Annotated in this window: 52 protein-coding genes, 1 tRNA gene and 2 pseudogenes (2 of these 55 running past the window's edge); 31 read left to right on the top strand and 24 right to left on the bottom strand. The window is 65.4% G+C overall.

Annotated elements, in window-relative coordinates; genetic code table 11:
- The 6 genes in view from ACAG24_RS13965 to ACAG24_RS13940 are tightly spaced (at most 14 nt apart) and all read left to right on the top strand, a layout consistent with a single transcriptional unit that may run on beyond the window.
- Nucleotides 1-480, top strand: partial view of an enoyl-CoA hydratase/isomerase family protein gene (locus tag ACAG24_RS13965; RefSeq protein WP_370472825.1) — the 3' portion only. Its footprint begins 327 nt before the window's first position; only the last 480 of its 807 coding nucleotides appear in the window; the start codon falls outside the window, past its left edge; the stop codon is at nt 478-480.
- A gap of 14 nt (nt 481-494) precedes the next feature.
- On the top strand, nt 495-1,307 hold the full coding sequence (locus ACAG24_RS13960; protein WP_370472824.1) for an enoyl-CoA hydratase/isomerase family protein: 813 nt from the start codon (nt 495-497) through the stop codon (nt 1,305-1,307).
- Nucleotides 1,308-1,315: 8 nt separating this feature from the next.
- A complete protein-coding gene (locus tag ACAG24_RS13955) occupies nt 1,316-2,095 on the top strand; it encodes an enoyl-CoA hydratase/isomerase family protein (RefSeq protein WP_370473071.1) in 780 nt (259 codons plus the stop codon).
- On the top strand, nt 2,095-3,540 hold the full coding sequence (locus ACAG24_RS13950) for a class I adenylate-forming enzyme family protein (RefSeq protein WP_370472823.1): 1,446 nt from the start codon (nt 2,095-2,097) through the stop codon (nt 3,538-3,540). Before ACAG24_RS13955 ends, ACAG24_RS13950 begins: the two co-directional genes overlap by 1 nt.
- Nucleotides 3,537-5,039, top strand: a complete 1,503-nt coding sequence (locus ACAG24_RS13945; RefSeq protein ID WP_370472822.1) for a class I adenylate-forming enzyme family protein — start codon at nt 3,537-3,539, stop codon at nt 5,037-5,039. The genes ACAG24_RS13950 and ACAG24_RS13945 overlap by 4 nt, the downstream gene beginning before the upstream one ends.
- Nucleotides 5,032-6,540, top strand: a complete 1,509-nt coding sequence (locus tag ACAG24_RS13940; RefSeq protein ID WP_370472821.1) for a class I adenylate-forming enzyme family protein — start codon at nt 5,032-5,034, stop codon at nt 6,538-6,540. The genes ACAG24_RS13945 and ACAG24_RS13940 overlap by 8 nt, the downstream gene beginning before the upstream one ends.
- Here ACAG24_RS13940 and ACAG24_RS13935 read toward each other — a convergent pair.
- The 5 genes from ACAG24_RS13935 to fabG are packed head-to-tail and all read right to left on the bottom strand — an operon-like array spanning nt 6,529 to nt 11,561.
- Nucleotides 6,529-7,716, bottom strand: coding sequence for a CaiB/BaiF CoA transferase family protein (locus tag ACAG24_RS13935; RefSeq protein ID WP_370472820.1), 1,188 nt, complete (start codon nt 7,714-7,716; stop codon nt 6,529-6,531). The two genes, ACAG24_RS13940 and ACAG24_RS13935, sit on opposite strands and share 12 nt — an antisense overlap.
- Entirely contained in the window at nt 7,713-8,381 is a 669-nt protein-coding gene (locus tag ACAG24_RS13930) for a GntR family transcriptional regulator (protein ID WP_370472819.1), read from the bottom strand. The genes ACAG24_RS13935 and ACAG24_RS13930 overlap by 4 nt, the downstream gene beginning before the upstream one ends.
- Nucleotides 8,382-8,384: 3 nt before the next feature.
- A complete protein-coding gene (locus ACAG24_RS13925) occupies nt 8,385-9,578 on the bottom strand; it encodes an acyl-CoA dehydrogenase family protein (protein WP_370472818.1) in 1,194 nt (397 codons plus the stop codon).
- A 28-nt stretch (nt 9,579-9,606) separates the two neighbouring features.
- A complete protein-coding gene (locus ACAG24_RS13920) occupies nt 9,607-10,821 on the bottom strand; it encodes an acetyl-CoA C-acetyltransferase (protein ID WP_370472817.1) in 1,215 nt (404 codons plus the stop codon).
- The gene (fabG, locus tag ACAG24_RS13915; protein WP_370472816.1) at nt 10,821-11,561 is read right to left on the bottom strand and encodes a 3-oxoacyl-ACP reductase FabG; all 741 of its coding nucleotides are present in this window, start codon (nt 11,559-11,561) and stop codon (nt 10,821-10,823) included. The genes ACAG24_RS13920 and fabG overlap by 1 nt, the downstream gene beginning before the upstream one ends.
- Nucleotides 11,562-11,665: 104 nt before the next feature.
- Between fabG and ACAG24_RS13910 the strand changes: the two genes are divergently transcribed.
- Nucleotides 11,666-12,853, top strand: a complete 1,188-nt coding sequence (locus ACAG24_RS13910; RefSeq protein ID WP_370472815.1) for an acyl-CoA dehydrogenase family protein — start codon at nt 11,666-11,668, stop codon at nt 12,851-12,853.
- Nucleotides 12,850-13,671, top strand: coding sequence for a mycofactocin-coupled SDR family oxidoreductase (locus ACAG24_RS13905; RefSeq protein WP_370472814.1), 822 nt, complete (start codon nt 12,850-12,852; stop codon nt 13,669-13,671). Before ACAG24_RS13910 ends, ACAG24_RS13905 begins: the two co-directional genes overlap by 4 nt.
- Here ACAG24_RS13905 and ACAG24_RS13900 read toward each other — a convergent pair.
- The 3 genes and pseudogenes from ACAG24_RS13900 to ACAG24_RS13890 form a co-directional block, all read right to left on the bottom strand.
- Nucleotides 13,665-14,558 (bottom strand): annotated as a pseudogene (locus ACAG24_RS13900) (alpha/beta hydrolase); the annotation flags it as partial. The gene ACAG24_RS13905 and the pseudogene ACAG24_RS13900 sit on opposite strands and share 7 nt — an antisense overlap.
- Entirely contained in the window at nt 14,552-15,889 is a 1,338-nt protein-coding gene (locus ACAG24_RS13895) for a flavin-containing monooxygenase (protein WP_370472812.1), read from the bottom strand. The gene ACAG24_RS13895 and the pseudogene ACAG24_RS13900, both read right to left, overlap by 7 nt.
- 89 nt (nt 15,890-15,978) lie before the next feature.
- Nucleotides 15,979-16,431, bottom strand: coding sequence for a MaoC family dehydratase (locus ACAG24_RS13890; protein WP_370472811.1), 453 nt, complete (start codon nt 16,429-16,431; stop codon nt 15,979-15,981).
- 799 nt (nt 16,432-17,230) lie between these two features.
- Here ACAG24_RS13890 and ACAG24_RS13885 point away from each other — a divergent pair.
- From ACAG24_RS13885 to ACAG24_RS13875, 3 genes are read left to right on the top strand one after another with little or no spacing between them, the layout of a single operon-like run.
- Complete coding sequence (locus ACAG24_RS13885) at nt 17,231-17,983, top strand: hypothetical protein (protein ID WP_370472810.1); 753 nt, start codon at nt 17,231-17,233, stop codon at nt 17,981-17,983.
- On the top strand, nt 17,980-20,097 hold the full coding sequence (locus tag ACAG24_RS13880; protein ID WP_370472809.1) for an Rv1355c family protein: 2,118 nt from the start codon (nt 17,980-17,982) through the stop codon (nt 20,095-20,097). Before ACAG24_RS13885 ends, ACAG24_RS13880 begins: the two co-directional genes overlap by 4 nt.
- Before the next feature lie 16 nt (nt 20,098-20,113).
- Nucleotides 20,114-21,952 carry an EAL domain-containing protein gene (locus tag ACAG24_RS13875; protein WP_445206190.1) on the top strand — a complete coding sequence of 613 codons (1,839 nt, stop codon included), beginning with the start codon at nt 20,114-20,116 and terminating at the stop codon, nt 21,950-21,952.
- On the opposite strand, the gene ACAG24_RS13870 is transcribed toward ACAG24_RS13875, so the two are convergent.
- On the bottom strand, nt 21,933-22,781 hold the full coding sequence (locus ACAG24_RS13870; RefSeq protein WP_370472808.1) for a hypothetical protein: 849 nt from the start codon (nt 22,779-22,781) through the stop codon (nt 21,933-21,935). The two genes, ACAG24_RS13875 and ACAG24_RS13870, sit on opposite strands and share 20 nt — an antisense overlap.
- A gap of 342 nt (nt 22,782-23,123) precedes the next feature.
- On the opposite strand from ACAG24_RS13870, the gene ACAG24_RS13865 reads away from it, so the two are divergent.
- Together ACAG24_RS13865 and ACAG24_RS13860 are read left to right on the top strand one after the other, a co-directional pair.
- Nucleotides 23,124-24,356 carry an acyl-CoA dehydrogenase family protein gene (locus ACAG24_RS13865; RefSeq protein ID WP_370472807.1) on the top strand — a complete coding sequence of 411 codons (1,233 nt, stop codon included), beginning with the start codon at nt 23,124-23,126 and terminating at the stop codon, nt 24,354-24,356.
- Nucleotides 24,357-25,499 (top strand): acyl-CoA dehydrogenase family protein, encoded by a 1,143-nt coding sequence (locus ACAG24_RS13860; RefSeq protein WP_370472806.1) that lies wholly within the window; start codon nt 24,357-24,359, stop codon nt 25,497-25,499.
- On the opposite strand, the gene ACAG24_RS13855 is transcribed toward ACAG24_RS13860, so the two are convergent.
- From ACAG24_RS13855 to ACAG24_RS13845, 3 genes are all read right to left on the bottom strand, one after another.
- Nucleotides 25,496-26,386, bottom strand: coding sequence for a universal stress protein (locus ACAG24_RS13855; RefSeq protein WP_370472805.1), 891 nt, complete (start codon nt 26,384-26,386; stop codon nt 25,496-25,498). The two genes, ACAG24_RS13860 and ACAG24_RS13855, sit on opposite strands and share 4 nt — an antisense overlap.
- A 145-nt stretch (nt 26,387-26,531) precedes the next feature.
- Nucleotides 26,532-27,638: a hypothetical protein gene (locus ACAG24_RS13850; protein ID WP_370472804.1), complete on the bottom strand. Its 1,107-nt coding sequence runs from the start codon at nt 27,636-27,638 to the stop codon at nt 26,532-26,534.
- Entirely contained in the window at nt 27,635-28,210 is a 576-nt protein-coding gene (locus ACAG24_RS13845) for a TetR/AcrR family transcriptional regulator (protein WP_370472803.1), read from the bottom strand. Before ACAG24_RS13845 ends, ACAG24_RS13850 begins: the two co-directional genes overlap by 4 nt.
- Nucleotides 28,211-28,238: 28 nt before the next feature.
- Between ACAG24_RS13845 and ACAG24_RS13840 the strand changes: the two genes are divergently transcribed.
- Nucleotides 28,239-29,483: a sulfotransferase family protein gene (locus ACAG24_RS13840; protein WP_370472802.1), complete on the top strand. Its 1,245-nt coding sequence runs from the start codon at nt 28,239-28,241 to the stop codon at nt 29,481-29,483.
- On the opposite strand, the gene ACAG24_RS13835 is transcribed toward ACAG24_RS13840, so the two are convergent.
- Nucleotides 29,476-30,249, bottom strand: coding sequence for an endonuclease/exonuclease/phosphatase family protein (locus ACAG24_RS13835; RefSeq protein ID WP_370472801.1), 774 nt, complete (start codon nt 30,247-30,249; stop codon nt 29,476-29,478). The genes ACAG24_RS13840 and ACAG24_RS13835 overlap by 8 nt on opposite strands.
- 47 nt (nt 30,250-30,296) lie before the next feature.
- On the opposite strand from ACAG24_RS13835, the gene ACAG24_RS13830 reads away from it, so the two are divergent.
- The 3 genes from ACAG24_RS13830 (at nt 30,297) to ACAG24_RS13820 (ending at nt 31,977) form a co-directional block, all read left to right on the top strand.
- The gene (locus tag ACAG24_RS13830; protein WP_370472800.1) at nt 30,297-30,854 is read left to right on the top strand and encodes a hypothetical protein; all 558 of its coding nucleotides are present in this window, start codon (nt 30,297-30,299) and stop codon (nt 30,852-30,854) included.
- 198 nt (nt 30,855-31,052) lie between these two features.
- Entirely contained in the window at nt 31,053-31,217 is a 165-nt protein-coding gene (locus tag ACAG24_RS13825) for a hypothetical protein (RefSeq protein ID WP_370472799.1), read from the top strand.
- An 82-nt stretch (nt 31,218-31,299) separates the two neighbouring features.
- A complete protein-coding gene (locus ACAG24_RS13820; RefSeq protein WP_370472798.1) occupies nt 31,300-31,977 on the top strand; it encodes a Crp/Fnr family transcriptional regulator in 678 nt (225 codons plus the stop codon).
- On the opposite strand, the gene ACAG24_RS13815 is transcribed toward ACAG24_RS13820, so the two are convergent.
- Entirely contained in the window at nt 31,934-32,599 is a 666-nt protein-coding gene (locus tag ACAG24_RS13815; RefSeq protein WP_370472797.1) for a TetR-like C-terminal domain-containing protein, read from the bottom strand. The genes ACAG24_RS13820 and ACAG24_RS13815 overlap by 44 nt on opposite strands.
- A 48-nt stretch (nt 32,600-32,647) precedes the next feature.
- On the opposite strand from ACAG24_RS13815, the gene ACAG24_RS13810 reads away from it, so the two are divergent.
- Together ACAG24_RS13810 and ACAG24_RS13805 are read left to right on the top strand one after the other, a co-directional pair.
- On the top strand, nt 32,648-33,763 hold the full coding sequence (locus ACAG24_RS13810; protein ID WP_370472796.1) for an Rv3169 family protein: 1,116 nt from the start codon (nt 32,648-32,650) through the stop codon (nt 33,761-33,763).
- A gap of 18 nt (nt 33,764-33,781) precedes the next feature.
- Entirely contained in the window at nt 33,782-36,157 is a 2,376-nt protein-coding gene (locus tag ACAG24_RS13805; protein WP_370472795.1) for a PEP/pyruvate-binding domain-containing protein, read from the top strand.
- A 4-nt stretch (nt 36,158-36,161) separates the two neighbouring features.
- Here the strand turns inward: ACAG24_RS13805 and phoU are convergent, their stop codons facing one another.
- Nucleotides 36,162-36,809, bottom strand: coding sequence for a phosphate signaling complex protein PhoU (gene phoU, locus ACAG24_RS13800; RefSeq protein ID WP_370472794.1), 648 nt, complete (start codon nt 36,807-36,809; stop codon nt 36,162-36,164).
- Nucleotides 36,810-37,191: 382 nt separating this feature from the next.
- Between phoU and ACAG24_RS13795 the strand changes: the two genes are divergently transcribed.
- Entirely contained in the window at nt 37,192-38,589 is a 1,398-nt protein-coding gene (locus ACAG24_RS13795) for a DUF2254 domain-containing protein (RefSeq protein WP_370473069.1), read from the top strand.
- Between the two features lie 36 nt (nt 38,590-38,625).
- On the opposite strand, the gene ACAG24_RS13790 is transcribed toward ACAG24_RS13795, so the two are convergent.
- Nucleotides 38,626-39,162, bottom strand: coding sequence for a DUF421 domain-containing protein (locus tag ACAG24_RS13790; RefSeq protein ID WP_370472793.1), 537 nt, complete (start codon nt 39,160-39,162; stop codon nt 38,626-38,628).
- A 28-nt stretch (nt 39,163-39,190) separates the two neighbouring features.
- The gene (locus ACAG24_RS13785; RefSeq protein WP_370472792.1) at nt 39,191-40,060 is read right to left on the bottom strand and encodes a SigB/SigF/SigG family RNA polymerase sigma factor; all 870 of its coding nucleotides are present in this window, start codon (nt 40,058-40,060) and stop codon (nt 39,191-39,193) included.
- 280 nt (nt 40,061-40,340) lie between these two features.
- Between ACAG24_RS13785 and ACAG24_RS13780 the strand changes: the two genes are divergently transcribed.
- A complete protein-coding gene (locus ACAG24_RS13780) occupies nt 40,341-40,889 on the top strand; it encodes a copper chaperone PCu(A)C domain-containing protein (RefSeq protein WP_370472791.1) in 549 nt (182 codons plus the stop codon).
- 27 nt (nt 40,890-40,916) lie between these two features.
- Here the strand turns inward: ACAG24_RS13780 and ACAG24_RS13775 are convergent, their stop codons facing one another.
- A complete protein-coding gene (locus ACAG24_RS13775) occupies nt 40,917-41,390 on the bottom strand; it encodes a lipoprotein LpqH (RefSeq protein WP_370472790.1) in 474 nt (157 codons plus the stop codon).
- Between the two features lie 140 nt (nt 41,391-41,530).
- On the opposite strand from ACAG24_RS13775, the gene ACAG24_RS13770 reads away from it, so the two are divergent.
- The 3 genes from ACAG24_RS13770 (at nt 41,531) to ACAG24_RS13760 (ending at nt 47,539) form a co-directional block, all read left to right on the top strand.
- Nucleotides 41,531-41,839: a hypothetical protein gene (locus ACAG24_RS13770; protein ID WP_370472789.1), complete on the top strand. Its 309-nt coding sequence runs from the start codon at nt 41,531-41,533 to the stop codon at nt 41,837-41,839.
- Between the two features lie 605 nt (nt 41,840-42,444).
- On the top strand, nt 42,445-43,149 hold the full coding sequence (locus ACAG24_RS13765) for a GAF and ANTAR domain-containing protein (RefSeq protein WP_370472788.1): 705 nt from the start codon (nt 42,445-42,447) through the stop codon (nt 43,147-43,149).
- 628 nt (nt 43,150-43,777) lie between these two features.
- Nucleotides 43,778-47,539: a YobI family P-loop NTPase gene (locus ACAG24_RS13760; RefSeq protein WP_370472787.1), complete on the top strand. Its 3,762-nt coding sequence runs from the start codon at nt 43,778-43,780 to the stop codon at nt 47,537-47,539.
- A 341-nt stretch (nt 47,540-47,880) separates the two neighbouring features.
- Here the strand turns inward: ACAG24_RS13760 and ACAG24_RS13755 are convergent.
- The 4 genes and pseudogenes from ACAG24_RS13755 to pgm all read right to left on the bottom strand — a co-directional run.
- A pseudogene (locus ACAG24_RS13755) lies at nt 47,881-48,174 on the bottom strand (DsbA family protein); the annotation flags it as partial.
- Nucleotides 48,175-48,323: 149 nt separating this feature from the next.
- A tRNA-Ala gene (locus tag ACAG24_RS13750) sits at nt 48,324-48,396 on the bottom strand.
- Nucleotides 48,397-48,449: 53 nt separating this feature from the next.
- Nucleotides 48,450-49,745 carry an MFS transporter gene (locus ACAG24_RS13745; protein ID WP_370472786.1) on the bottom strand — a complete coding sequence of 432 codons (1,296 nt, stop codon included), beginning with the start codon at nt 49,743-49,745 and terminating at the stop codon, nt 48,450-48,452.
- Complete coding sequence (gene pgm, locus ACAG24_RS13740; protein WP_370472785.1) at nt 49,742-51,376, bottom strand: phosphoglucomutase (alpha-D-glucose-1,6-bisphosphate-dependent); 1,635 nt, start codon at nt 51,374-51,376, stop codon at nt 49,742-49,744. The genes ACAG24_RS13745 and pgm overlap by 4 nt, the downstream gene beginning before the upstream one ends.
- 59 nt (nt 51,377-51,435) lie before the next feature.
- On the opposite strand from pgm, the gene crcB (ACAG24_RS13735) reads away from it, so the two are divergent.
- Genes crcB (ACAG24_RS13735) through mbtM form a run of 5 tightly spaced genes read left to right on the top strand, consistent with a single transcriptional unit; the run spans nt 51,436 to nt 55,118 of the window.
- Nucleotides 51,436-51,831, top strand: coding sequence for a fluoride efflux transporter CrcB (gene crcB, locus ACAG24_RS13735; protein WP_370472784.1), 396 nt, complete (start codon nt 51,436-51,438; stop codon nt 51,829-51,831).
- Nucleotides 51,828-52,196 carry a fluoride efflux transporter CrcB gene (crcB, locus tag ACAG24_RS13730; RefSeq protein ID WP_370472783.1) on the top strand — a complete coding sequence of 123 codons (369 nt, stop codon included), beginning with the start codon at nt 51,828-51,830 and terminating at the stop codon, nt 52,194-52,196. The genes crcB (ACAG24_RS13735) and crcB (ACAG24_RS13730) overlap by 4 nt, the downstream gene beginning before the upstream one ends.
- Nucleotides 52,193-53,224: a putative PII-like signaling protein gene (locus ACAG24_RS13725; protein ID WP_370472782.1), complete on the top strand. Its 1,032-nt coding sequence runs from the start codon at nt 52,193-52,195 to the stop codon at nt 53,222-53,224. Before crcB (ACAG24_RS13730) ends, ACAG24_RS13725 begins: the two co-directional genes overlap by 4 nt.
- A 47-nt stretch (nt 53,225-53,271) precedes the next feature.
- Nucleotides 53,272-53,550, top strand: coding sequence for an acyl carrier protein (locus tag ACAG24_RS13720; protein ID WP_370472781.1), 279 nt, complete (start codon nt 53,272-53,274; stop codon nt 53,548-53,550).
- Nucleotides 53,547-55,118: a long-chain-fatty acid--ACP ligase MbtM gene (gene mbtM / locus ACAG24_RS13715; protein ID WP_370472780.1), complete on the top strand. Its 1,572-nt coding sequence runs from the start codon at nt 53,547-53,549 to the stop codon at nt 55,116-55,118. Before ACAG24_RS13720 ends, mbtM begins: the two co-directional genes overlap by 4 nt.
- Before the next feature lie 42 nt (nt 55,119-55,160).
- Here mbtM and ACAG24_RS13710 read toward each other — a convergent pair whose 3' ends face one another.
- The gene (locus tag ACAG24_RS13710; RefSeq protein ID WP_370472779.1) at nt 55,161-55,760 is read right to left on the bottom strand and encodes a GNAT family N-acetyltransferase; all 600 of its coding nucleotides are present in this window, start codon (nt 55,758-55,760) and stop codon (nt 55,161-55,163) included.
- Between the two features lie 37 nt (nt 55,761-55,797).
- Complete coding sequence (locus tag ACAG24_RS13705) at nt 55,798-56,229, bottom strand: hypothetical protein (RefSeq protein WP_370472778.1); 432 nt, start codon at nt 56,227-56,229, stop codon at nt 55,798-55,800.
- Nucleotides 56,230-56,259: 30 nt separating this feature from the next.
- Here ACAG24_RS13705 and ACAG24_RS13700 point away from each other — a divergent pair, with 30 nt between their 5' ends.
- Nucleotides 56,260-56,454, top strand: coding sequence for a hypothetical protein (locus ACAG24_RS13700; RefSeq protein WP_370472777.1), 195 nt, complete (start codon nt 56,260-56,262; stop codon nt 56,452-56,454).
- A 69-nt stretch (nt 56,455-56,523) separates the two neighbouring features.
- Nucleotides 56,524-56,925: the beginning of a DUF1214 domain-containing protein gene (locus ACAG24_RS13695; RefSeq protein ID WP_370473068.1), read on the top strand. 1,455 nt of this gene lie beyond the right edge of the window; only the first 402 of its 1,857 coding nucleotides appear in the window; it begins with the start codon at nt 56,524-56,526; its stop codon lies beyond the right edge, outside the window.

Here is a 56,925-nt window from a genome sequence, read left to right as displayed (position 1 = left end):
TGCAGCGTCCAGGGCTGGGCGGTGGGCCTCGGTTGCAATCTCGCCCTCGCCGCGGACTTCACCGTCGCCGCCGCGGATGCGAACCTCTGGGAACCGTTCATCGATCGCGGGTTCAGTCCCGATTCCGGCGCCACCTGGCTGCTCCCCCGCCTCGCCGGCGTGACGCGTGCCAAGCGCATGCTTCTGCTGGGCGAAAAGGTCACCGGCGACGACGCGGCCGACTGGGGTCTGATCTATGACGCCGTACCTCGCGACGAGCTCACCGCCGTGGCCGATGATCTCGTCTCGCGGCTGGCGTCGGGGCCGACCGTCGCGATCGGGCTGGCCAAGCAGGCGATCAACTACGGCTTTCAGGCGTCGTTGCCGCAGTCGATGGCCCACGAGCTGGCCAGTCTCGAGCTGTCGTGCAGAACAGCGGATTTCAAGGAAGGCCTGGCCGCATTCAGAGCCAGGCGGGCACCCGACTTCCAAGGCAGATAGACGAAAGAAGGCACGTGAGCTCTCCGCAGTACGACACCATCACCTACGACGTCGACGGGCACAAGGCCACCATCACCTTGAACCGGCCTCAGGCGCTCAACGCACTGTCGCCCCACATGGTCACCGAACTGCGGGCCGCCTACGACGAAGCCGAGAGCGACGACAACATCTGGCTCATGATCGTGACCGGAAACGGACGGGCGTTCTGCACGGGAGCCGACGTCACAGAGATTCCCGAGGACGGCAAGGTCATCTACGAACGCCCGTACCTGTCGACCTACGACCAGTGGGAGGCGCCGCAGGAGGGCACTCCGCCCTTCCGCCGGATGGCCAAGCCGGTGCTGGCGGCCATCAACGGCATCTGCTGCGGCGCCGGGCTGGACTGGGTCACCACCGGCGACATCGTGATCGCGTCGGACAGGGCGACGTTCTTCGACCCGCACGTGAGCATCGGCCTGGTGGCGGCGCGCGAGATGGTGCGCCTGGCACGCGCGCTACCTCGCTCGGTCGCGTTGCGTATGGCGCTGATGGGAAAGCACGAGCGAATGAGCGCCGAACGCGCCTACGAGCTCGGGATGATCACCGAGGTGGTCGCACACGACCGGCTGCTCGAGCGCGCGCACGAGATCGCTGACATCGTCAACTCCAATGCGCCGCTTGCTGTTCGGGGTACCCGGCTGGCGATTCACAAGACACTCGATCTTCCTCTGCTGGAAGGCGAGATTCTCGCCGAGACGTTCCGTGAGCGCGTCGTGCGCACCGAGGACGCACAGGAGGGCCCGCTGGCCTTCGTCGAGAAGCGTGCGCCGAACTGGCAGTGCCGTTGAGCACGAAGATGACGTTCGAGACGATCCTGCTCGATCGTGACCACGACACCCGGGTCGCGACCGTCACGTTGAATCGACCCGAGGTGCTGAACTCTTTCAACCGCACCATGTGCGAGGAGATGCGCGATGTCTGGGACGTGATCAAATCCGACGAGGACATCAACGCGGTGGTCCTGCGGGCCGCCGGCGAGCGTGCCTTCGGTGCCGGACTCGACGTCACGTCGAGTTACGGGCAGCCCGACATCGTCTGGAACCACGAGGACCCGGGCGAGCTGTTGAGCCCGAAATGGCAGAAGATGTGGAAGCCGGTGGTTTGCGCCGTGCAGGGCATGTGCACGGCCGGAGCGCTCTATTTCGTCAACGAAGCCGACGTGGTGATCTGCTCGGACAGCGCAACGTTCTTCGACTCCCACGTCAGCGCCGGCCTGGTCTCGGCCCTCGAACCGGTCGGCCTCATGCGGCGAGTCGGGCTCGGCGACACACTGCGTATGGCATTGATGGGCAACGACGAACGTGTCTGCGCCCAGACGGCGCTGCGGATCGGGCTCGTCACCGAAGTAGTTGCCGCCGAGGCCCTCTGGGACCGCGCACGGGACATCGCCGAGACCATCGCCGCAAAACCGCCCACGGCGACGCAGGGCACGGTGAAAGCGATCTGGGAATCCCTCGACAAGCCGTACCGGGTCGCCATGGACCAGGGACTGATCTACACCCGGCTGGGGAACCCAATCGCCAAGGCGGAGCTCGCCGAGCGCCCGATACCCAAAAAGGCCCCCCGGGTCCGCTGATGCCGCACCCTCTTTCGCAACGCATCGATGATGTCCTCGGCCTCGACCCGTCCGCACCGGCGATCCAGTTCGATCGGCAGTGGCACACCTGGGGCCGACTGGGCGTCCTGGCGGACCGGGTCAGCGCGCTGGTGGGCAGCGGCAGGGCCGGGATCATGCTGCGCAACAGCCCGGTCCACGTTGCTGCACTCCTCGGCGTGCTGAAAGGCGGCGGTACCGTGGTCGTCATCAACCCGTCACGCGGCGACGAGCGCACCCGAGCCGACATCGAAAGCCTGGACCTGCCGGTCATCATCGGTCTCCCCGGGGACCTTGCGGCGCTGGCGCCCGGCACCGCGGCGACGACCGTGGGGCTCGGCGATGTTGACAGTGCCCCCCGGGTGACCCCAGGCGTCGCGAGGCAGGATCCTGGTCGGCTCGGCGTCGCGGTGTGGATGCTCACCAGCGGAACGACCGGGCCGCCGAAGCGAGTCGACCTCACCTACGACATGCTGGCTCGCAGCGTGATCGGCCGTTACCCTGAGACTGCGCCCGCCCCAGAGGAACTCCGCAAGGGTGTGGCGATCGTCAACTCCCCTTTGGTACACGTCGGCGGCGTCTTCCGGGTGCTCCTCTGCGTGGCCGAGGCGCGGCCATTCGTTCTGCTGCCGAAGTTCGACCTGACGCAGTGGGCAGACGCCGTGCGCGAGCACCGCCCGAAGGCGGTGTCCCTGGTACCCGCAGCGCTGCGCACGGTGCTGCATTCCGCGCTGACGCGCGACGACCTCGCGGGCGTGGCGGTGGTGACCTCGGGGACGGCGCCGCTGGCGGCCGACGACGCCGACGCCTTCACCGCGAAGTTCGGGATTCCCGTGCTGACCTCTTACGCCGCAACCGAGTTCGGCGGTGGGGTGGCGAGCTGGACGCTGGCGGATCACCAGAAGTACTGGCAGGACAAGCGCGGCAGCGTGGGACGGGCCAACCCCGGTGCGCGGCTTCGGGTCGTCGATCCCGACGGCGTCCCGGTGGAACCCGGAACCCAGGGTGTACTCGAAGTCATCCCGGCGCAGGTGGATCCGGATACGGGATGGATGAGGACGACCGACCTGGCACGCATCGACGCCGACGGTTTCGTGTGGATTCTGGGACGTGCCGATCAGGCGATCATCCGCGGCGGTTTCAAGATCATGCCTGACGAGGTCAAGAACGCGTTGGAAAGTCATCCCGCTGTAGCCGGCGCCGCGGTGATCGGACGGCCAGATGCACGCCTCGGCGAGACACCGGTGGCCCTCGTCGAACTCCACACCGACGCATCCGCCGGGTCCGCAGAGCTGATCACTCACCTGGAACAGCGTTTGGCGCGTTACGAGATCCCGACAGAGGTCGTGATCACCACCGAGATTCCCCGTACCCCGTCGGGCAAACCCGACCTGACCGCCGTCCGGGCCTTCTTCCCGTCGTCATGAGCACCGTCGCGGGCGTACTGCGCGAACAGCAGCGCTACGCCGACAAGCCCTTGTTGATCTGCGACGACGATCGCCTGACCTATGGCCAAGCCGCCGCGCGCTCGTCGGCACTGGCGCAGCGGCTCGTCTCGCTCGGCGCAGGCAAGGGCACGCACGTCGGGTTGCTGCATCCCAACGGTTCCCGCTTCGTCGTCGCAATGCTCGCGGCGGCACGCATCGGCGCCGTCGTGGTGCCGTTCTCCACGTTCAGCACAGCTCCCGAACTGCGCCGACAACTGATTCACAGCGATGTCGGCATCCTGGTGGCCACACGCCGTCATCGCGGCCACGACTACGTGGCCGGCCTACGCGAGGCGGTGGGCGCGCCGCCGGAGCGTGGACCACTCTTCAGCGCCACCGTTCCGATGTTGCGCCACATCGTCTTCGACGGCGAAGGGGATGACGTGTCTGCCGGGATCACCGGTTTGGAGGATGACGTCGACGGCAGCGACGTGCTGGCGATCGTCTACACGTCGGGCTCGACCAGCGATCCCAAGGGCGTGGTCCACACGCACGCGTCGCTCCTCGACCACCAACGCAGCCTGAACACGATCCGCGGGCTCACCGAGTCCGACCGGCTGTTCTGCAACTCGCCGTTCTTCTGGATCGGCGGATTCGCCTACGGCCTGCTCGCCACGCTGGTCGCGGGCGCCACCCTGATCTGCTCCAACGCGGCGGACGCGGGCCGCACCCTCGACCTCATCGAGGCCGAGAAGCCTACCGTCACCAACGGTTTCGTATCCGGCATCGCCCACCTGACCCGGCACCCGAGCTTTCCGCACCGCGACCTGTCGTCGATGCGACGCGGCAACCTCTATCCGATCATGGCCGCCGATGTGCGGCCGGTCGATCCCGAACTGCGGCACAACATGCTCGGTATGACGGAGGCCGGCAGTGTCGTCCTGCTCAGCGGCGATGAATCAGACCAGCCGGAGTCGCGGCGCGGGTCCTACGGTTTCCTCGCGCCGGGGTTTGAAGCGCGCGTCGTCGACGGTGAACTCCTTCTGCGCGGTCCGTTCCTGATGCAGGGGTACTACGGGCGCAGCCGGGAGGAGACGTTCGACGCCGACGGCTGGTTCCACACCGGGGATCTGGTGAGGCGCGACGACGACGGTGTCTTCTATTTCCTCGGCCGGGCGGGCGCGATGATCAAGACAGCCGGCGCCAACGTCGCCCCGGCCGAAGTCGAGAAAGCCATCACCTCGGTGCTGGCGCGGTTCGATCCCGGCGTAGCCGTCCACGTCATCGGTCTTCCCGACGACGAGCGCGGGCAGATCGTGGCCGCGATCGTCGCGACCGACGAAGTCTTCGACCAGACCGAGGTCGTCCGCACGCTGCGCTCACAGCTGTCGGCGTACAAGATCCCGCGACGGATCGCCACGGTGCGGCACGCGGACATCCCGATGCTGTCGAGCGGCAAGATCGATGTTCCAGCGCTGCGAAGGCTCTTCGATGAGTGACACCATCGACATCGTGTTGCGGGAGCAGGCGTCCCGACGCGATGCGGCCGAGGCGATCGTCGACCCGGGCGAACGAATCACCTACGGCGAGTTGGAGCGAACGACCCGCGATCTCGGCGCCGCGTTCATCGCCGCAGGCCTCGCCAAGGGAGCGCGCGTCGGACTCCTGATGCCCAACGGTGTCTCGTGGGCGCGAATCGCTCTGGCGCTGTTGAGGATCGGTGCCGTCCTCGTACCATTGAGCACCCTGCTGGCACCCCGGGAGCTGGCTGCGCAGATGCGGGTAGCGGCGGTGCAACACCTCATCGCCGTCGAGGAGTTCCGCGGGCATCGTCACCTCGACGGGCTCGACGGCTCGTTGCCCGCGCTGCGTACCGTGTGGACGGCGGATCAGGTGATCTCCTTGCAGAGCCACCCGGGAGCGGTCGAGACGGCAGAGGCGATGTCCCGTGGCGTCCGGCCGGCGGATCCGCTGGCGATCATCTTCACGTCCGGAAGCAGCGGACAACCCAAAGGCGTCCTCCACTCGCACGGCAACGCGCTCGGCGCGGCCCGCGCCGGTCTCACCGCGCGGTGTATCGACGCGGCCACGCGTCTGTATCTGCCGATGCCGTTCTTCTGGGTGGGCGGGTTCGGTGGTGGTCTGCTGTCCGCGCTGATCGCCGGCGCGACACTGATCACCGAACCTGTCCCCCAGCCGGATTCGACGCTGCGGCTGCTGGCGACAGAAGGGGTGACCCTGTTCCGCGGTTGGCCCGACCAGGCCGAGGCGCTGGCCCGGCACCTTCCCGGCTCCGGAATCGAACTGACGTCCCTTGGAGCGGGCAGCCTCGACGCGCTGCTGCCGCCGCATCTACGCTCACGACCCGGGGCCAGGGCCCGCTTGTTCGGGATGACGGAGACCTTCGGACCCTACAGCGGCTATCCTGCCGACACCGACATGCCCGAGAAAGCGTGGGGAAGCTGCGGTCGGCCGTTCGAGGGTGTGCACATTCGCATTGCCGATCCGGACTCCGGCCGCGAGCTGCCGACGGGAGAAATCGGGATGATCCACATCCGGGGTCCGCACGTGATGAGGGGCATCTGCCGGCGGAGCCGGGAAGAGGTGTTCACCCCCGACGGCTACTACCCGACCGGCGACCTCGGGCACGTCGACGGCGACGGATTCCTGTTCTTTCACGGCCGGTCCGACGACATGTTCAAGGTCAGGGGTGCCACGGTCTACCCCAGCGAGGTCGAGGCGGCATTGCGCAGCCTCGCGGGGGTCAGGTCGGCGTTCGTCACCAATGTCGTTGGGGAGAGGGGCAATCAGGTGGCGGCCGCCGTGGTACCCGACGATGGTGTCACCGTGGAGCAGTTGCGGTCGGCGGCGCGTTCGGTACTGAGCAGCTTCAAGGTGCCCACGTTGTGGGCGCTGGTCGCCGATGGTGAGGCAGTGCCCCGCGGCGCCACGGGCAAGGTGGACGTCGCGCGGCTGCGCGCATTGTTCTCAGACGACTGATCGCGACCGCAAAGCCGCAACCTGGTCTGCGGTGTATCCGATCTCACCCAGGATTTCGTCGGTGTGTTCGCCGAGCAGCGGGGCGCGATGGCGGATCGCACCCGGCGTCTCGGAGAGCCGGAACGGCGTCTCGATGATCGGCACGTCCCGCGACGTCCCGGGGAATGGGACGCGCTGCAGGTAACCCATCGCTGAAACATGCGGGTCGTCGAGCACATCTTGTGTCGAATGCAGCGGTGCGGCAGGAAGTTTCGCAGCTTCCAGAAGTTCGGTGATCTCGGCTTTCGTCTTGTCGGCGCACCACTGCGCCATGATGCCGTTCAGTACGTCGCCGTGCTTCCAACGGAGGTCGTCGTCGGCGAAGCGCGGATCGTCGAACAACTCCGGTCTACCGACCAGTCGGCACCAGCGCTTGAACATCGGCGGTCCCGCGATCTGCAGCAGCACCCATCCGCCGTCAGAAGTCCGGTACAGGTCGCACGGCGCCACCGAGGCGCCCTGGTTGCCCATGCGCGGCTTGTCGATACCCAACAGATCGCGCTCGATCAGGAACGCGTTCGACAGCATCATCGCCGTGGGCAGCAGGGCTCCTTCGACGTGCTGGCCGACGCCCGTGCGGTCACGGTGGTAGAGGGCCATCATGATCCCGATCGTCAACGTCAGGGCGGTACCGAAATCCGCGTAGGGCACCACGGTGCGGATCGGCATATCGGGCAGACCCTGCCGGTACACCGCACCCGACATCACCTGTCCCGCACCGTCGAAGCCGATCCGGTCGCTGTAGGGACCCCCTTCGCCGTAGGCGGTGGCACTGGCCAGGATGACGTCGGGCTTGATGGCGCGCAGCGTCTCGTAGTCCAGCCCGCTGGCCCGCATCCCCGCCGCGGGCATGTTGGCGACGACGATGTCTGCCCCGGCGACCAGCTTGCCGGTGATCTCCTGCCCCTCGTCGGTCGTCGTGTCCAGCGTCAGAGATCGCTTGTTGCGGTTGCACTGCAGAAAGGTGCCGCCCTCACCGCTGTCGGCGACCGACTGCACCCAGCGGTCCTCGCCGCCTTCGCGCTTCTCGACCCTGATCACATCGGCGCCCATGTCTGCGAGCAGAGCCGAGCACCACGGCGCCGCGATGAAGCGACCGTAATCCAGGACACGAATGCCGTCGAGAACGCCCGTCATCCGATCACGCCCCGCTTGGTGAGATGGTCGATCAGCGGACCCGCGGCAGCGCACAGGTGTTCTGACATCGCGGCGCGTGCCGCGTCACCGTCGCGGTCTCGGAGAGCGTCGAGCAGCAGCCGGTGGTCGCGCATCGAATGCGCGGGCCAGCCTTCCACCGTCGGGTAGACCGATTCCAGGGCGAACCTGGTGATCTGGCCCATCAGCTGGGCTAGCTTCGGCGAGGCCGCCGCAACGTTGACGCCGCGATGGAATGCGTGGTTGAGCCGCACCGCCGCCTCGTGGTCGTCCTCCCCGTACGCCACCTCCAGCTGATCCTGGACGCGCCCTAGTTCGCGCAGTTCCTCGTCGGTGATGTGCTCGGCCGCGCGGCTGGCGAGCTCACCGCCGATGTGGGCCTGCACATCCGAGACGTCGGCGATGTCGCGCCGCGTGATGGGCAGCACGACGAAGCCGCGCCGCGGCAACAGGTTCAGCAGTCCCTCGGCGCGCAGCCCGAACAGCGCCTCGCGGACGGGGGTGACACTGATGCCCAGTTCGTCGGCCAGCTGCTCGAGCCGAATGTACTTGCCGGCCGGGTAGATTCCCTCGAAGATCCGGCGGCGCACGAACCGCGCGACGTCCTCGGCGAGCTGCGGCCTGGCCGAGAATTCGGGGATGCTCATCGGCTAGACCCGGTAGTCGGCCAGCAGCCGCTTGCTGATGATGTTCTTCTGGATCTCGCTGGTGCCTTCCCCGATCAACAGGAACGGAGCGTCGCGCATCAGCCGCTCGATCTCGTATTCCTTCGAATAGCCATAACCGCCGTGGATCCGGAAGCTCTGCTGCGTCACCTCGGCGCACACCTCGCTGGCGAAATACTTCGCCATCCCTGCGGCGACGTCGTTGCGCTCGCCGGAGTCCTTGAGCCTGGCGGCGTTGACCATCATCAGATGGGCGGCCTCGACCTTGGTTGCCATCTCGGCCAGTTGGAAGGCGATCGCCTGATGCTCGGCGATCGGCTTGCCGAAGGTGTTGCGCTGCTGGGCATATCGCACCGCCAACTCGAACGCCCGGACACCGACCCCGCAGGCCCGCGCGGACACGTTGACCCGGCCCACCTCTACGCCGTCCATCATCTGGAAGAAGCCCTGTCCCGGCGCCTCCCCCAGGATGTCCTCGGCCTTGGCGTGGTAGCCGTCGAAGATCAGCTCGGTGGTGTCGATACCCTTGTAGCCCAGCTTGTCGAGCTTGCCCGGGATCGTCAGGCCCGGGGCGACCTCACCGAAGCCGGCGGGCTTCTCGACCAGGAACGCGGTCAGGTTCCGGTGCGGCTTGTCGGCGCCCTCGTCGGTGCGCACCAGAGCCGCCACCAGGGTCGAGCTCCCGCCGTTCGTCAGCCACATCTTCTGACCGTCGATCGTGTAGGTGCCGTCGCCGTTGGACTTGGCGCGCGTCCGAATGGCCGCGACGTCGGATCCGAGTTCGGGCTCGGACATCGAGAACGCGCCCCGCGTCTCGCCGGTCGCCATCCGCGGCAGGTGATGGCTCTTCTGTGCGTCGGTGCCGTGCTGACGGATCATGTACGCGACGATGAAATGTGTGTTGATGACCCCTGACACGCTCATCCAGCCGCGGGCCAGCTCCTCGACGCAGAGCGCGTAGGTCAGCAGCGACTCCCCCAGTCCGCCGTACTCTTCGGGAATCATCAACCCGAACAGTCCCATCTCGCGCATCGCGTCGACGATCGCCTGTGGGTAGGTGTCGGCGTGCTCGAGTTCCTGCGCGGTCGGGATGACCTCTTTGTCGACGAATTGCCGCACTGTCGCGACGATCTCGGTCTGGAACTCGGTGAGCCCCAGTGTCTGCGCGAGTTTGGTCATGCGCGATCCCGCTTCGCTTCTCGCTCGGTCATCGCTCCACCCTCTCAAAGACCGCGGCCAGCCCCTGCCCACCGCCGATGCACATCGTCTCCAGGCCGTACCGGCCGCCGCGCCGATTCAGTTCGCGCGCCAGCGTCGCAAGCATCCGGCCACCGGTCGCCCCGACGGGATGCCCGAGCGAGATTCCGGATCCGTGCACGTTGGTGCGCTCGAGATCGGATGCCGTGAACTTCCATTCGCGCATGCACGCCAGGGCTTGGGCGGCGAACGCCTCGTTGAGCTCGATCAAGTCGATGTCGGCGAGGCTGAGGCCTGCCCTGGCGAGTGCCACCTCGGTGGCCGGGACGGGGCCGATTCCCATGATGTTGGGCGGAACGCCGGCGACACCCCACGACACGATGCGCACGAGCGGCCTTACCCCGAGTTCGGCGGCCTTCTCCGGCGTCGTCACCAGGCACATCGACGCGGCGTCGTTCTGTCCGCTGGAGTTTCCGGCCGTCACCGTGGCCTCTGGATCGGATTTGCCCAGAACGGGTTTGAGCTTGGCCAGTGCTTCCACCGAGGTGTCGGCACGCGGATGCTCGTCGGTGTCGATCACCTGTTCGCCGGCACGGTCGCTGATTGTCACCGGCACGATCGTCTCCGCCAGCAGCCCTTCCTGCTGAGCCTCGACGGCCTTCTGGTGGGAGCGCACGGCCAGCTCGTCCTGCTCTTCACGCGTAATCCCGTACTCCCGCCGCAGATTCTCGGCGGTCTCGAGCATTCCCCCGGGCACGGGGTAGTGCTTACCGCCCGCGGTGGTCCGCCCTCGGGCCAGCGCGTCGTGCACGGTGACCCCGGTCCTGGCGCCGCCCCAACGCATGTCCGTCGAGTGGAACACGACATTGCTCATCGATTCAGCGCCCCCTGCGACGACGAGATCGTTGGTGCCGCCTGCCACTTGCATCGCGGCCTGGATCACCGCCTGCAGCCCCGACCCGCACCGACGGTCGATCTGCATTCCCGGCACGGTCACCGGAAGTCCGGCGTCGAGCGCGATGACGCGTCCGATGGCAGGTGCCTCCATGCTCGGATAGCAGTGCCCGATGACGACGTCTTCGACGGCCTCGGGCGCGACGCCGGTTCTTGCGAGCAGACCCTGCAACGCGACCACTCCGAGTTCGACCGCGGTGAGCGACGTGAACATCCCGTGGTAGCGCCCGATCGGCGTACGAACCGGTTCGCAGATGACCGCTTCACGCATCACAGATGTCGCCCGCCGGTGACCTCGAGAACCGTTCCGGTCATATAGGACGACAGATCAGAAGCCAGGAACAGCGCCACATTGGCAACCTCGTCGGGCTCGCCCGCTCGCCCCATCGGAACCTCGGCAACCTTCGAATCCCAAATACGTTGCGGCATGGCCTCTGTCATGGCCGACCGGATCAGGCCAGGCTGGATCGCATTGACCCTGACGCCGAGGTAGGCAAGCTCCTTCGAGGCGGCCTTGGTCATTCCGACGATCCCGGCTTTGGCAGCCGAGTAGTTGGTCTGCCCGACCATGCCGACCTTCCCCGAGATCGAGGACATGTTCACGATCGCGCCGCGCTTGTTTTCCCGCATGACCGCAGCGGCGGCACGCAGCCCGTTCCAGGTGCCCTTCAGGTGGACGGCGATCACCTGGTCGAAGTCATCCTCGGTCATCTTGCGCATCGTCGCGTCGCGGGTGATGCCTGCGTTGTTCACCATGATGTCCAGACCGCCGAAACCGTCGACAGCATCGGTGATCAACGCATCCACCTCGGCGGAATCGGTGACATCGCACCGGACCGCGCGGGCAACGTCAGCACCGCCGAGTGTGTCGGCGGCCTCTTGCGTCGCCTCGATGTTCACGTCCCCCAGCACCACTCGGGCGCCTTCGTCGACGAACCGCTGGGCGATCGCGAAGCCCAGCCCCTGGGCTCCTCCGGTGACCACGGCGACCCGGCCTGTCAGCAATGCCATCTCTCATCCATCCTCGCGCTGTACGAACGACCCCGACAATCCGGACGCTATCGTATTTCATATACGATATTGACTTCACCTCCCGCCCCTAGGAGCACGACCGGATGACCATTGCCGAAGTCAGCGACGAGGACTTCCAGGAGATCCTGACCCAGACCCGCCACTTCGTCCGCACCGCGGTGGTCCCTCGCGAGCAGGAGATCCTCACCGACGACGAGGTTCCCGAGGATCTCCGCCAAGAGGCCAAGGACATGGGTCTCTTCGGCTACGCGATCCCGCAGGAATGGGGCGGACTCGGCTTGAACCTCGCCCAGGATGTCGAACTGGCGATGGAACTCGGCTACACCTCGCTGGCGCTGAGGTCGATGTTCGGGACCAACAATGGCATCGCCGGGCAGGTGCTCGTCGGATACGGCACCGATGAGCAGAAGTCGACGTGGCTTGAGCGGATCGCGTCGGGCGAGGTGGTCGCCTCCTTCGCCCTGACCGAGCCGGGCGCCGGCTCGAATCCGTCCGGCCTGCGCACCAAGGCCGTTCGGGACGGATCCGGAGCCGAGACCGACTGGATCATCAACGGCCAGAAGCAATACATCACCAACGCGCCGACGGCGGATTTGTTCGTGACATTCGCCAGAAGCAGACCGGCCGACGACGCGGGGGCCGGCATCGCGGTCTTTCTCGTCCCGGCCGACACCCCCGGCGTGAAGGTCGGGTCCAAGGACAAGAAGATGGGTCAGGAAGGCGCGTGGACCGCGGACGTGAGTTTCACGGATGTGCGAGTCCCCGCCGCCGCACTGGTCGGCGGCTCCGAGGACATCGGGTATCGCGCGGCGATGACGTCGCTGGCCCGCGGCCGCGTGCACATCGCCGCGCTCGCGGTCGGTACTGCGCAGCGCGCGCTCGACGAGTCGGTGACCTACGCCGCCACGGCGACGCAGGGCGGCACGCCGATCGGTGAGTTCCAGCTCGTCCAGGCGATGCTCGCCGATCAGCAGACCGGCGTGCTCGCGGGCCGTGCTCTCGTCCGGGACACCGCGCGGCAGTGGATCACCGGAGAGGACCGGCGAATCGCGCCGTCCGCGGCGAAGCTGTTCTGTACCGAGATGGCAGGCAAGGTGGCCGATCTCGCGGTGCAGATCCACGGCGGGGCCGGTTACATGCGGGAAGTGCCCGTCGAGCGCATCTATCGCGATGTGCGCCTGCTCAGGCTCTACGAAGGCACCAGTGAAATTCAGCGCTTGATCGTCGGAGGAGGACTCGTGAAAGCAGCAACGAAGGCGATGAACAGGTGAGCGGTCGGTTGGAAGGGCGGGTCGCGTTCATCACCGGCGCAGCCCGTGGACAGGGCCGGGCACACGCGGTGCGGATGGCCAACGAGGGGGCCGACATCATCGCCGTCGACATCGCGGGACCGTTGCCGCGTTGTGTGCCTTACGATCCCGCGACGCCGGACGACCTCGCGGAGACGGTGAAACTCGTGGAGGCGACGGGCCGCCGGATCTTGGCGTCGGCGGTGGACACCCGTGACGGTGACCGGTTGAAGGAGACGGTGGAGGCCGGCGTGGCCGAACTGGGCCGGCTGGACGTGATCGTCGCCAACGCCGGCGTCTCGGCGCCGCAGGCCTGGGACGACATCACGGCCGACGATTTTCGTGACGTGATGGACATCAACGTCACCGGAACGTGGAATTCAGTGATGGCGGGAGCGCAGAAGATCATCGACGGCGGCCGGGGAGGATCGATCATCCTGATCAGCTCGGCTGCCGGAATCAAGATGCAGCCGTTCATGATTCACTACACCGCGAGCAAGCACGCAGTCACCGGGATGGCCCGGGCGTTCGCCGCCGAGTTGGGCAAGCACTCGATCCGGGTGAACAGCGTGCACCCGGGCCCTGTGGTCACCGACATGGGCACCGGCGACATGGTCGCCGCGCTGGGCAAGGCGATGGAGACCAACCCACAGCTGTCGAATATGATGACGCCGTTCCTGCCGACATGGGCGGTCGAGCCGGACGACATCGCCGACGCGGTGTGCTGGCTGGCCGGCGACGAGTCGAAATTCGTTACAGCAAGCGCCATTTCGGTCGATCAGGGCTCGACGCACTACTGACCGGACAGTGTCCTGGTCAGGAACGTGAGCTGATCGGTCACCGTCTTGTCGAACCAGTCGTTGCCCGGCCAGACATCGAAGTGGTCGCACGGGTAGTGATGCACCTGCGCTCTGCCGTGTGCCGCCGTCGAGGCCACGGCCCCGGCCGGCACGTACTGGTCGAAGTCGGCGATCTGTACCAGCAGGGGGCACCGCAACTTCTTGGCGGCGGCGTTGGTGCGCACGCCGAGCACCTGCAGACCGATGGAGCTGTCGATCTCGTTGCGCCATGTCGGGCCTGCCAGCGCGGTGTAGCTCTCGTAGGCGCCGTCGAGGGCGAGTGCGCCGGCCTCGCCCACCGGGGACACCAGTGGCATCAGGGTCGGGGCTCCGCCACGGCCCACCGCGATTCGGCTCCTGACGCCGGTCAGCGTCCAGCGCAACGAGGTGGCGATGTTGCGCGACGCCGCGGCGGACCGGCTGACCGCGATCCCACTCGTCAGCGGCGTCAACGCGATCACCGCGCCGATGTCGTCGCGCTCGGCCGCCACCCGCAGCACATGACCGCCGGAGAACGACGCGCCCCACAGCGCGATCCGGCCGCTGTCGACGCCGTCCAGCCTCTGGGCGGCGGCGATCGCGGCGTGGTAGTCGTCGATCTGCCGGCGCACCGACAGCGATTGGCGCGGAGCGCCTTCCGACGCGCCGAATCCGCGGTAGTCGAAGGCGACCACGTCGAAGCCGGCCGCGGCGAATCGCTGCGCAAAAGGTTCCAAGCCGGAGTCTTTCGTGCCACCGAAGCCGTGGGCCATCACCACCACTGGGCGTCGCTGCCCCTCGGCACGAAAATGCCAGGCGCTGCAACGGTCCTCGCCACTGACGAAGCTGACCTCCGTGTACGTCATCGCGCCGCCTCGGTGAGCCCGGCGGCCCGTTTCAGTCCTGCGGGGAGCTCGCGGGTGCGCAGATCGTGCTCATAGATGAAGTAGTCGACCTGCTGGGTGTGCCGCGGACGATCCGTGCAGTGCCCGGCATGTAGATGTTGGTCAGCGTCGATGACCCGCTCCATCTCGTCCACCGGGGGAAGCGCGTACCGCCCGACGGCGTATGCGGCGAGAAGGCGCGCCTGGCATTCGACGAAGGGGAACAGCGTCGGTACCGCTTGGGCGAACCCCATGAAGACGAGGTCGTCGATGCCGGGCAGGAACATTCGCTTGTAGAGCCGCAGCGTGTTGTCGGGGGCGCTGATGAAGTCGGGATCGAAGAACGGGAACGTGATGTTGTAGCCGGTGGCATAGATGATGACGTCGAAGTCACTCTGGCTGCCGTCGACGAAGTGCACCGTATGGCCGTCGAGGCGGGCGACATTCGGTTTGGGCGTGACGTCGCCGGATCCCAGCCGCAGCGGCAACTCGACCGATTGCGTGGGGTGCGCCTCGAACAGCTTGTGGTCAGCCGGCGGCAGTCCGTACATCGTCGGGTCGGTGCCCAGCATCGGTGCGATGAACTGAACCGCCTTGCGCTGCCACGACAGTGGCAGGTACGGCGATGTCCGGAACAGGGTGTCCCCGGGCCGGCCTGCGATGTACTTCGGCACGATCCACGCCGAGGACCTGGTCGACAGGGTCACGTCGTTGCGAAGCGCCTTCGAAGACAGCTCGACGGTGATGTCGGCGGCGCTGTTGCCGATACCGACGACAAGGATGCGCCTGCCGGTGAGTTCCAGAGGCGTGGTCGGGTCGATGTAGGAGTGCGAGTGGATCGACTCGCCGGCGAAGGTGCCGGGGAACTGCGGGAAGCGCGGGTCCCAGTGGTGTCCGTTGCCGACGACGAGCAGATCGAAACGGCGTTCGTCGCCCGCCTGGTCGCGGATGAGCCAGCCGCGCTCGGCCTTGGCTGCGTGAACGACCCCGTTGCCGAATTCGATGTGGTCCCTCAACCCGAAGACGTCGGCGTAGTCGTCGAGGTAGGCCTTGACCTGGGAATGATGCGGGAACGACGGGAAATGGGCGGGCATCGGATAGTCCTTGAACGACAAGCGATCCTTGGACGTGTCGATGTGCAGCGACCGATAGGCGCTGCTGTGACCGTTCGGGTTCCCGAAAGCCCAGTTGCCTCCCATGCGGTCGGACGTCTCGAAGGTGGTGTATCGGACGCCGTAGTCCTTGAGCATCTTGCCGGCCGTCAGGCCGCTGATACCGGCCCCGATCACCGCAACATGCGGATGTGCTGGGTTCACCGTCGCTCCTCACGCCAAATGGCAATCTAGGAGCGTTTTTGACGAACGTCAATAGTTTCTGACGCTTGTCGCGGCGGCGCCGCCGGGGATCAGCCGATGAACCGGACGATGGACTCGGCGACCGCCGCCGGCTTTTCCGACCCCTCGATCTCGACCGTGGTGCGCAGCGTCGCCTGCACCGCGTTGTCGAGCTGGGATACTGCCGCGATCTCGGCCCTGGCGCGCAACTTGGCACCCACGCGCACCGGCGTGATGAATCGAACCTTGTTGTATCCGTAATTGATCGCCATCGCGACGTTGTCGACGGAATAGAGCTGGTGGGTGAAATATGGGAGCAGCGACAGGGTCAACAGGCCGTGCGCGATGGCCCCCCCGAACGGCCCGTCGGCTGCGCGCGCGGGGTCGACATGGATCCACTGATGGTCTTCGGTGGCGTCTGCGAACAGGTTGACCCGGTCCTGGGTGATCTCCAGCCACTCGGTGGGGCCGAGTTGGGTGCCCTCGGCCGACACGAACTCGGCCAGATCCTTGAACTTCTTCACGCCGCGCCTCCTCTGAAGCCTGTCTGCGGTAACAGATGCTGGTCGACCGTACGCGTGCCGATCCGGCGCTCACTGTGCCATATCCCTGCCCGGCGGATCCCCGACACGGAAGTCAGCCCGCCACATCGAACGACTGAACCGCGCCATCCGACGGTGGCAATCGATCGCTCTTTTGCCACCATTTTCTTGACACTGCGCCGAGAAATCTCGGCGGGTCATACTCGACGCATTTCTCCAAATGCAGGAAGGGCGTTTCCGCCCCAGCGGAAGCCACGCGATCGTCAATTAAGCGCCAATCTCGGGGCCGACGTGAGTGCGCAAAGGAATGCCAGCAAATTTCGCAAAAGGAGCACCAATGGAGCAACCAATTCGCCGAAAGAACAGCCGAATTTCGAAACAAACGTCGGTTACCAACGGGTAACCAGTCGACGGCCCACGCTCTCTCGTTGCCACTGGACAATGGGTTTCTCCGCAGGCCACACGATTAAAGCAAAAATTTTTTTCTGGGCCGAGCGCGTGACGAGACAGCCGGCCATGCCGCCGAATTGTTCGCTATCTCGCAGATGAAGGTATTTTGACCTGCAAGGACTTCGCTCGCAAAGATAGCCCACCTATCGGCTTAGCGAGGGAAGCGCGTTCCCGCCAATCTTGCGAGCTCCCCGAATGGCATCACATCGGTTGCGGATAACTAGTAACACGGACGCTTGTGGCGCGATACTTGACGCGCGTGCAGATAACGCCACGTACCCCCACCGAGTCCGGCTGAGTTCAAAGGCTGGCGCAGATGAATGGATGCATAATGACAATCCCTGAAATTCGCTCTGCCACACCCGATTGCGCAACCCTGGCGACCAGCCCGAGCTACTGGGACCCTGCAATCGAATGCACCATCGTCTACGCCACGCCCGCCGCCGAACGTGACCTCTGGAAGGACTACGTGGAGGGCGCACTGGAGAATTACCGCAAGCACGGTGTGGCCGCGGCCCTGGATCCCGACGCTTTGCACACCGGGCGCGACACCGCACTGTTCGCTGCATGTATCGACACGTCGGGACGGGTCATCGGCGGCATCCGCGCGCGCGGCCCGTACCGTTCTGCCGACGAGTGTCATGCCGTCAAAGAGTGGGACGGCCAGGTCGGCCAAGACGCGGTCTACAAGATGGTCGCCGACCGCATCCCCTTCGGTGTCGCCGAGATGAAGACCGCATGGGTCACCGACGATCCTGAGGCGAGCCGGCGGGTGACGAACGCCATCGCCCGCACTCCTCTGCACGCCATGACTCTGCTCGACATCCAATTCGTCGTCGCCACCGCTGCGTCCTACGTGCTCAAGCGATGGCTGACATCGGGGGGCGTCCTTGCCTCCAAGATTCCGGCCACGTCGTATCCCGATCACCGATATGACACCAAGCTGGCATGGTGGGATCGTATGAGCTTCGCGAAGCATGCTGCGCCCGCGCAGGTTTCGAAGTTCTTCGCCGAGCAACGCGAAATGTCCGCAGCTATGGAACCGAGGAGAACTCCTGCCGTGATCGACGCAGTGTCTCGATGACCGACGCCGATGTGCACGATTCCCCCCACAGCGCCGTGCTGCTGGATCCCGCGGATCCGGCGCATGTGCCGCAGATCTCGCGACTTCGCGACGACGGCGGGATCGAGTTCATCGACCGGATACCCGAGGGCGATCGCCAGGCGCTGACCGCTTGCTGGGCCTACTACCCGTGGCGCCGCGCCGCCGTGCGGGTGCTGGGACCAGACGTGTTTCGACGCGTGCGCCTCGACCGGAATCGCTACCTCGTCACCGACGAGGAATCGGCGCGGCTCGCGACACTGCGCGTCGGCGTCGTGGGACTCAGTGTGGGACACGCCATTGCCCATGCCCTGGCGGCCGAAGGGCTCTGCGGCGAACTGCGGCTTGCCGACTTCGACACCCTGGAATTGACCAACCTCAACCGGGTGCCTGCCTCGGTCTTCGACCTCGGTCTCAACAAGGCCGTGGCGTGCGCCAGGCGCATCGCCGAGCTGGACCCCTATCTTCCCGTCCATCTGGCGACCTCGGGCATCACCGCCGATTCGATCGACGCATTCCTCGATGGCCTCGACATCGTGATCGAGGAATGCGATTCGCTCGACGTCAAGGTGCGGATCCGGGAGGGCGCACGGGAGCGTCGGCTGCCGGTACTGATGGCCACGAGCAGCGGCGGTCTGCTCGACGTCGAACGTTTCGACCGAGAACCTCAGCGTCCTGTGTTTCACGGTCTGCTCGGTGATGTCGACGCCGAGCATCTGGCCAGCCTCAGCAGTAAAGACAAGGTGCCCCACGTGCTGCGGGTCATCGACGCAGCGGTGCTGCGACCGCGCATGCAGGCCTCGTTGCTCGAAGTGGGTAAGACGTTGTCGACGTGGCCGCAGTTGTCCTCAGAGGTCGCCATCGGTGCCGCGACAGTGGCCGAGGCGGTGCGGCGCATCGGGCTGGGAGAAGAGCTGCCCTCGGGACGCGTGAAGGTCGATGTGCCGGCCATCCTCGACGACATCCGAGACCCGTCGCCTCAGCAGGACGCGAGCAGCCTGCAATCTCCCGTCCATCGCGACGCGGGTTCGCCGACGATGCCGCCGACCGACGATGCGATCGCGGCGATGGCCGCTGCGGCAGCACGGGCTCCTTCCGGTGGGAACACTCAGCCGTGGACGATCGACGTCGATGCCGCCAGGTTGACCATCCGGGTCGACCCAGACCTCACGTCGGCCATGGACATCGGCTTCCGCGGCAGTGCCGTCGCCGTCGGCGCCGCCACCTTCAATGCCAGGGTCGCCGCCGCCGCCCACGGGTTGACGGCCGAGGTGGAGTACCGGGCAGAAGATGAATCCTCGCCGCTGACCGCCGTCGTCCACACCAGAGCCGGCGCGGATGCCGATCTCGCGAAACAGTTCGACGCAATGCTGCAGCGCGAGACGAACCGTCGCGCCGGCGTCCGGGTGGACATCCCCCCGGATGTGGTCGCGTCGCTGGCACACGCCGCCGAGGGAGAAGGCGCCCGGCTGCGGCTGATCACCTCAGCCACCGACATCGACGGCGTGGCCTCGGTACTGGCCGAGGCGGATCGCATCCGCTACCTGACGCCTCTGCTGCACTCGCAGATGATCAGCGAACTGCGCTGGCCGGGGGACGCCGACCCCGACACCGGAATCGACGTCCGAAGCCTTGAGCTCGCCGACGCCGACCTGGCATTCCTCGACATCCTTCGCAGCGGGGCGGTGATGGCCCACCTCGCCGATTGGGACGCGGGATCGGCGCTGGGTGAGGCCACCCGCTCGGCCGTGTCGGCCGCCGCGGGCGTCGCCGTGTTGTCGGTGCGTGGCGACACGCTCGCCGACTACGCGCGCGGCGGGTCGGCGTTGGAGGCGGTGTGGATCGCCGCGCAGAAAGAAAATTTAGCCGTTCAACCTATCTCACCTGCATTCCTGTACGCCCGACGGCCGCAGGAACTCGACGCGCTGTCACCGTCGTACTCGCGGCAGCTCGCGGACCTGCAATACTCTCTCGAAACGTTGTTTGACATCGCATCGGATGAGTCGCTGATCCTGATCCTCAGGCTCTGCCGCGCACCCGACCCGTCGGTGCCGAGCAGGCGTCGACAATCACCCGGTCGATCCACACCGACCTGAAGCGGGACGGAGGTCAGTGTCCGAGAGCCTGGATCTCGTGGTCACTTCGGTGGCGACGCGCCTGATGGGGGTCGGGGCACATACATGGGTTGAGGTCAGCCAGGGGGTCCTGGCCGACCTCGTCAAGTTCTTCAACGTCGACGTGAGCTTCTTGCGACGCAACGATCACGCGATCCGCGCGTCGGTGCTGGTGGCCGAGTGGCCCGTACGGCCGGGCATTCCCGACCCCGATCCCCTGGGCGTCGTCTACTTCGCAGACGCCGATCCGGTCTTCGCTCTCGCCGAGCACCAGAAGGAACCGGTGGTGTTCCGGCCGGAACCGGCCACCGACGAGTATCAACAGACGATCAACGAAGGCAGGGACGTGCCCGCCACGTCGATGGCGTGTGTGCCGCTGCTGTCCGAAGACCTCACCACCGGCGTACTCGGATTCGTCAAGTTCGGCGATCGCGACTGGACAGACGCCGAACTCAACGCGCTCAAAGCGATCGCCTCACTGTTCGCGCAGACCCAAGCCCGGGTGCAGGCCGAGGACAAGCTCCGCTATCTGGCCGAACACGATGACCTGACCGGTCTGTACAACCGCCGCGCCCTGTTGGCACACCTCGACGAACGTCTCGCCGAAGGGCAGCCGGGACCTGTGACGGCACTGTTCTTCGACCTGGACCGCCTCAAGGCCATCAACGACTACCTCGGCCACACCGCAGGCGACTGGTTCATCCGGGTACTCGCCGAACGCCTTCGCAGGGGCGCCGAGTGCCCGACGTTGATCGCACGTCTGGGCGGGGACGAGTTCGTCGTCGTCCCCACCAAGCCGATGGACGGCGACGCGGCCGTCGAACTCGCCGAGCGACTGCAGGCGGTACTGCGCGAGCGCGTATCGATCGACGGTGAGATGCTGACGCGCACGGTGAGCATCGGTGTCGCGCAGGGTGTCCCGGGACGGGACACCACCTCCGATCTGCTCAGGCGTGCCGACCAGGCTGTGCTCGCCGCGAAAAGCTCCGGCGGCAACAAGGTCTCGGTGTTCACCGACGACATGTCGATGCAGAACGAGTTCAACAACGACATCGAGCTACATCTGCAGAACGTGATCGAGAACGGCGCGCTGCTGCTGCACTACCTTCCCGAAGTGGACATGCGGACCGGAGACATCCTGGCCGCGGAAGCACTCGTCCGGTGGCAGCACCCCACGCGCGGACTGCTCTCCCCCGATTCGTTCATCGGTGTCGCCGAGTCGATCAACCTTGCGGGGGAACTGGGTCGCTGGGTATTGCGTTCGGCGTGTGCCGATTTCGCCAGCTGGCGCGCACGCGGCATCGCCAAGGACGCGATCATGCGAATCAACGTCTCGCCGGTGCAACTCGTCACCGACGGCTTCGTCGAGGCCGTTGCCAACGTCATGGACGAGTTCGGCCTCGAACACGGGTCCATCTGCCTGGAGATCACCGAGAGCGTCGTGGTCGACGACATCGAGGCCACCCGCATCACGCTCGACGGTCTCAAGGAGGCCGGTGTCCGCATTGCGATCGACGATTTCGGCACCGGCTACAGCGCACTGTCCCATCTGAAATCCCTGCCGGTCGACACCCTCAAGATCGACAAGGGATTCGTGCGCGAACTCGGTTCCGACCCAGGAGATCTCGCGATCGTCCGCGCGATCATCGCGCTCGCCGAAGCCTTCGGCCTTGAGCTCGTCGCCGAGGGAGTGGAAACCGACGCCGCGGCGCTCACCCTGCTCAGGCACGGCTGCCACCGGGCGCAGGGCTTCCTGCTGTCGCGTCCGATCGCCGGCGCGGCGATGGAGTCGCTGTTCGCGAAGGGCCGTATCCCGGTCAGCTTTTCGAAGCCGTGACGCCGCCCGCGTGACCCAACGACGGTCGCGCCATCGCGGCCGCCTCGACATCTGAGGTCAGCAGTTCGAGGCGGCCGAAGCGGCTGGCTTCCTTGCCCACCAGCGCGACCCGCAACGGCGTACCGCCGGGCACGAGTCCGCCGAGGACACTATCTGCGTCGGTGGTGTTCCGGCAGATCAAGACCCCGTGGCGAGCCCGAATCATCCGGGACCCGCGGCCCGTTGAGAACGTCGCGCCGACGACGACACCCTCTTCGAACACCAGACCGTCGAAACTCGCCACCGGATACGGCGACACATTGCGCGCAAGCGCTTCGGCGACAAGCCATTCGTGCACCGACCCGATCGGCCTCGCCGGGTCCGGCGTCGTCTCGCCGATCTCGGTGACCTTGAGAAGCTCGTCGTCTCCGCAATCCACGGTGACGGACGTCCAGTCGGTCACCTGGGTGTAGAGGTAACCCGTCGGAGACGGGATGCACCGCGACGCCCACTCCCGCAATCGCCAACCCTCGAACGTGGGGATAGGCCGCCGTCGGGGCGGAAGAGGTTCCCCTGCGAGGCGGACGGGCAGATCGGCGTCAGGCTGAGTCAGGGTCGTGATGTCGATGTCGGCCGTGAGCTCACCGAGGTACTCGTCGGTGTCGACGTCGCCGCCCACCGCGAACCACCCGCGTCGACGCGTGGTCAGTGACGCTGAGCTCGATTGCAGTTCGGCGATGAACACCTCGCTGTCTTCGTCGACCGCGGAGATCGCTGTCGCCAGACCGGCCACACCGCTGTCGGTGCACACGACGTCGACTTCGTCGTCCCAGTCGGGATCGCAGGACACGGTGATTCGCCTCGCTATGTGCAATGGATTAGCCGAAGCCGGAGCTGTTCGGCCGCTAAAGGCTATGGCATGGCGGATAGGTGGCCAAAACCAGGATGCGGCCCCGCGTTGCCACAGCCGTGATGGGTTTTGAGGGGATTTGCCATCACGGACTGTGGCAACTGTCGCAACCTACCACCGCAGGGGCCGGGTGCGGCCTTCACGTGATCCGCCGGTCCCGCTGATCAAGACGTGACCCGTCTCACGCCTGTCGTCCCCTGAGGCCGTAATCGCACCACCTCGCCCGCCACTTAACTAACTAGGTTTACTCTGTCTGAATCGCCTGGCAGAAAGGAGACGTCGATGGATCTGGGATGGTCGGCGACCGACCTTGCATTCCGCGACGAAGTGCGGACATTCCTCGACGACAGACTGACCCCCGAGCTGCGCCGCGCCGGACGGCTGATGACCAGCGTCTACGCCGACCACGACGCGAGTATGGAGTGGCAGCGAATCCTGCACGAGCAGGGCTGGGCGGCGCCGGCGTGGCCGGTCACCCATGGCGGCTGCGACTGGAGCCTGACGCAGCACTACATCTTCAGCCGCGAGTCGACGCTGGCGGGCGCCCCTTCCCTCTCGCCGATGGGGATCAGGATGGTCGCCCACGCGATCATCAAGTTCGGCACAGACGAGCAAAAGGACTACTTCTTGCCGCGGATACTGACCGGCGAGGTGTTCTTCTGCCAGGGCTACTCCGAACCGGAGGCCGGGTCGGACCTGGCGGCACTGACGATGGCCGCCCGCGATGACGGTGACGACCTGGTCTGCACGGGCAGCAAGATCTGGACCACCCATGCCCGAGAGGCCAATTGGATGTTCGCCCTTGTCCGTACTACCCGCTCGGACAGGAAGCAGCGCGGCATCACGTTCATTCTCATCGACATGTCCACCCAGGGCATCGAGATCCGGCCGCTCGTGATGACCTCGGGCGAAGAGGTGCAGAACCAGGTCTTCTTCGACGAGGTGCGGGTTCCGAAGGCGAATGTCATCGGCCGGATCGACGACGGCTGGACGGTGGCCAAGTATCTGCTGGAGTTCGAGCGTGGTGGCGGAGCGGTGGCGCCCGCCCTCCAAGTGATGGCCGAGAACATCGCCTCGGTCGCCGATGAGCAACCCGGCCCCGGTGGCGGGAAACTGCTCGGTGACCCCGCGTTCGCGCGCAAGCTCGCCGACGTACGCATCCGCACCGAGGTGCTGGAGATCCTCGAGTATCAGGTGCTGGCCGTCGTCGCCGAAGGGGGCAACCCCGGCGCCAAGTCGTCGATGCTCAAAGTCCTCGGTACCGAGTTGAGCCAGGCCATCACCGAACTCGCGATGGAGGCGGCGGGACCGCGCGGACGTGTCTACCAACCGCACGCGACGTTCCCGGGTGGACCCATCGCGGAGTTCGAGCCGCCCCCGGGTCACTACGTCAGCGGCGAGCCGTGGCAGGCGGTCGCCCCACTGCGGTACTTCAACGACAGGGCCGGCTCGATTTACGCCGGCAGCAACGAGATTCAGCGCAACATCCTCGCCAAAGCCGCATTGGGACTGTAAATGGACTTCAAGCTCACCGACGAACAGAGTCTGCTCCGCGACGGCCTCACGCGGTTCCTGTCGACCCGCTACGGGCTGGAAAAGAGCCGTGCCGCAGCGAAAACGGGGGCGGGTTGGCAGCCCGAGATCTGGCACGCCTTCGCCAAGGAACTCGGCATCCTCGGCGCCGCCCTGCCGGAGGATGCCGGCGGCATCGGCGGCGGCGCGGTCGAGATGATGCTGATCGCCGAGGCGCTCGGACACGCCCTCGTGATCGAACCCTATGTCGACACCGCGGTCGTGGCCGCCGGACTGCTGCGCCGCGCGTGTGGTGACGCCGCAGGAGCCTTGCTGGAGCGGATCGTCTCCGGCACCGCCGTCGTCTCACTGGCCGCCACCGAAGCCACCTCCGGCGAGTTCTGGCAGGACGTCACCACCAAGGCCGTCCGCGACGGCGGGGACTGGTTACTGACCGGCGAGAAGATCGTCTCGGCATCGACACCTCTGGCAACCCATGTGCTGATCAGCGCACGCACTGCCGGCGAGCGGACGGACACAGAGGGCATCTCGCTGTTCCTCGTCGAGATAGCCTCGGCCACAAGCAATATCGAGTTTCACCACTACCGCACCGTCGATGACCGACGGGCATCGGACATCACGCTCGAGGGGTTCCGGGTTCCGGCCACGGCGTTGCTCGGGGACGAAGGCGCCGCGTGGGCCTCGCTCGCCCGCGCGCGCGACGAAGGTGCGGCAGCGATCAGCGCCGAAGCAGTCGGCTGCATGCGAAAGGTCCTTGCGGACACTGTCGAGTACTGCAAGCAGCGGCAGCAGTTCGGTCAGCCGATCGGGAGCTTCCAGGTCCTGCAGCACCGGATGGTCGACATGTACATGGAAGTCGAGCAGTCAGCCGCGGCGGTCCTGCTCGCAATCCTCAAACTCGACGAGGACGAAAGCACCCGGGCGCAGGCGGTGTCGGCGGCCAAAGCGACGGTGGGACGGGCCGCGCAGTTCGTCGGCCAGCAGGCGGTGCAACTGCACGGCGGCATGGGGATGACAGAAGAGCTCGCCATCGGGCACTACTTCAAGAGGTTGACGGCGTTGCAGTTCGAATTCGGCTCAACGGATCACCACATCACGCGTTACGGCCGACTGACCACGCGCTAGCCTGTCGGCCTTCTCGCGACGATGACCGGCACCCGCGCCGACTGAACCACCTGCAAGCCGACCGAGCCGAGCAGCATGCCCGCGAAACCGCCGCGGCCGTGACTGCCCACGACCAACAGTTGGGCCTCGGCTGCCTCATCGAGCAGGCGCCGTGCGGGCTGGTCGCGGCAGACGACCCGTTTCACCGCCACGTCGGGATAGCGTTCCTGCCACCCCGCCAGTCGCTCGGCGAGAAGCATGTCCTCTTCCGGCTGGATCTCCGTCCACCCGGCATCGGGCAATTCGTATCCGGCGTCGCTCCAGGTGTGGACCGCGATCAGACCCACCCCACGACGCGACGCTTCGTCGAAGGCGATCGCGGTGGCATGCTCGCTCGCGGGCGAGCCGTCGACACCGACGACGACGGGCGCCTCGGAGGGGTGCGGAATCAGCGGGTCCTCATCGTGGATCACCGCCACAGGGCAGTGCGCGTGCTGGACGAGGCCGGTACTGACCGAGCCGAGCAGGCGGCGCTCCCACTTGCCGAGTCCCCTACTGCCGACGACGATCAGGTCGGCGGTCCTGGACACGTCGGCCAGTGTGGGCACCGGTTGCCCGGACAGCACCTTCTCGGTGACGGCCAGCACGACACCTTCTGCGGCCGCCTCGCTCACCTTCCTTGCGTCTGCGAGAACCCTTGCCGCCTCTTCTTTTTCGTCTTCAAAGAATGCGGTAGGCAGTGGGGCCTGGATCCAGGACTGCATCAGTGCACTGGGCAGCACGTACGCCAGGGTCAGTGGGATTCGACGCATCGCAGCATTGCGCGCAGCCCAATCGACCGCGACGCGCGACGCGGCCGAGCCGTCGACGCCGACGACGATGCCGAAGGGCGCTGGTTGAGTGGACATCTGGGGTGCCTCCTCGTCGGTCACCGACGACGACTGCGGTGTCTGCCGTCTGACACCCTCAGGCTAGCGCCGAGCCCGACCTGACATCAGTGGGCCGCAGTCACCCGCGGAAAGGACCAAAGTCCTTTCCGCGGGTGACTGAGTGTCACGCGAGCGTGGTCGGCGCATCCGAGATCTTGACGAGGGTGACCTGGGGCCGCGCCGGCACCTCGTCGGCGAGGAACCAGCGGAAGGCAAGGTTCCCCCGGGGATAGTCCAAGGTGGTCAGCGAATTCGGATGACGGGTCAGCCCACGCGACACCACTGCCGTCACAGTTCCGTCGCTGTTGGGCAGCGCCGTGAAGCCGTTCACCGAACTGCGCGCGTCGGGCACCCCCGGCACCGCCATGAATTGGTTCCAGACGACCAGGTTCCAGAACCGGCAGGCCGGCGGACGGTGGGTGATCACGAGCGCTTCGTCCTCGGCGAGATCGAAACTGCCATAGGCATAACAGGCGTCCCGTGCCGACCAGCCGAAGTTGGCGTCGGGAACCTGGTACGGATCGGCGAAATCGTTGGCGGACATCGTCGTTTCGTGACCGAGGTTGTGGGCGTCGGTGTTCTTCACGCCGACTGCCAGCGGCAGGATCGCGAACATCGTCCGCAACCACGCGGCGCCGGCGCGCAGCGCCGCCGCGGTCTCGGCCTCGCCGTGCCGGAACGGTTCCGGCGGTTCGAGCGCCTCGATGGTCCACGTGACGGGGCGACCCACCAGCGGGTCGGCCTGGTAGTCGCGCGTCATCAACATCGCGGCGTCCGGTTCCGGCCCGAACTCGAAGGCGAAGTTACCGTCCTTGTCGATGTCGAGGTCGTCGTCACGCAGGATCGCCACGATCCTGTCCGACCAGGCACCCGGCGACGGCTCGTTGTAGGCGGTCACCGAAAAGTACACGCTGTCACCGCGATTCCCGGTGATCCGATAGCGACGGGCCGGGTCCACCGGGCACATGTAGTAGATGGCATCGGTGTTGTCACCACCCCAGCGGCGGTCCGGCCGGAAGGGCGAATTGACCTCAAGCCAGCGTGGACGGCCGGGATCGGCGAACAGGTACGTGTCGAGCGCGACGCCCAGCGTGGTCGCGATCATCCGGTAGCCATCGGCGATATGGCGGTCATCGGTGACCGCCTTGGGACCCGTCATGAAGGACTCGTCGAGCCCGCGCAACGTGTCGAGCAGTTCCCGCCACGCGTCGGTGGCCTCGTGGGTGGTCATGCGCTGATTCCTTTCGTGATGAGCTTCGCGGTTCGGTCGATCCACTCGTCGTCGACGGTCGCACCGCGAGTGATCAGCGCCAGCAATGTCATTCCGGCAATCGCTTCGGCAAGCTCAGCGGCGGTGACGTCGTGGCGCACGGCGCCCCGCCCGATCGCAGCTTCGAGATAGTCGTTGAGCCCGCGCACGAGGATGTCGCCGAAGCGCTCCAACAGCGCGTCGTGCAGCGTCGGATCCGACGCCATTTCTCCGATGAGCCCAGGCAGCGCGGCGCGCGCCGCCGGCGTGCTGAGCACCGACAGCGTGCGCGTGATCATCTCGCGCACGTCCCCGTCCAATGATCCGGTGGCAGGGATGGTCGTGGTCGCATCGATCGGGAAAACGGCCTCGTGCACCAGATGTGCCTTGCCGCGCCACCGCCGATAGATTGCGGGCTTGCTGGTGCCGGCCCTCGCGGCGACCACATCCAAGGACAGTTCGGTATACGAGGACTCGCCCAGAAGTGCGACCGTCGCCCGCAGCACCGCATCGTCGATCGCCCTGTTTCTGGGCCGTCCAATGTCTGTCGTCATTACGATACTGAGAGTAACATAACTCGGTGTGACGGAGACCACAGATGGGCTGATCTACCTCGACGACCTTTCCGAGCCGCGGTACAGCGATGAGGCACAACAACTTCGGGAGATGATGGCCTCGCTCGTCGGCGACTGCCCGCTGGATTCCGACGTGCTCCACACGCGAGCCGCCGAGGCGACCGGCCTGAGCGACTTCGGTCCCGACGACTATCGCGAACGGCTCGACCGCTACCTGGCCGAGCTTCGCGAGATCGACATGCACGGCCCGGGCATCGTGAACTTCCATGCTCAGCTCGTCCAATGGCTGAAGAACCGTCTACTTCTGACCGACCTGTTGCGGCGCCACCCCGAGATCGAGGATGTCGAGCTCGTCCCGCCGGTCGTCATCGCAGGCCTTCCCCGTTCGGGCACCACCCATCTGCACAACCTGCTCGCGGCGGCGCCGACCTTCCGCAGCCTGCCCTACTGGGAGAGCGTGGAACCGTTCCCGCTACCCGCAGAGGCCGGCATCGAGCCGGACCCGAGGATCGGGCGAATGGACATCGCAGTGCAGACCATGGATCTGCTGATGCCGCACTTCGCGCTGATGCACGAGATGACCACCGACCATGTGCACGAAGAGATTCAGCTGCTGGCCAATGACTTCTCGACGATGTTGATGGAGACGTTGGCACATGTTCCGCGCTGGACCGACTACTACTGGAACCGGGATCAGACGTCCACGTACCGCTATATGGTCACCCAGCTCAAGGCGCTGCAGTTTCTCCGCGGAGGCGGCCGGTGGGTGCTCAAGTCACCGCAACACCTCGGACAGATCAGGGTCCTGAACGAGGTGATGCCCGCTGCCACCGTGGTGTTCACACACCGAGACCCCATCCCCGTGGCGCTGTCGATGGTTGCGATGGTCGCCTACTCCGAGCGGATGCATCGCGACAAGGTCGACGTCCCGACGGTGGCCGCGGCGTGGATCGATCGGCTGGAGAAACTTCTCGGCGCCGTCGTCCGCGACCGCGACACCGTCGCCTCCGAGCGGTCCATCGATGTCCGGTTCGACGATTTCATGGCCGACGAACTCGGCGTTGCCGCGTCTGTCTACCAGATCACCGGCGAGACGTTCGACGACGCGGCACGATCCGCCATCACGGAATATCTGCAGAGCCACCGTCGGGGCAGGCACGGAAGGGTCCACACGTCCGCGGCCATGTTCGGGCTCGATGCCGACGAGCTACGAGAGCGCTTCGCGCCGTACACATCTCGATTCCTCACCTAGGCTCCGACCGCCGCAGCTGCACCGCCAGCGGCCGGTGATCGGAGACGGGCAACGCCGGAGTCTCGCAGGCATACGCGGTCAGGGTCGGATCGTCGGTGAGCACGTGGTCGAGCTGTCGACTGGGCCTGTCCGCAGGGAACGTCGGCGCCGAGGCGAGCTGTCGGAGCCGCGACCATCGGCGCGCAGGCCCGGCGGACATGTTGAGGTCCCCGGTGAGGATGCGCGGCGCCGGGAGGCCGCGAACGTCGCGCATCAACCTGTGCAGTTGAAAGCGATTCCACGCCGGCACGAAGGACAGGTGCGTGTTGACCACCGTCATCGCGCCGAGCGGTGTGTCGAAATGACCGATCACGGCGGCCCTCGGTTCTTCGTTGACGACGATGACCTTTCCCGGCTCGCGCAAATACAGCGGAAAGCGGAACGGGATCCTCGGTAGGCGCAACACCTGCCAGTTCAACGCGGGATAGCGGGACAGCAACGCGACGCCGTAGCCGGCCGTCCCCGGCTGCTCCTCCCCCGTCGCCGCCATCCACGTGGCACCGGGGGTACCTGCGATGGCCGCGACGAACCGGTGACTGCGCGCCCCCATCGCCTCCGCGGCGAGCGCGGTCAGATCCGCCAATCCGGACCTGGCCTGAATGGAGTCGACTTCCTGCAGCGCGAGGATGTCGGCGTCCAGTTTCCTGACGCAGTCGACGAAGCGGTCCAGATCAACCCCGTCGCCCGGCGTGCGGCCGTGAAGGATGTTGAAGGTCACCAACTTCATGGGTACCCCACTACCCACCCTGCGACAGAAACCAACGGCGGTGCGATGTGTCCCACGAAGATCTGCGCGAGGCGCTGAAGCGTGCCGCGTCGGCGCTCAATGCCGACGGTCCGCCGTTCGCGCTGGCCGGCAGCTATGCGCTGTGGGTGCACGGTGCCCCTGAACCCGATCACGACGTCGATTTCGTGGTAGCCGAGCAGGACGTCGAAGCTGCGGCGGCCACTCTCTCGAAAGCAGGTTTCGACATCCGCCGCCCTCCCGAGGAATGGCTGTTCAAGGCTGCGCTGTCGGTCGACGGCCCCGTGCTGGTCGATGTACTGCACCGCATCAACCGGGTGCCGGTCGATGCGTCGCTGATCGAGCGGGCTCGGACCGAGGATGTGCTTGCCCTCGCCATGCCGGTGCTGTCTCCGACGGAGATCCTGACGCAGAAGCTGCGCGCGCTCCACGAGCATCACTGCGATTTCGCCAAACTGTTGCCACTTGTGCGCGCTGTGCGCGAGCAACTCGAGTGGTCCGAATTGCGGCGTGCCACCTCGGAGAACCCGTTCGCCGTCGCCTTCCTGTCGCTGTGCGCGAGCCTGGGCATCACCGACAATCGCTGAGTCGCAGCCGTTCTCGATCGGTGCGGCCGTTCGCTGCCATTATTCGGTTGCACTCCATCAAGAGTCGGGGCCACGATGAAGACACGGGCACATCCGTCACGGTCTCGTGCTCGAAACATCAATCCAGGGGGGCTGGAAGTGACGCGCTATCACAGGGGAGACAGAGTAACCGCGCAACGTACGATCGAGGACTTCGACGTGCCGGTGGTACCGGCAGGCGCGGAGGGCACCGTGGTGAGGACAACGCTGTTCGGTCAGCCCAAGCGGGTGGCCTTCGCCGTGTCGGACGGCTGGGGGCTCAAGAACTTCGAGGCCAGCGTGCGCCCGAGCGACGTCCGGCGCGCTCGCGCGGCCGGTGAGTAGCTGATACTTTACGGTTGCTCTTGATCGTGTAAGGCATGGCCCGAGACGGCGTGGATCAAGCGCGTGAGCCGGAAAGGGCAGTGTGAACGACGTACTGACGCGCGCCGCCATTTTTCAGGGCGTGGACCCGGCGGCGGTGGCCGCATTGTCCAGTCAGCTGCAGGAGATCTCCTTCCGCCGCGGACACAAGGTGTTCTCCGAAGGAGAACTGGGCGATCGCCTTTACATCATCACGGCGGGCACCGTGAAGGTCGGCTGCACCGCACCCGACGGGCGCGAGAACCTTCTGACACTGATGGGACCCGCCGACATGTTCGGAGAGCTCGCGATCTTCGATCCGGGACCGAGGACGTCGACGGTCACCGCGCTGTCGGCGCTTCAGACCGTGACGATGGACCGCGACGCGCTGCGATTCTGGATCGCCGAACGCCCCGAGATCGCCGAACAACTTCTCCGGGTGCTGGCCCGCCGACTGCGTCGCACCAACGACGCGCTGTGCGATCTGATCTTCACCGACGTGCCCGGCCGCGTCGCCAAGCAGCTTCTCGATCTCGCGCGCAGGTTCGGCACCCAGCAGGGTGCGTCGCTGAGGGTGGAGCACGGTCTCACGCAGGAAGAGATCGCCCAGCTCGCCGGCTCGTCCCGGGAGACCATCAACAAGGCGCTCTCGGAGTTCTCCCAGCGCGGCTGGATCGAGCAGGCCGGCAAGACGACGATCATCCACGACCCGGCCCGGCTGGCGCGTCGCGCTCGTCAGTAGCCGTTGCGCCCTGTCGGCGTTGAGGACCGAGCGCCCAGGGCTCGGCGATCATGTCGGTCATCGCGTCCACCCACGCGTCGTCGAGAGCAGCGTCTTGTCGGACCAGAATGCGGAAGATGGCGCTGCCCGCGACGACTTCGGCAAGCAGCGGTAGCTCGTCGCCGCCGCGGCGCTGTTGGCCGAATCGCGTCTCGAACGCACCAAGATTGCGGCTCAGGCGGCTGATCATCATGCTGTGCAGCTCGGGATCGGCGATCGTGTCCGCGATCAAGCCGGGCAGTGCCACCCGCACCTCCGGTCTGTCGAACATGGTCCGAATCGACTCCACCATGGCCCTGATGTCCTGGCGGACATCGCCGGAGGTCGTGAGCTCGGGCATCTCTTCGTCCGACAACACCGCTTCGTGGACGAGGTGCACCTTGCCCGACCATCGCCGATAGACGGCCGCCGTGGTGGTACCGGCACGCGCCGCGATCGCCGACAGCGACAACGCCGGATACCCCGTCTCCAGGATCAATTCGCGAGTGGCCGCGACGATGGCGGCGTCGATGCGCCCGTCGCGAGGACGACCCGCGCCAGCCCGGGCGCGCATCTTGCCATCCTCGGTCCGATCTGCTGTCATGTTCCGAGTGTATTCCGATACAGTTCGTATCGTATTTGAGGGAGGCTCATGAATCTCAGCCCGCTCGACGAGTATCCGATTCATCAGGTCGCGTCACCTGTCGCCTCCCCTGCCACCTCGGATCGGAACTTCTACGATCGGTCGTACTTCAACGTGCTCGATCGGGGCGGCGCCTTCATGGCGTTGACCGGCATCGGTTACTACCCCCGCCTCGGCGTGAAGGACGCGTATTTCCTCGTCCGCCGAGGCGACACCCAGACTGCCGTGCACTTCAGCGACGCGATCGACGAGGACCGTCTGCACCAGAACGTCAACGGCTACCGACTCGACGTCGTCGAACCGCTGCAGCAGCTCCATCTGACCGTGGCTGAGACGGAGGGGATTTCGGCGGATCTCATGTGGCGCGGGCTGTTCCCGGCCGCACTAGAACACCCGCACGAGATGCTGACCGAACGGCGAGTGACGCTGCAGGCGTGCAGATTCGCGCAGGTCGGCAACTGGGAGGGGTGGATCGAGGTGGACGGCGACCGGATGACGGTCGAACCCGCCGGGAACGTCGGCGCCCGTGATCGATCGTGGGGCATTCGTCCGATCGGCGAACCGGAGCCTGCGGGTCGCCCCGACGCCGCTTTCCAAGGCATGTGGTGGCTGTACCTGCCCTTGGCCTTCGACGATTACCAGCTTTTCCTCATCCTTCAGGAGGACCCCGACGGCCGCCGTAGTCTCTACGACTGCACGCGGCGGTGGAGAGACGGCAGAGTCGAACAGCTCGACGGAGTGCGCGCCACCATCCACTACACGCCAGGAACTCGGATCCCCCACGGCGCGCACGTCGAATTCATGAACCGGGCCGGCGACCGGATCCAACTGGATGTCACGTCGAAACTGTTCGCCCCCATCGCTTTCGGTTCGGGCTACGGCGGTGACACCTCGTGGGCGCACGGTACGTGGAAGGGCGGTCCATTCACCGAGCGGGTCGACTTCGACCTCACCGATCCGGCCGTGATGGCCCGCGCACCGTTCAGCCTCATCGACCACGTCGGTGAAGCGGTGTGCACCGAATCCGACGGGACCACCCGCCAGGGGGCGGGACTGTTCGAGCACGCAGTGATAGGGCCGCACCTCCCGTCGGGATTCCGCGACTGGACCGACGTAGCCGACTAGCAGAACATCGATCGCGACATGACCTCACAGACAATAGATTTCGACGACATCACCGACCAGCGCTACGGCGGCAAAGCCGCCGGCCTGGCCGAACTGCACCGGATGGGATTTTCCGTTCCGGCGGGCTTCGTCATCGCTGACGCCGGCGGGCACGGCGCGCTCGACGATGCACTCGTCAGATACTCCGGGATGGCCTCGCGCGGCATGACACCCGTCGCCGTGCGCTCGTCGGCGGTCGGCGAAGACGGTGACGACCAATCCTTTGCCGGGCAATACGACACCGTACTGGGGGTCGACTCCGTCGACAACTTCGCCGCAGCTGTGCGACGTTGCGTCGGATCGGTGAGCTCGGAGCGCGCGTCGTCCTACAGCGGAGAAGCCACGGCCGCCATGCATCTCGTCGTCCAGCAGATGGTGGACGCACGTGCCGCAGGGGTCGTGTTCACTGCGGATCCCGCGACGGGGCGGCGCGACCTGGTGGTCATCGACGCCATCGCCGGGTTGGGCGAAGCGCTTGTGGACGGCTCGGCCTCCCCCGACCATCTCGTGCTCGACTCCTCCGGTGCCGCCGTAATCGTCGACTGCAATTCCTCTCCGGTGTTGTCGGACGACGAGGTCGCCGAGATCCGCGCCGGCGCCCTGAGGGCCGCCCGACACTGGGGCAAGCCGATGGATCTGGAGTGGGCCATCGACCGCGCCGGCACGCTGTGGTGGCTGCAGGCGCGACCCATCACCACCTTGCCCGGCGATCTCAACGAGATGGATTCGCCGTTGGCCGGGGCCGATCACGTCTACACCCGCTGCAACATCGGCGAGATGATGCCGGGGGCGTTCTGCCCCTTGACCGCCTCGGTGTCGGGATACGCCATCGACTATGCGATGCAGATGACCCAGGTGGTGGCACGGGCGCAGCCGCGCTACGAGAAACCCTGGCTGCAGGTGGGCTACTTCTACGGTCACATGTTTCTGAACATGACCGAGGGGACGGCCCTGAGCGCGGGAATTCTCGGGAACAGCCGTGAGCAGTTCTCGATGTCCATCTGCGGCCGCGTGGTCGAAGAATTGAAACCCGAACCTCCACAACCTTTTACGCGCAAGCTCGTCAACACCGTCCGGCTGGTGTCGTATTCGCTGTCGGTCGGTCCGGCGATCCGGCGGCTCGACAGCAGGATCGCGGACTTCCCGGTTCCGCACAGTGACGACCCACGATTGGTGTTGCGGCAGCTGGAATCCGGGGTGGATCTGTACTGCGACGTGACGCTGGTCCATGTGCGCTCGTCGTCGCGCGCCGCGGTGGCGGCCAATATTCTGGAAAGCACGCTCATCAAGCAGGCGGTCAAGTCGGGGCGTACCGAAGAGGATGGGCGCGCCGATGCCATGCGGTTGATGGCAGGAGCGAGCGACGTGGAGAGCGCCATGATGCTCGACCACCTCCAGGCCGTGGTGAAAACCCTCGCCGACGACCGCGAAGCATGCGACCGTTTCCTGGCCGACCCACCGGAAGCGGCCATAGTCCACCTGCAGCGCGCCGACAGTCGCAGCGGAACGGCGCTGCGGGAATTTCTGCATCGCCACGGCCACCGCGGTTACCGCGAGCTGTGCATGCGCGACCCGTCCTGGGCAGACGACCCCGCCGGCCTGGGGTCCATGATGCAGGTCATGCTCCGCGCGACACGCGACACCGTCGGATCCGCACCCCATCCCGTCCACCGAACGGACAGCGAGACCACGCCCCGAGCCATCACCATCCTCGCCCGCCTCGCGCAGGGCGGCGCCCGCGGGCGTGAAGAGACCAAGGCCAAAATGGCGCTCATGGCGCATTCCCTCAAGCGCGGCTATCGCCACCTTGGTGAGGTGCTCGCCCGAACCAGCCGGCTGCCCGATGCCGATCTGGTGTTCTTCTTCGACCGCGACGAACTTCGAGACGTCGTCTCCGACGGCGACATCAGCGAGCTCGTACAGAAGGCGTTGGCGCGGCGACAGGCGCTCGCGTTCCAGGATGCACTCGAATTCAACGACGTGTCGGTGGGCCGACCCACACCGGAGACGGCGCCACCGCGCGTGACCGACGCCGACTCCGTCCTCGGACGTCCAGCGGGCCGCGGTTCGGTCGAAGGCGTTGTGCGCGTGGCGAAGTCGGTTCACGACGCGCGGGACGTCCAGCCGGGAGAGATCCTCGTCGCACCGGTCACCGATGTCGGGTGGACGCCGTACTTCACCGTCATCGCAGCTCTGGTCACCGATATCGGCAGCTCGGTCTCCCACGGTGCCGTGGTGGCGCGCGAGTACGGCCTGCCCTGTGTGGTCAACACTCTAGTCGGAACGCAGGTATTTCGTACGGGCGATCGGGTGCGGGTCGACGGCGATCGTGGAGTGGTCACCCGCCTCAGCTAGCGACTCACTGCGGGGAAGATCGGCCCGTCGCCTCGAAGATGACGCGTCGTCCGATCTCCACGGCGTGGTCGGCGAACCGTTCGTAGAACCGCCCCAAAAGGGTGATGTCCACAGCTGACGCCACTCCATGGACCCACTTCTTGTCCATCAGCACGGTGAACAGATGGCGGTGCAGCTCATCCATCGCGTCGTCGTCGCGCCGTATCTTCGCGGCCTCCTCGGGATCGCGTGAGATCACGACATCCTTGGCGCTGTTTCCCAATTCGACCGCAATACGACCCATCTCGGCGAAATATCCGTTGACCTCCTCGGGCACCGCATGGACGGGGTGACGCCGGCGGGCGATCTTGGCGACGTGAAGTGCGAGGCCTCCCATACGTTCCGCGTCGGCCACGTTCTGCATGGAACCGACCACGATGCGCAGGTCACCGGCGACCGGCGCCTGTCGCGCCAGAAGGATGAACGCCGCCTGTTCAGCCGCAGCCTGCATCCGGGTGAGGTGTTCATGGTCGGTGATGACCTGTTCGGCCATGACGAGATCCGCTTGCAGGAGGCCCTGCGTTGCGCGTTCCATGGCCAATCCCGCCAGGCCGCACATCTGGCTCAACGTTTCGATCAGCGAGTCCAGCTGTTCGTGAAACTCGGTGCGCATCGTCCCAGCTTAAGGGCCCAATCGCCGGACGCAACACTCACGTTCGAAAGTGCGTGACGTGGTCGTCGAGTTGTCAGTGGACGAGCTTGGTCGCGTTCAACTGCACCCCCTGGAATCCCGCCGACGTCGGTAGGAGTCGCGGTCCCTGCGCACTTCCTGCTCGTATTGAATTGGACAACAGCGCTTTCGATTCTTCCCCGGGGCGCCGGTGGTGAGGAGCCAGGTCGCCGAAAAGCAACGAAGATCGCGGGCGCACAACAAAAGAGATACGTATAGCACGTTCTGACTCTGGGTACTTCTGCGAGCCGTACAGGGTGGACCGTCGGCTGAGCATGCGAGGAGACGTGATGGACGAGTGGGACAACGTCGCGCCCGGCCTGTGCTGAGCCCCCGCAAGGATCGCGCCGGCGGCAGAGGCGGGATCCGAGAAGCCATTCGACGGCGCCGCACGGTCTTCGTCGACGCCTGGCGCAGCCGCCTGTGGCCGGTTCCCGCGCTCGGGGTCGTAATCGCGATCGTCGCCGGTGTGGCCATTCCCGAACTCGACAGCGCCCTCGACGCACACATGCCCCGGCCTTTGTCGGCCTACTTGTTCGGCGGTGGAGCCGACGCGGCGCGGGAAGTCCTCGCCGCGATCGCGACATCACTGATCACCGTGACATCGCTGACCTTCTCTCTGACCGTCGTGACGCTGCAGCTGGCGAGCAGTCAGTACACGCCCCGACTTCTGCGCACGTTCGCCGCGGACCGATTCGTGCAACGAACCCTGGCGGTGTTTCTCGGCACGTTCGTCTACGCCCTCACGGTCTTGCGTACCGTCCGCAGCGACGACGCCGGGGCTGAGTTCGTCCCACAGATCGCGGTAACAGTGGCCTATCTACTGGCCATGGCCAGTGTGCTGGCCCTGGTCCTGTTCCTCGGGCATCTGGTCCGCCAGATTCGGATCGAGACCATGCTCAGGCACGTGTCCTCGGACATCGAGGACACCGCCGACCGCATGCTCGATCTGCTCGACGACACCCCCGACCACCACTTCACCCCGTCACCGCCCGGAGAGGCGGCGGTGATCACCGCCCGGTCGTCGGGCTTCCTCGTCGAGGTCGACGAGCAGAAGCTGCTGGCAGCGGCCGTCGACGCAGACGCGGTCGTCTGGATCGATCGCGCGGTCGGGTCGGACATCGTGGCAGGTGTGCCGGTGGCGCTGTGCTGGTCGGCCGACGCGGCGGGCGTTCCACTGCCCGAGGCGCGTCTGTCACGGTTACGCGAGCGCGTGCCCGCCGCCTTGCGTATCGGGATCGAGCGCACTGCGACCCAAGACATCGGCTATGGACTGCGCCAGATCACAGATGTGGTGATCCGTGCACTGAGCCCCGGCATCAACGACCCGACGACGGCCGTGCACGGCCTCAATTCGTGCAGCGCAACCCTCTGCAAGCTCGCGCGCTACCGCCTGGGGCACCGACATCTCCGCGACGATGACGACGCACTTCGGGTGGTGATCGCCCGACCGGATTGGCCCGACCTGCTGGATCTGGTCTGTGGCCAGCCACAGCGATACGGCGCGAACGACCCGGAGGTGATGGGCCGGTTGCTTTCGTTGTTGCGAGAAGTGGCGTGGTCGGTGGTTCTTCCGGCACACCGGCAAGCCATCGTCGATCAGCTGGAACGATTGAGAACGACTGTCGCCGGCCAGGATTTCGTCGACGTCGACCGCCACCGGCTCGACGAACTCGCCGGCCATGTCGGAGACGCGTTGGAACGGCGCTGGGGCGCGGCTTAGCCCGCAGCGGTCCGGTACCGAAGGCTTTGATCCCGTTTACTTTCCTTGTGCATCAGTCGCCGCTGCCGTGTTCTGCACTCCGGTCAGCGCCGACCGATCTCCGATCTTGTCATTGGCGATCACGCTCAGCGAGCCGTCAGATTCCAGTGTCACCGCAGCGATTCGGCTGACATCACCGTGCCCGGAGGACCGGATCGCTTGCCGAATCTCGTCAGGGCTCACCCTCTGGGCTTTCATCGCGTCGTCGAGAAGGCGTCCCTCCACCACGAGCAGAGTTGGCCGCGCAGTCAGGACGGAGCGGCCGACCCCGAGGCGCGATGACATGGTCGCGGCCACCAGTTGGAGGGCGGCCAGTAGCGCGAGGGCCGCAACACCTTCTGCGAATGACACGTCGGAGTTGAGCAGGATCGTGGCCAAGGTGGATCCGACTGCGACGGTCACCACCAAGTCGAATGCGTTGAGTTTCGCCAACGTGCGTTTGCCCGTGAGGCGAAGGATGGCGATCACGGCCACGTATGCCGCCGACCCGACCGAAACCACCCTGAGGATGTCAGACCAGGAATCAAACCACATGTCGGTCAATCACTTTCGTCGGTGAACCTCACCAGATTCCGGCTCCGGCGAGGGGTGCCACGACGCACAACACAACAGGCACATCGGTACATATCCGTTGGCGCAGGCGAGTCAACGTCCCGCTGAGGAGCCGAGAAACCTGCACCTGCGAGATGTTCAGGCGCGCAGCGATTTCTCGCTGCGTCAAACGGTCGAAAAAGCGCATGTTCAGAATGGCGCGCCGTCGTGGATCCAGCTCCGAGATGACCTCGCCGAGCACGAGCAGATCCTCCACCGAGTCGAACCTCGGATCATTCGCTCCGCAGGACTCTCCGATGCTCGTACCGCCGTCTGCGCCCTCACCTCGGCGCGCATCCAGCGACACGGGGCGATAGGCCGAGTGCGCCGAATGACATTGCGCGACTTCATCATCATCGACGCCGAGTTCTCGCGCCACCTCGACATCTGTCGGAGCCCGGCTGAGGCGCTGAGACAAGTCGTCCACCGTGCGGCGCATTCTCAGTTGCGTTTCCTGCACTCGGCGCGGTACCCGCATCGTCCAGGTGCTGTCGCGGAAGTATCGCCGCACCTCACCGCGGATCGTGGGCACTGCGAAGGCCGTGAACGGACCTCTGCCGGGAACGTACCGATCGACGCTTTTGACCAGACCCATCCGGGCGACCTGTATCAGGTCCTCAGACGGTTCGCCCCGACCGAAGAAGCGGTGGGCGATGTGATCGGCGAGCGGCAGGCATTCTGTGACGATCATGTGCCGGCGTCGTCGGCACTCCTCGGGGTCGCTGCATTCCGCCATCGCCTTGAGCTGCTTCTCGATGTGCGACCAGTCCGGTCGAGCGGTTTCGTATTCGGCAGGTTGTTCGGTACGGCCTCTCGTGGCGATGCGTTCGGCGGTGGTCATGGCGGCCCCTGGGTACGGATGCGGTTCTGCTCTTCTGTGGTCTACGCATCGCCTACCCGGACGCGTTTCAGAAAACGGTCTCAGGTGCGATCGTTGCGAAATCGCAATCAAGACTGAGTGTTTGGACACCGCCGGATTAAAACGCTCACAGGATCTGAACACTGCCCTCAGAGCGCTCTTAGTTCACCGCAGTAGGAACGCGCAGCCTGTGTGACTTACCGACTCCCCCGGGTATCACCGCGCCCTGATGGGGAACTCGTCTCACGCAATATCAGCGACCGTGTTTCGCAAAGGGAAGGAAGAGATGATGCGCTCAAGGGCGTCGAGGTTGGGCCGTTCTGCGCTGGCGGGGCTCACCGCCACCCTGATGACGGTGCTCGTCGGATGCAGTGAGGAGTCGGTCCCGCGTTCGTCCAATCGCGGGTCGGGATCGGCCACCGACGACACGTCGGTGGAGAACGCCTTCATCGTGCCGTCCTATGAGCCGGGAAATTGCGCGATGCAGGTTGACGCCGGCGGCGCGATGAGGTTCACCGTCACGAACAACAGTCCGACCGAGAACGAACGCCTGCTCGGCCTGTCAACAGATGCGGCCGCACCGGCACGCGTCACCGCCGACGCCGCGATCCCACCCGAGTCCACCGTCAGCTTCGGTGAGCCGAATGCGGAACTGAACGCCGGAGACGCCAACCGCCCGCCGGTGGAGTTGGACCGTTTGGCCCCCGACCTGGCGCCTGCCACGAGCACCGACGTCACGTTTCACTTCGAGCGGGCAGGCGACGTGACACTACCCGTGCCGGTGGAAGCGTGCCCGCTCCAGAAGCAGTGACGGCCCCCGGACCAATCCCGGTGTTGCTCAGCAGTCAGTGCGGATCTCAAAGGTGGCGGTGGAGATCTCAGCGGGATCGTCCTGATAGAACCCCATCGCCGCTCCCGAGATTTCGAACGTCCCGCGCACGACTTTCGCGTCGGCTTCGACGGCGGGAGGCGTGGAAGGAGCCCTCACGGTGGCGTTCCAGGCGCTACCGGTGAACCCACCGAGGTTCTCGATCCGAACCAGCCGGGCATCTACGTCGGCGCCGGTGCGAACCTGGGCGGTGAAGCCGGGTGATTCCTGAATGCTGTCGATGAACCAGACCCACTGCACCTGCTCACACGTGACGCGCAGTTGATCAGAAATCTCCACACCGTTGACCATCACGTGTGCGGTCCGGGTTCCGAGTGCTTCATAGCCCGTGGAACATCCGCTCGCCACCAACGCCGCCGCCGCCAACCCCAGTGCTCGCCGCCCTGACAAGGGGGCTGTTCGAGATGCCTTGAGAGTGTCCATGCGGCGAAGTACCCCGACATCACAAGCTCATACGTCGCGCAGACCTACATTCCAGCGTGTCAACGCCCCGTATGAACGGTGTCATGCCGGGTACGACGATGCCCATGAAATTGCGACTGGTAATTGCAGGGTTGGGTGTCGTGGCTCTTCTGGTCGGGGTCGTCGGGTTGTTCGCACCCGTGTCGGCCGCCGCGAACGGGACCGTCATCGCTTGCGGCAGTGCCGTTGCTCCCGATCTGTCTGCCGCCCGCGCCAACGACGACGCCAGCCCCGCGAACGTTCCGGTACTCGGCGAAGTGGTGAGCGACGCCAACTTCACCCGACTGTGCGACATGAACCTCGAAGATCGACGGCTCTGGGCATCGACGTGTGCCGGGCTGGGATTGATCGCCGCGGCCGGCGCTGCGGTGACAGGGCTCATGTCTCGCAGAAACAAGACCGCCACCTGACACCGTGCCTCATCGACCGGGCCCTTCAGGCCGCTTTGTGGTCGACTCACAGCGTGGCCGGGTCCATGTTCGGGTGACGCTCGACATGAAGCCGACCCAGTCGGACATCGTGCGAGTTCGGTTGTCGCGGCTGGTTTCTGGGCTGACAGCAGCAGGAGAACGTCGTGCTGGTGTTCCCCCGCCCGCAAGGTCGGTCTACGCGAGCTGGGTGTGCGCTGAGGGCTATGGAAATGATCGCCGGTCACATTCCACGCCTACTGAACAAAAAGTTCATTAGGATCTGTGATGGCGCGGAACTCCCCGACCAGCGCACAGTCAATCGATGCTGCTGGCTCAACATCAGTTCGCAGTCGGGGAGCTCCGCCCTGCTGTTACTACCCACAGGAGTCACGGTTGACCCACGTTGCCTACGGGCACCGATCGCAGCAGGACGGCGGTCGCTCGACCGGTCGAGAAGCTGGACGCATCAGGCCGCGAAGTTCAGACGAATTGACTGGTGAGGTCTCGATAGATTCAGCCATGCGCGACCGTGAGACGCTGTACGCCGCACCGCCACCAGGCAAGAAGCCTTTGGCAGGAACCGGTCTGTGAACGGAGAGGTCGGCGTGGACGACGATCAGAATATTGTCGCTGCAGTGCGCGCTTCTATGGAAAAAGTCGTGCGCGAGTTCGCCAATCCTCGCAGCGTTGACGCCACCCTGGAATCGATCACCACCGCTGCACTGACAACGATCGACGGTGTGGACAGCGTTGACGTCCTTCTGATCGACGAGGACGGCGCCTACCGCTCCGCTGGATCGACCTCAGCGCTGGCCAGCGACATGAGCCAATTGCAGCACCGCCTTGGCTACGGCCCGTGTATCGACGCCGCCGTGGGCGAGACGCTGGTGCTCAGTCACGATCTCAGTGACGAGAAGCGCTGGCCTGACTACTCGGCCGCCGCCGCAGCCGCCGGTGCACGCAGCGTGATGTCGCTCCAGCTCTACACCCACCAAGGGCGCCCGAGCTGCCGCGCCTCTTTGAACCTGTTCAGCAACTCCCCCAACGCATTCGAACCAGACAGCCAAGCAGCGGCTGTCATGCTGGCCACCCATGCAGCACTGGCGCTTGTCGCACATGACCGCGAGGCGCAGTTCCGCTCCGCGTTGGCCAGCCGGGACGCGATCGGACAGGCCAAAGGCATGCTGATGGAACGGTTCACCATCGATGCAGTCCGAGCGTTCGAGATGATGGTCAAGCTGTCTCAGGACAGCAACACCAAACTGGTCAACGTCGCCGCTCAAATCGTCGCCGCAGGCCCCGAGCGATAGCGAGCCGCGGCACCGCTGTAGCGCTGAACCCGCGCTCTCTGCCGTCTGGGTCTTCCTACTGCGCCGCAGATGCGGTGACTTCACGAATTATATGGGTGGAGCTAAGGGGATTCGAACCCCTGACCCCCACACTGCCAGGACCGGGCATGTCCCGTGAACAGGCAGTTTCGCTGACGGAATGCAGTGTAGCTGGCGTGGTTGGGCGGGCGACTGTCGTCGGCGTTGTCGTCAGATCTGTGGTCATCGGAGATTGTCGCGTCCGTCGGACGGTGTAGCCACCAGGCTGGGCGCATCCGCACGAGATTCAGCCAGTGGCCGATGCGCGCCTAAAGTAGTGCGCGACGTTAAGCACCTCCCTGCAGCCTTGGTCGGCGCCTGCTCTGGCAACTTATGGCCACGACGGCGATCCGTGCACGCCTCGTCCTCCGTGCTGCGGAGACAGATCGGCTCAATGCGCTCCCCGTGATTCGCCTTGCGGGCGAGGTTCACGCCGTGCGTCGCACCAGGTTTGTCACAGCCTGCCACTAGCATCTCGCAATGCAAGCCGATTACCGGGTCATGCATTGCCTGCATGAAATGCGCAAATGCTCTGGCCGGGCGATGCCACGCACCAGCTCACGCTAGCTCCGTGGCTGGAAGGAAACGTAGTGGGAGTCATACCTTGAGAGAGCGCCCAAGCAAAGATGCCGTTTCTGATAGCGCTGAAAACGACGCGGCTCAAGTCGTCCGCAACGCGCCTGCATCTTCAGCGAAGCTCAAGTCACTCGCTTCCCACTACGACGAGGACCAACACGCGAGCTATGTAACGCGATTGGAAGCTGCGGTCGGTGATACCCACAACCGCAATATTGCTCTAAGCGGCCGATACGGCACGGGTAAGTCAAGCGTGCTCGACCGGTTCGAGGAGCTTCGCAAGTCGTCGACTCTGCGGCTTGCGATATCTACGCTAGCTCCCGGCACAGACGGAACGACGTTGACCAACCGGATCCAGAAGGAGATTCTGAAGCAACTCGTCTATAGCGCTGGGCCGCAGACCCTGCGCCACTCTCGCTTCCGTCGACGGGGCCCGCTGTCCAATAAGCGAGCAATCGCAGAATCAACGCTCTTTGTCATCGTGATCGGTTCGCTTCTCAGTCTGCTCGGACTGCTTCCTACCAAAGTCGCGACAATCGCTGAGCAATCACCGTTTGCGCGTATTGCCGTGTGGCTTGCAATATTCGTTTTTCTCGTTGCTGCTTGCGCCGCCCTTCGAATCATCACCCACAACCGATTCGTAGTGTCAGATGTGTCCGCCGCGGGTGCAACGCTGAAGCTCTCCGCGCCTACAAATACGTACTTCGACGAGTATCTCGACGAGATCGTCTTCTTTTTCGATCAGGAACCGATTGATTTTGTTCTCTTCGAGGATTTGGACCGCTTCGACGACCCTCAGATATTTCAGGCACTCCGAGAACTCAACACGCTCCTAAACAACACACCGCGACGGCGCCAGAAGACCGCGCGTGCCGAACCGTTGAGATTCATCTATGCGGTCCGCGACAGCCTCTTTGAGCGAATCGGCGAAAAGACCGACAAGCAGAGCGGCGACGCTGCGCGGATCGAGACGGTTCGCGCGAACCGGACGAAGTTCTTTGATGTCGTCATCCCTGTGGTGCCGTTCATTTCTCATCGCACAGCCCGTGAGCATCTTCAAGAACTACTCGATACGTCCGGCATCGCCGGTGTTGACCTCGCTCTAATCCAACTGGTGGCGCGGCACGTCACTGACATGCGACTACTTCTCAATATCCACAACGAATATCTCGTGTTTGCGGAACGGCTTCTCGAATCGGACAAGGTTGCGCCCGCCCTCTCCGCGAGCAAACTGTTCGCACTCATTGCGTACAAGAACTTCCATCTCGAAGACTTCGAGAAGATCCCCCGCCGGACTAGTGACCTCGACAGCCTCTACGACCTGCACGTCGAACTCGTCAGCACATCCGTTCAGAGCCGGCAGCGAACGAAGCGCGAACTCTTGGCCAAGAATGCTCATCCTCCAGCGATAGCTCCGCTTGCCCTTAGCCTCGGTAGGCGCCTCTTAGCACAAGCAGAAGTGGAGAAGTCACGCGCCAACTACGCAAGCCATCAGGTCTATTTCACCGTCGGGTCCGAAGAGTACGACTCGGACCAGGTGACAAATCCCCCCTTTTGGGATGCAGTCATAGAGAATCACGCCGTATCGATCGGGATGCGAACGTCGCGGCAGTCAGCCGGAACAACGGTGCTCTCCCTATCGCAGGAGCTCCTCGAGGTCCTATTTCCCGACGCCTTACAAGGTCGTTGGCTGGAGCGGACGGACGACGCGACGCGCAAGGCCGTCGAGCAGATCGACCGGGAAGTCGACCAACTACGTGGCGCTGACTTCCACGACATGGCGACAGAAACCAAGTACACGCTTGCAATACCACTCGCGAGCGAGGTTGATACGGAGGAAAATTCCGCTCAACCAGCCAATTTCTCTCACCTTATAGACCGCTCCCTGAAGTCAGAGCTAGCAAGGGAGCTAGTCCGCCACGGCTACATAGACCGGAATTTCACAATCTACGCCGCCCAATTTTACGGCGACTTCTCCGGGATCGACGTCGCTACGTTTATCGTCCGAACAGTTCAGACCAACGACATCGCGATTAACTACCAGTTCACTAGCCCTGGAGCACTCCAAAGCTTGCTGTCTGAGACAGACGCGAGCTTCACAGACACCATCAGTGCTTACAACCTGCAGTTACTCGATTATCTGTTGGTGGAAGAGCCCGAACGCGCGGACGAGGTCATCAACCACGCCACCAGACACTTCGGCGTTCACGCCCAGGAATTCTTCGCAGCGTTCTTCACGGGCGACGGCGAACGCCAACGATTGGCGGAGCACCTGAGTCGTCGCGGTTGGCCGAAAGTATTCACGTATCTCTGCACTGACGAAGGCGTCCCAGCAGATGCCCGGACTGCGCTAGTCGACGCCGCTCTGCTGGCTGCCGATCCCGCGCGCAACTACGAAATCACAACGGAGTTTATCGACTTCTTACGCACCAACTACTTCCAGATGGAGGCTTTCACCGCTCCACACAGTGCAGAAGAAATAGACAACATTGCCGCGATGCTCCAACACGCGGGCCTGCTCGTACCGAGCATCGAAGTCATAGATCTCGAACTGAGAAATCGAATCGTCGACGACAAACTGTACGAGCTGACCGCTGCAAACCTGCGGACAGCGCTGGACGTGACTGGGGAAGTGTCGCTTGATCGCGCCATCACTCGGGCCGGCGTCTACCAACACTGCCTTACCCACCTAGGTGCTTATCTCGATGCCGTCGAAGCGGACGTCGATACCGACTACGCGGTTAGAAGTTCTGCAACCCTGATTGAAGCGCTTGAACACGCGGCCGATGAAGTCGAGACGGTTGAGCGACTGATCACGAACGCGTCGCCCGAGATTTGCTTGCCGGACTTGAGGGCAGCACCAGCCACCGCGTGGAGCTACTTGGCGAGCGGCCACCTCTTTCAACCATCACTTTCCAACGTTGAGGCCTATGTCAGCGAAATTGGCCGCGTGGACGAGTCTCTCGCGCGCCTCTTGGTCACCTCCGGACAGATCCACACCGATGAAGACACCGAGTCGGACAACGAGAATGAAGACCCAACGGTCAAGAAGACTGCCGTCGCAATCGCTCTGCTCAACGCGCACGAAAGCATCACGTCGCCAATCCATCGCGTCAACCTGGTTCGCAGTCTCGATATCCAGGAACCTCTACCGCCCGGCCAGATAGCCCCCGAGGCGACCGAACTTTTTGCGCTTCTCATCGAACACAGAATCGTGCCCGACGACGCTCCGACATTCGCTCACCTCAACCAGGGAGGATGGCCTGCAGTCGGCGCCGCAATTGCCGTGTCGACAAACATTCAGAACTTCCTGCAGCCCAACATGATAGAAGGAATGGTCGCCAACTTAATGGCGGACTCGGCTGCAAGTTCAAAGCTCGGAAGTACCGTACTAGCAGGGCTGAACGACTTCGTTGCGTCCGATAACGCTGAAGAACTCTCGGCCGCCGCACGTTTCGCGATCAAGACGAATTACGCTCTGCCCGTCGCTGAAATCGCACGGATCGCTCGTACCACTGGCAGCGCCGATCTGACCGTGGGAGCACTGAAGATCAGCAGCGCTGCCACTAGCGAAATCGTGAACATACTCAATGAACTGGGCGGCAAGTACAGCTATTTGTCAACGTGGGAACACGACGAGTTCGAGATCCCGAACGACGAAGCGCACGCATCCGTTTTCAGATCCCTCCACGAAGCGAACCTATGCAAGGTGACCAAAAAACGTGGCAAGCCAATCTTGATCGTCCGGCGCCCCTAGAAGGGTTATGCAACCAGCGCAAGCCCGAGCGGCCGCACGAACTCGCTGGGTTATGAGATACGAATCTGGAGTTTTCGCCTGTTCGCCGTGGCGCATATGTGCAGGTCAATACGGGTAAGGCGTCCTGCTCGTTGCACCGCATCCCGTCGATTTCAGGCGGTTCCGCAGAGTTTTCTTCCCAAACTATTTCCCAAGAATCGGGTCCGCGACGGTCGTCGGAACGTCGGCATGACCGCGGGCGCCGACGCAGAGCAGCACCGTCGGGCCATCTTCACATCGCCGCCGCCGAACAGTAGTGGAATCACGTCAGGGGCTCTGACATCGGATCCGCTGATTAAGAGTCAGCTGCTGCCGGGGGCCGACGGTGCTGGCGACGGGTTCGACAGCGCGTTTTCGATCGCAGTGCCGAGATCTGCGTACGACCGGAGCTGTACTTCCTCACCGTTGACGAAGAAGGTGGGAGTCCCCTGCACACCGAGAGCGGTGCCGTCTGCAATGTCTTCTTGAATTCGGTCGAGGGTGGCCGGTGAGTTGTACGCCTCGTCCCACGCCGCCATGTCGAGTCCGAGTTCGGAAGCGAACCCCCGGAAGACATCATCGGCTGGTACCTGCTTTTCGCCCCACTCTCGATGAGTCCGCTCTGGACCCGCGCAGTGTCGTCAGTTTCGGGCGTTCGAGTGTGGCGCCCACGTTCGAACGACGATTGTCGTCAATGCTGTCGTCAAACCGGTGGGTCGACTGAATCGAGAGGCCGTGATTGCGGTGTACTGCCTGTTCAAAAGGGTGGAGCTAAGGGGATTCGAACCCCTGACCCCCACACTGCCAGTGTGGTGCGCTACCAACTGCGCCATAGCCCCTTGTTGTGCTCATCGAAGCTACACCACGAGGGGGATGCCTTCAAAATCGCTGGTCACGGCACTTCTCCGCCGGCCTCGGGGCCGAGCGGACGCGACGGTGTGTGCTCGTGCGACGGCTTCGGCCGGGTTTCAGGGGCGAACACCCACCCCACGGCCGCAATGCCCAGAATGACGCCGCTGACCAGGAACGCCCACCCGAACGATGTGTACTGCGCGATCAACCCGACCAGCAGCGACCCGCCGATCGACCCGAAGTCGGCCATCATCTGGAACGTCGCGACCGCCGTGCCGCCCCGTGATTTGTTGCCCACCACGTCGGCGACCGCGGCCTGCTGTGGGGAGACGAAGATGCCGGTCGCCGCCCCAGCGACATACGCCGCCACCAGGAACACCGGCAGTGACGTGGTGAACCCGACCAGTGCCGTCGACACCGCCGCCAACGTCAGCCCGAGAATCACCAATTTGCGCCGCCCGAAGCGGTCTGACAGATAACCGCTGGGGATGACGACGGAGATGTTTCCCACCGCGAACGCGGTCAACGCCAGACCGGCTGCGCCCGGCCCTCGGCCCAGCACCTCCACGATGAACAGCGGCACCAGTGCGATCCGTAGACCGAACGACGCCCACCCCGTCGCGAAATTCGAGAAGAGGGCCGCCTTGTATGCCCGGTGGCGGAACACGGTTCGAAACGGCACCGGCGGTCCGGTGTCGTCGTCCGACTGCGCGACCACCGCCGAGTTCCGCAGGCTCACGAACACGACCGTGGCCGCGACCAACAGAGCGGCACCGTAGATCAGGAACGGTGCCGCCAGACCGAGCCCGGCGGTGAGACTTCCGAGGATCGGCCCTCCCACCGAGCCGAACATGAATCCCGACGAGAACAGCCCCGCGACGCGGCCGCGCGCGTCCGCGGGCGAAATTCGAATCATCAAGCCCAGCGACGAGACCGTGAACATCGCCGACCCGACCCCACCGAGGGTTCGGAAAAGCAGCAGTTGCCAATAGGTTTCGGCAAACGCGCATGCCGCGGTCGACACCGCGACGATGATCAGGCCGCTAATGTAGACACGCCGCTCCCCCAGCTTTTGCACCAGATAGCCGGCCGGCGGTGCCCCGACCAGCCGCATCACGGCAAAGGCGGTGATGATGAACGTCGCGGCGCTGATGCTCACACCGAAGTGGCGTGCGTACTGCGGAAGTACCGGCGCGACAACGCCGTAACCCAGTGCAACCACGACGTTCGCGGCGACCAGCACCCAGACTTCACGGGGCAACCGGCGTTTCACCGCACCGGCCGCTTTGCTCCTCGCGTCCGAAGCGGGACAGTCGCCCTCCGTCCGCGAACTCAAGCGATGACCTTGTTGACCACTTCGCGCGCAGCGTCCTGGACCTCGGCGAGATGCTCTGCGCCGCGGAAAGATTCGGCATAGATCTTGTAGACGTCCTCGGTGCCCGACGGTCGAGCGGCGAACCATGCGTTGTCGGTCGTCACCTTCAGGCCGCCCAGCGCCGCCCCGTTGCCCGGCGCCGTCGTCAACTTGGCCGTGATGGGCTCGCCGGCGAGCTCGGTTGCGGTGACCTGCTCGGGCGACAGCTTGGCCAGCCGCGCCTTCTGCTCCCGGTTGGCGGGAGCGTCGATGCGCGCATACGTGGGGGCGCCGTACTTCTCGGCCAGCTCGGCGTAGCGCTGCGACGGGGTCGAACCCGTCACCGCGAGGATCTCCGAGGCCAGCAGCGCCAGGATGATGCCGTCCTTGTCGGTGGTCCACACCGAGCCGTCGCGCCGCAGGAACGACGCGCCCGCGCTCTCCTCGCCGCCGAAGCCGATGGTTCCGCCGATCAGCCCGTCGACGAACCACTTGAAGCCCACCGGCACCTCGACCAGCGTGCGGCCCAGGCCTGCCACCACGCGGTCGATGATCGACGAACTCACCGCCGTTTTGCCCACCGCGGTATCGGAGGCCCATTCCGGCCGGTGTGCGAACAGGTAGTCGATTGCGACCGCGAGGTAGTGGTTGGGGTTGAGCAGTCCGCCATCGGGGGTGACGATGCCGTGCCTGTCGGAGTCGGCGTCGTTGCCGGTGGCAATCTGGTACGACTCCCGATTGGCTATCAGTGACGCCATCGCGTTCGGCGAGCTGCAGTCCATCCGGATCTTGCCGTCGGTGTCGAGGGTCATGAAGCGCCACGTCGCGTCGACGAGCGGGTTCACGACTGTCAGGTTCAGATCGTGGCGTTCGGCGATCGCGGCCCAGTAGTCGACGCTCGCTCCGCCCAGCGGATCGGCGCCGATCCGGATCCCCTCGGCGCGGATCGCATGGAGGTCGACCACGTTGGGCAGATCGGCGACATAAGCATCCAGGTAGTCGTGCCGCTCCGCGGTTCCGAGGGCGCGCGCCAGCGGAATACGCTTCACGCCCTTGAGTCCGTCGCGCAGGATCTCGTTGGCCCTCTTGGCGATGGCGCCCGTCGCGTCGGTGTCGGCGGGGCCGCCATTGGGCGGGTTGTACTTGAAGCCGCCGTCGCGGGGTGGGTTGTGCGACGGAGTCACCACGATTCCGTCTGCGAGGTCACCCTCGCGGCCCCGGTTGAATGTCAGAATCGCGTGGCTGACCGCGGGGGTCGGGGTGTAGCGGTCAGCCGAATCGATCATCGCCACAACGTCGTTGGCGGCCAGCACCTCCAGCGCGGACGCCCACGCCGGCTCCGACAACGCGTGGGTGTCGCGCCCGATGAACAGCGGACCCGTGGTGCCCTGCGCGGCGCGGTACTCGACGATCGCCTGCGTGGTGGCCACGATGTGGGCTTCGTTGAAGGCGGCATCCAGACTGGACCCGCGGTGCCCCGAGGTGCCGAAGACCACCTGCTGATCCACGTTGTCCGGGTCGGGGCTGACGGTGTAGTACGCCGTCACCACCGAGGCGATGTCGATGAGGTCTTCGGGCTGCGCCGGCTGACCGGCACGGGGGTTGGCCGCCATGACGATGATTGTCCTCCGTCCCCGAGACCGGCACCGTCTGGGTCGGCATACTTCACTGCATGGCGCTCGACCGGCGGGAACTGGCCGCAGTATTCGCCGGCGGCGCACTCGGCACCCTCGCGCGTGCAGGCTTCGAGGAACTCGCCGCGCCCGACCCCGGCCGATGGCCGTGGCCCACGTTCACGGTGAACGTCGTCGGCGCGTTCCTGCTCGGCGTGTTCGTCACGCGCTTGCTGGAACGCCTGCCGGTGTCGAGCTACCGGCGGCCATTCCTGGGCACCGGCCTGTGTGGCGGTCTGACCACGTTCTCGACGATGCAGGTCGAAACCCTCAGGATGGTCGAGCACGGCCACTACGGCCTGGCCGCGGGCTATGTCGCGGCCAGCATCGCGTTGGGCCTGCTCGCGGCGTACCTGGGCACCATGCTGGTGCGCCGCGCACGGGGATGGCGATGACGACCACGCTGGTGTGGGTCGGGGTCACCATGCTCGGCGGCTTCGGCGCAGTCGCGCGGCTGACGGTGGACAAGGCGGTCTCCCGACGCGCGCCGCGCGCGTTCCCGTACGGCACCCTGGTCGTCAACGTCAGCGGTGCCCTTCTGCTCGGATTCTTCGCGGGAATGGTGCTGCCCCCGCACATCGCCCTGATGGCGGGCACCGGGTTCGTCGGCTCCTACACGACGTTCTCCACGTGGATGCTGGAGACTCACCGCCTCGCCGAGGAGCGCCAGAGCTGGCCCGCGGTGGCCAACATCGTGGTCAGCGTCGGGCTCGGAATTCCTGCGGCACTGGCCGGGCAGTCGCTGGGAGCGCTGCTGTGACCGACATTCTCACGTTGAGGGTCTACTTCGCGGAGCGGGAGCGCAGCGGCCATCGGTTCCTGGCCGACGCGGTGCTGGACCTCTTCGAACAGCGTCGCGTCGCGACGAGCGTGATGCTGCGGGGAATCGCCAGCTTCGGGCCGACCAACGTCGTGCGCAGCGACCGCTCACTGAGTCTGTCCGAAGACGCACCGGTGGCACTCTCGGCAATCGACACCGCGGACACGATCGCCGCCTTGGCCGACGAGGTACGCGCCCTGATCAGTCGCGGCGTCGTCACCGTGGAGCGCGGGTACCGCCCTGAGACCACCTCGTATGACGAGGTGCGACTGTCGCTGCACCTGAACCGCCGCCACAGGATCGCCGGCGCGCCTGCGTACATCCCGGTGTGCGCCGTCCTGCGCCGACTCGGGTTCGCTGGGGCCGACGTCTACCTCGGAGTCGACGGCACAATCGCAGGCGTGCGCCACCGCGCGAGATTCTTCAGCCGCAACAGTGATGTGCCGCTGTCGATCGTCGGCATCGGCACCGGCGCGCAGGCCGATGCAGCCGTCGAAGAGGTCCACGCGCTGATCCCCGATGCGTGGTTCACCCTTGAACCGGTACAGGTGTGCAAGAACGCCGGTCGCCACCGGGCCGACCCGACGGCCGACGGCCCGTTCCACTCCTTGGTCGTCTCCACCTCGGAATGCTCCCTTCACAACGGGCGCCCGATCCACCGCGAGTTGATCCGACGACTCAGGGAATCCCCCCACGCCAGTGGGGCGACCGTACTGCGAGCGATGTGGGGTTTCCGCGGCGACGACCGCCCGCACGGAGATCGTTTCCTGCAGTTGGCTCGTCGGGTTCCGGTGACGACGGTGCTGCTGGATACGGCACCGAACATCGTTGCGTCCTACCCGATCGTCGACGAGCTCACCGAGCGGGAGGGAATTGTCACGTGCAGTGCGCTGGCCGGGATGCTCGAGATCCACTCCGGCCAGACTCACGGTTCGCTCGACCTGGACGACACAGGGCGGGCTCACTGAGTTGTGAGGGTAGCCTAGCTTTATCTGACGGAGTAACCTCTGCCGCCATGACCTCATCTCCCGCATCCTCTGCGCAGCCCCCGGATGCCGTCGGCGCCGCCCTTGAGGAGATTCTGCGCGACGACCTCAACGTCGACATGAGCCGCGTGACCCGCGACTCCCGCCTGGTCGACGACGTGGGCCTGGATTCGGTCGCGTTCGCGGTCGGGATGGTGGCCATCGAGGACAAGCTCGGCGTTGCGCTAACCGAAGAGGACCTGCTCACCTGCGACACCGTCGGCGACCTCGAGTCGGCGATCATGGCGAAGGTGCCCGCGGGCCGGTGAGCGTTCTCGCAACCGCGTTGTCGAAGGCCATGACGACCTCGACGCGCGACCTCGTGCTGCTCGACCGCGCCAGCGGCCGGTGGGTCCGGCACCCCTGGCAGGAACTGCATGTGCGCGCCGAGAACATCGCCGAACGCATCCTCGACGGACACGACGGCGCCGTCGGCCTCGTCGGGGAACCCACAGTCGAGTTCGTGGCAGCGATCCAGGGCGCCTGGCTCGCCGGGCGTGCCCTGTCGATCCTCCCCGGCCCCATCCGCGGAGCGGACAACGCGCAGTGGGCCCACGCGACGGCGGAGCGCTTCGCCGGAATCGGCGTCCGCCAGATCTTCACCCACGGCGACCATCCGGAGTTGTTGCGCACCAATGACTTCGGCTTGGCGGTTCACGACGTCAGCGCCGTCGGGCATTCGCGCCGGTCCACGACGCTCACCGCTGAGGCCGCCCCACCCGGCACACCCGCGGTGCTACAGGGCACGGCCGGCTCCACCGGAACGCCCCGGACCGCGATGCTCTCGCCCGAGGCCGTCAAGAACAACGTGAGCGCAATTCTCGAGCACACCGGAGTCGACAAGGACATCGACCGCGGTCTGACGTGGCTGCCGCTCTATCACGACATGGGCCTGACATTCCTGCTCACCGGGTTCATCACCGGAGCCGAGATGTGGTTGGCGCCGACGGCGTCGTTCGCGGCGTCACCGTTCCGCTGGTTGTCGTGGTTGTCGGAGAGCCGCGCAACACTTACGGCCGCACCGAATTTCGCCTACTCGGTGATCGGGAAGTACGCCCGGCGGGTGCCTGACGTCGATCTGAGTCACCTGCGTTTCGCGCTCAACGGCGGCGAGCCGATCGACTGCGACGGCTTCGAGCTGTTCCTCTCCGAACTCGGCCGGTTCGGGCTGGACTCCCGTGCGGCCGCCCCGTCCTACGGCCTGGCCGAGTCGACATGCGCCGTCGCGTCCCCGTCTCCCGGTACCGGCCTGTTGGTCGACGAGATCGCCGATCCGGCAACGAATACCGTGCGGCGGCACGCGGTTCTGGGTCGCGCGATCCCGGGCATGGAAGTTCGGATCACGCCGTCGGACCACACAGCAGACTCTGAGATCGGTGAGATCGAGATCCGTGGCACCTCGATGATGTCGGGGTATCTCGGGCAAGAGCCCTTGGCCTCCGAAGAGTGGTTCCGCACCGGGGATCTCGGCTATCAGACCGAGCACGGCCTGGTGGTGTGCGGGCGGGTCAAGGAACTCATCACCATCGCGGGACGCAACATCTTCCCCACCGAGGTCGAGCAGGTCGCGGCCGAGGTGCGTGGCGTGCGCGACGGGGCAGTCGTCGCCGTCAGCACCGAAAGCGACTCGGCCAGGCAAGGTCTCGTCATCGTCGCCGAGTTCCGCGGGCCCGACGAGTCCGGCGCCAGAAGTGATGTGGTGCAACGCGTTGCATCGCAATGCGGTGTGGTACCCGCCGACGTCGTCTTCATGGCGCCCGGCTCTCTGCCACGCACCAGCTCGGGCAAGTTGAAGCGGCTCTTGGTCAAGCAGGATCTCGAGGCTGCACGCGGATGACCGACGGCTACGCCGAGATGATCGGCGCAACAACGTAACAGATCACGCAGGCCGGTTCATCGCGTAGAGCGCCATCCGCCGGTTCGACATCTGATGCTCGCCCAGGAACTCGCACTTGGCGTATTCGCACAGGCGACGCGCACCGGCGTTGCGGTGGTCGGGATCGAACATGATGCGGCGGCACAGCGGCTCGATCTCGAACAGGCTCGCAGCCAGCCGGGGCAGCAGCAGCGGACCGAATCCGCGGTTGACGATGTTCAGGTCGGCGATCGCCGCGTGCAGCCCCAGGTCGTACGGCTCGGCGTCGTAGCGCGCAGCGATGGAGTCCTTGGCGGCGCGATACACCTCCACGTAGCCCTGCGGCTCACCCCTGAACATTCCGATCAGGGGCCGGGAGTACGTTCCCGCCAGCTGGGCCCTCAGGTAACCGTCCCACCACTCGACGGGCCGGTCGTACTCCCATGCGTGCGCCAGATGCGGACGGTTCATCCATTCGGAGATCACCGCCGCGTCGGTATCGGGATCCACGAGCCGAATCTCGTACGGGTCGGCCAGTTGCGGAATAGGCGGGGGCGGCACAGCGCACACCTCGGCGCTGATGTCGGTGAGCTCCCTCGGCAGGATCGGCAGAACGTCAGTCATCGTGACCGCAGAGTACCGGAGGCAGGTAAGGCTAGGCTTAGGCCGATCCCAGTAGCAGCAGCACTCCGCCGGCGAGAAGTGCGACGACCTTGACGAGCTCGAGTGCGACGTACGCATAGTGCGCATGCGACCGCGGACCTTCCGCCCCTGCCAACACCCGGTCCGATCGGCGGGTGAGCGCCGGGCGTACCAACAGGATCTGTGCGGCCACCATTGCCGCCGCGACGAGCAACGCCATTCGCGTCACCATCGAGACCGCTGAGCTCCATGTGGCAATCACTACACACGCGGCGAGCACCACCTCGCAGGTGTTGAGGGCGCGAAACACCAAACGCCCGATGCCGAGCCCGATCTGCAGCGTCACGCCCGGGGCGCGGAACTTCAACGGCGCCTCCAGGAAGGAGATCGCCAGCACCATACCCAGCCAGACGAAGGTCGCCGCAACCGCGACGGCGAGAGGGCCGTGCATTCGCGGAAGCATAGGTGACAAGGTGGAGTCATGGACATCGACCGTGCCGCCGAACTCCGGCGCTGGGAGGAGTCCGGTGCTCTGTGGCGCGTCCTGGGCCGCACCGCCACAGCGGTGACGGTGACACTGCTGACCTGCGACGGCGGTGAAGAGGTCGGGCGGTTCACCAGCGAGGACCCGCGACTGCTGGCATTCGTCGGAGACCGCGACAGCAGCGAGGACTAAACCGCCGCTCACGGTGTATCCCGGGGGTTACCGTACGTGCAGTCGCACGGAAGGAGCCTTCACGTGGCAATGACGCCTCAGCTCCATGGTCGGTATGTCGGACGGGTCGGCGCGCTCGCTGTCGCGCTCGGTATCGGGGCCGCCATCGCGCACGGCTCCGCGGTTGCCATGGCCGACGACACCGCCACGAGCTCCAACTCTGCGTCGGCGTCGGACGCCGACACCTCCACCGCCGACACCTCCACCGACGAGACCACCACCGCCGACACCTCCACCGACGACACCTCCACAAAGGACGCCGGGAACTCCGCCGAGGACTTCACCGACGACGGCGGGGACGCCCGCGACGACGTCGGCGCTGCGGACGACGGCGACGGCGATCACCGCCGCAGCACGAAAGCATCCGTCGAGAAACTCTCTCGCGCAACCAAGGACGATCCTTCCGACGTCGCGGCTGACGCGGTGTCGACG

Source organism: Mycobacterium bulgaricum, from assembly GCF_041287165.2.
GTDB classification, from domain to species: Bacteria; Actinomycetota; Actinomycetes; order Mycobacteriales; family Mycobacteriaceae; genus Mycobacterium; species Mycobacterium bulgaricum.
The sequence above is the reverse complement of the archived record's forward strand: the minus strand, read 5'-3'. Positions and strand labels throughout refer to the sequence as shown.

Coding starts and splice junctions, on each gene's coding strand:
- ACAG24_RS13710 (WP_370472779.1), bottom strand. CDS start 55,760: ATGACTGACGTTCTGCCGATCCTGCCGAGGGAGCTCACCGACATCAGC.
- ACAG24_RS13955 (WP_370473071.1), top strand. CDS start 1,316: ATGACGTTCGAGACGATCCTGCTCGATCGTGACCACGACACCCGGGTC.
- ACAG24_RS13880 (WP_370472809.1), top strand. CDS start 17,980: ATGACCGACGCCGATGTGCACGATTCCCCCCACAGCGCCGTGCTGCTG.
- crcB (WP_370472784.1), top strand. CDS start 51,436: ATGGCGCTCGACCGGCGGGAACTGGCCGCAGTATTCGCCGGCGGCGCA.
- pgm (WP_370472785.1), bottom strand. CDS start 51,376: ATGGCGGCCAACCCCCGTGCCGGTCAGCCGGCGCAGCCCGAAGACCTC.
- ACAG24_RS13930 (WP_370472819.1), bottom strand. CDS start 8,381: ATGAGCATCCCCGAATTCTCGGCCAGGCCGCAGCTCGCCGAGGACGTC.
- ACAG24_RS13790 (WP_370472793.1), bottom strand. CDS start 39,162: ATGTGGTTTGATTCCTGGTCTGACATCCTCAGGGTGGTTTCGGTCGGG.
- ACAG24_RS13845 (WP_370472803.1), bottom strand. CDS start 28,210: ATGACGACAGACATTGGACGGCCCAGAAACAGGGCGATCGACGATGCG.
- ACAG24_RS13910 (WP_370472815.1), top strand. CDS start 11,666: ATGACCATTGCCGAAGTCAGCGACGAGGACTTCCAGGAGATCCTGACC.
- ACAG24_RS13945 (WP_370472822.1), top strand. CDS start 3,537: ATGAGCACCGTCGCGGGCGTACTGCGCGAACAGCAGCGCTACGCCGAC.
- ACAG24_RS13805 (WP_370472795.1), top strand. CDS start 33,782: ATGACCTCACAGACAATAGATTTCGACGACATCACCGACCAGCGCTAC.
- ACAG24_RS13935 (WP_370472820.1), bottom strand. CDS start 7,716: ATGACGGGCGTTCTCGACGGCATTCGTGTCCTGGATTACGGTCGCTTC.
- phoU (WP_370472794.1), bottom strand. CDS start 36,809: ATGCGCACCGAGTTTCACGAACAGCTGGACTCGCTGATCGAAACGTTG.
- ACAG24_RS13950 (WP_370472823.1), top strand. CDS start 2,095: ATGCCGCACCCTCTTTCGCAACGCATCGATGATGTCCTCGGCCTCGAC.
- ACAG24_RS13785 (WP_370472792.1), bottom strand. CDS start 40,060: ATGACCACCGCCGAACGCATCGCCACGAGAGGCCGTACCGAACAACCT.
- crcB (WP_370472783.1), top strand. CDS start 51,828: ATGACGACCACGCTGGTGTGGGTCGGGGTCACCATGCTCGGCGGCTTC.
- fabG (WP_370472816.1), bottom strand. CDS start 11,561: ATGGCATTGCTGACAGGCCGGGTCGCCGTGGTCACCGGAGGAGCCCAG.
- ACAG24_RS13920 (WP_370472817.1), bottom strand. CDS start 10,821: ATGCGTGAAGCGGTCATCTGCGAACCGGTTCGTACGCCGATCGGGCGC.
- ACAG24_RS13700 (WP_370472777.1), top strand. CDS start 56,260: ATGGACATCGACCGTGCCGCCGAACTCCGGCGCTGGGAGGAGTCCGGT.
- ACAG24_RS13775 (WP_370472790.1), bottom strand. CDS start 41,390: ATGGACACTCTCAAGGCATCTCGAACAGCCCCCTTGTCAGGGCGGCGA.
- ACAG24_RS13925 (WP_370472818.1), bottom strand. CDS start 9,578: ATGACCAAACTCGCGCAGACACTGGGGCTCACCGAGTTCCAGACCGAG.
- ACAG24_RS13855 (WP_370472805.1), bottom strand. CDS start 26,386: ATGTCCACTCAACCAGCGCCCTTCGGCATCGTCGTCGGCGTCGACGGC.
- ACAG24_RS13835 (WP_370472801.1), bottom strand. CDS start 30,249: ATGAAGTTGGTGACCTTCAACATCCTTCACGGCCGCACGCCGGGCGAC.
- ACAG24_RS13705 (WP_370472778.1), bottom strand. CDS start 56,229: ATGCACGGCCCTCTCGCCGTCGCGGTTGCGGCGACCTTCGTCTGGCTG.
- ACAG24_RS13865 (WP_370472807.1), top strand. CDS start 23,124: ATGGATCTGGGATGGTCGGCGACCGACCTTGCATTCCGCGACGAAGTG.
- ACAG24_RS13885 (WP_370472810.1), top strand. CDS start 17,231: ATGACAATCCCTGAAATTCGCTCTGCCACACCCGATTGCGCAACCCTG.
- ACAG24_RS13815 (WP_370472797.1), bottom strand. CDS start 32,599: ATGACAGCAGATCGGACCGAGGATGGCAAGATGCGCGCCCGGGCTGGC.
- ACAG24_RS13940 (WP_370472821.1), top strand. CDS start 5,032: ATGAGTGACACCATCGACATCGTGTTGCGGGAGCAGGCGTCCCGACGC.
- ACAG24_RS13810 (WP_370472796.1), top strand. CDS start 32,648: ATGAATCTCAGCCCGCTCGACGAGTATCCGATTCATCAGGTCGCGTCA.
- ACAG24_RS13860 (WP_370472806.1), top strand. CDS start 24,357: ATGGACTTCAAGCTCACCGACGAACAGAGTCTGCTCCGCGACGGCCTC.
- ACAG24_RS13720 (WP_370472781.1), top strand. CDS start 53,272: ATGACCTCATCTCCCGCATCCTCTGCGCAGCCCCCGGATGCCGTCGGC.
- ACAG24_RS13850 (WP_370472804.1), bottom strand. CDS start 27,638: ATGACCACCCACGAGGCCACCGACGCGTGGCGGGAACTGCTCGACACG.